Here is a 54,045-nt window from a genome sequence, read left to right on the forward strand (position 1 = left end):
GCAACTCACGCCCAACTGGTTCTCAAGGCGACGCGAGAGCATCGCTTGGACGCGGCAAGCGGCGGCGTATCTACTCCACCGTGACCGACTTCGCCAAGTTGCGCGGCTGGTCGACGTCGGTGCCCATCACCACGGCGGTGTGATAGGCCAGCAGCTGCACCGGGATGGCGTAGACGATCGGCGTGAAGGTCGCGGCCATGTCCGGCATGGTGATCGTGACCAGCGAGTCCACCGTCGCCTCCTCGGCGCCCTTGGCATCGGTCATCAGGATGATGTTGCCACCGCGCGCGGCGACCTCCTGCATGTTCGACACGGTCTTTTCGAACACGCGGTCATACGGCGCGATGACAACGACCGGCATGGTCTCGTCGATCAGCGCGATCGGCCCATGCTTGAGCTCGCCGGCGGCGTAGCCCTCGGCATGGATGTAGGAGATCTCCTTCAGCTTCAGCGCGCCTTCCAGCGCCAGCGGATAGGAGGTGCCGCGGCCGAGATAGAGCACGTCCTTTGACTTGGCGATCTCGCGGGCGAGCTTCTCGATCTGCGGCTCGGTGGTCAGCGCCGCCGCGATCAGACGCGGCACCTCGACCAAGCCGTGGACCAGCTTGGTCTCGTCGGCCTCGGACAGCTCGCCGCGGCCGCGGCCGGCGGCGATGGCGAGCGCCGCCAGCACCATCAACTGGCAGGTGAAGGCCTTGGTCGAGGCGACGCCGATCTCGGGACCGGCCAGCGTCGGCATCACGATCTCGCTCTCGCGCGCGATCGTCGAGGTCGGCACGTTGACGACGGAGAGCGTATGCACGCCCTGCGATTTGGCGTAGCGCAGCGCGGCCAGGGTGTCGGCGGTCTCGCCGGACTGCGAGATGAAGATGGCGAGATCGCCCTTGCGAAGCGGCGCCTCGCGGTAGCGGAACTCGGAGGCGACGTCGAGCTCGACCGGCACCCGCGCGAAGCGCTCGAACCAGTATTTGGCGACGAATCCGGCGTAGCTCGCGGTGCCGCAGGCGGTGATCGAGATGCGCTGGATGTCCTTGAAGTCGAACGGCAGCCGCGCCGGCAGCATCACGCGCTCGGTGCCCATGTCGACGTAGCGCGCCAGGGTGTGGCCGACGACCTCCGGCTGCTCGTGGATCTCCTTGGCCATGAAGTGGCGATAATTGGCCTTATCGACCAGGAACGACGACGCGCCGGATTTCAGCACCTCGCGCTTCACCACCGCGCCCGAGGCGTCGTGAATGATGCCGGAATCGCGGGTGATCTCGACCCAGTCGCCGTCGTCGAGATAGCTGATCGTGTCGGTGAACGGCGCCAGCGCGATCGCGTCCGAGCCCAGGAACATCTCGCCGTCGCCATAGCCGAGCGCCAGCGGCGAGCCCTTGCGGGCGCCGATCAGGAGATTGCCGTGGCCCTTGAACAGGAAGGCCAGCGCGAAGGCGCCCTTCAACTGCGGCAGCGACGCAGCGACCGCCTGCTGCGGCGTGTGGCCCTTCAGCAGATAGGAATTGACCAGATGGACGACGGTCTCGGTGTCGGTCTCGGATGCGAACCTGGCGCCCTGCCTTTCGAGCTCGGCGCGTAGTTCGCGAAAATTCTCGATGATGCCGTTATGCACCACGGCAACATTGTCAGTTGCGTGCGGATGCGCGTTGCTCTCGGTCGGCTTGCCGTGGGTGGCCCAGCGGGTATGACCGATGCCGGCGTGCCCCTTCAGCGGCTGCTGCTCGAGCCGCTTCTCGAGGTTCTTCAGCTTGCCCTCGGCGCGTCGCCGGTCCAGATGATCGCCCTCGAGCGTGGCGACACCCGCGGAATCGTAGCCGCGATATTCGAGACGTTTCAGGGAATCGACGAGATGCTCGGCAACCGGCCCGCGTCCCAGGATCCCGATGATTCCGCACATCAGCGCTAGTCCCCAAATCGTCGAGAGAGATTCAAAAGCGTGGCATTGTCTTAACGAAAACCGCGCGCTTTCAGGATTCAATAATTATTGCGGATTGCGACAGGGTTAAGTGCAAGACTTCACGCGAGGCTTAACCACGCGGCAGGCCGGCAGCTCCGGTTCGACACGGAGGTCGGTTCGGAGCGGGCTTAACGTGCGGTCAACGCTTTCGCACAAGACTATCGCGTCGGAGATGACCCATGGCCTTTTACCGCCGCCCAACTGATCCAAAGGGAACCAGCTCGCTCAGCCTGTCACATCCGGCGTCCGGGAGCCATCTGGCGCACTGGCCGCCGCCGACGCTGAGTCACGAGCTGAAGCCGATGCCGATCAAGCATCAGAGCAAGAACGAGCCGGTCAAGCACGCCACCCGCCGCGGCTGGCGCCTGACGCGCGCGATGTTCGCCGAGTTCCAGGACGACGAAGAGTGAACAAGCGCGTGGCGCCTATAGAAAGACCCAAGCGGCGATCGCACCGATCAGGGCCCAAATGCCGAGCCCGGTCAGCAACATGATCTCCAAAGGGGGAGTTGTACCAAGCGTGCCGTAAACGACGCGGCCAGAAAACATGGCTAGCCGTACGATCGCAGTCAGAATCGCACCGACGAGATCGAACAGCAGTTGACCGAAATCCAAGCTGCCCTGCCCCGGCTCGCGCCTATTTTTTGTGGCGTTGCTTGGCATTCCGGAATCGCGCCGCGGCGCCTTCGCGCGTCGTCTGCGGACTGCGCTCCAGCGCCAGCGCATCGTCGGGCACATCGCGCGTGATCACCGAGCCCGAGCCGATATAGGCGCGCGCGCCGATGTTGATCGGCGCCACCAGCGAGGTGTTGGTGCCGATGAAGGCGCCCTCGCCGATGTTCGTCTTGTGCTTGTTGAAGCCGTCATAATTGCAGGTGATGGTGCCGGCGCCGATGTTGGTATTGGCGCCGACATGGGCGTCGCCAATATAGGACAGGTGATTGACCTTCACGCCCGGCTCCAGCACCGCAGCCTTGGCCTCGACGAAATTGCCGATCTTGGCGCCGTCGCCGAGCGACGTTCCGGGCCGCAGCCGCGCGAACGGCCCGAGCAGGCTGTTGCGGCCGAGCTTGGACTGCACGATGTGCGAAAATGAATGCACCACCGCGCCGTCGCCGATCGACACGCCGGGGCCGATCACGACGAACGGCTCGATGGTCACGTCCTTGCCGAACGTCGTATCCGCGGCGAGATAGACGGTCTCCGGCGCGATCAGCGTCACGCCCGCATCCATCGCCGCGCGGCGCAGCCGGGTCTGCATCACCGCCTCGGCCTCGGCGAGTTGCGCCTTGGTGTTGATGCCGCGCACCTCGTCCTCGGAGGTTTCGATCACGACCGCATCGAGCCCCTGCTCGCGCGCGATCGCCACCGCATCGACCAGATAGTACTCGCCCTTGCTGTTGGCATTGCCGATCCTGTCGAGGATCCCCAGCGCGCGACGGCCGTCCATCGCCATCACCCCGGCATTGCACAGCGTGATCGCCCGCTCCGCTTCGCTCGCATCGGCCTGCTCGCGGATCGCGACCAGCTTCGATCCGTCGAGCAGCAGGCGTCCATAGCCGGTCGGATCGGCGGCGCGGAAGCCGAGCACGGCGAGTGCCGCGCCTTCGGCGAGCGCCGCCCGCAGCCGCGCGAACGTCTCGGCCGTGATCAGCGGCGTGTCGCCGAACGCGACCAGCAGATCGTCGGCGCCGCGCGCGATCGCCTGCCGCGCCGCCAGCACCGCATGCGCCGTCCCCAGCCGGTCGCGCTGGACGAAGATATCCGCATCCGGGCGCAGGCGCCGGGCTTCCTTCTCGACCGCCTCGTGCCCCGGCCCCACCACCACCGCGACGCGGGCGCCATCCCCATGCGGCGCCGCCGCCAGGACGTGCGCCAGCAGTGATTCGCCGGCGACGGGATGCAACACCTTGGGCACGCTCGTGCGCATCCGGGTGCCCTCGCCTGCCGCAAGCACGATGGTCAGACTGGATCGAGCGGTCATGAAACACCTGGGATGAAGGGAGCGCATAGGTCGCGCTGTCATAATGCGTTTTCTGCGCGGGGCAAACCGCACCGGCTGAAGCCCCTGGTGGTTTTCCTGTTAATGTTCGCTTCGTGATTCGATTAAGGCAGGTTCATGGCTAAGGACTCCCGCAAATCCGCCGGCGCAAATGCAGCTGAGAAGACGGGCACGACTCTGTCTGGACTGTTTGCCGACGAGAACGAGTTCGATCGCCGCGCGCTGTGGCGGCTCTGCTGGTGGGGGGCTGGCGCCGTCGGCGCCGTCGGCCTGGCCGTTTTCACCAATCAGGCCGCACAGGGATGGCGGCAGGACCGTGTTTCTGCGGCCGACCTGTCGCGCCAGGCGCAACTGCTGCAGTCGCTGGCCCGTGAGACCCAGGGCGAGGCGCGCCAGCTCGGCGCGGCCATCGAGACGCTCAACACCGACCGGGACCGGCTGTACGCGCGCGTGACCGTGCTCGAGCAGGGATTGGACTCGGTGACCGGCGCGCTGGCCAAGCAGAGCGCCCAGGCGTCCCCGAATCCCGCCAGCAGGGCCGGGCCCGCGCCGCAGATCGCAGCCGTGGAATCCCTCGCCCCGGCTGCGGTTCCGTCGAGTTCCGTGGCGCCCAGCCCCCTGCCGGCATTCGCGAACGCGTCCCCGTTCATGCCGATTCCCAGCGGAGCGGCCGGACCCAATCCGGCTCAGCCGGTGGCTCCGTCGGCTGCCGCGAGCGCCGACAAGACGAAGCAGGAGCCGGCCTCGGGAGCTTCGTCGTCGCCTGTGTCTGCGGCCCCGTCCCCGACACCATCTGCCTCGCCCGCCCCTGCGGTCGCAGCAGCTGGTTCCAAGCCGCTGCCCGCTGGCGCACCGGACCCGGCCGGCAAGCCGGCCGAGACCGACAAGCTCGCAAGAGCTGAACCCGCCGAGGCCGCCGGCGCCAAGGGCAGTGACAGCAACGACGCCGCGGTCACGGCGGTCCAGAAGACCGAATTTGCCGTCGATCTCGGCGCGGCCAACTCGCTCGGCGGCTTGCGGGCGCTGTGGCGGGACCTCGTAAGAACCCATGCCGACCTCGCCTCGCTCAGGCCGATCGTCATTCTCAAGGAAGGCCGAGGCGGTCCGGGCATGCAGCTGCGGCTCGGCGCCGGTCCGTTGAGTGACGCGGCGACGGCGGCGAAGATCTGCGCGGTGCTCGCCGAGAGCCAGCGCGCCTGCGAGACCACCGTCTATGACGGCCAGCGCCTCGCGGTCCGCGAGGAGCCGGAGGCGGCCAAGCCGGGCGCTCCCGCTGCCGCCGCCCCGAAGCCGGTGCAGCGCCGGCGCACCTATCAGCCGCAGGCCCAGCAGCAGCGCCACGGCAAGCGCGAGGAGCCGCCGCCCACGGCAGCCGCGCCGTCGCCGCCGCCGGCCGAGGCGCCCAAGCCCGAGCAGCCGTCGGCGCTGTCGTCGTTCTTCCGCCGCTCCTGAGTCTCAAATCAGCGAGCGGTCAAAGCCGGTTGGGACGGATTGTGAAAGCAGTCCGCGAACCGGCTTTGCGGCTTGTCCGCACGTCCTTTCCGCAGCATAGTCCGGCGCATGAAAAAGACCCCGTTCCGCCTCTCGCCCTATCAGGTGCAATGGCTCCTGATCGTCGGCTTCGTCACCGTCGGCTATGCCCTCTATCTGCGCTATCTGGCGATCGAGCTGTCGAGCGTCGCGCTCGCCTGCGACGCCGGCCTGCAGACGCTGGCCTGCAAGAGCCGGGCGGTGGCGACCCCGCTGTTCAAGAATTCTGTGTTCGGCGCCACCGCGCTGGTGATCGCGGTGCTGCACGTGATGCGGCCGTCGATCGTGCTCTTGACCGGCGGGCTGATCGCCGCCGGCCTCGGCATCGTGCTCTACAACATCGTGCTGTCGGGGCTGGCGATCGGCCTGCTCATCCTCGGCTTTGCGCGGCCCGCGCCCGCCACAGCGTGAACGCCAGCAGCAGATACATCGCGCAGGTCCACATCGCCTGCCAGTTGTCGCGGCCCTCGTTGTAGATCACGTAGACCGAGGAGATCGCCAGCAGTCCGGCGAAGCATGCCTCGGCGATCGGCCGCGGGCCCTGCGTCGGACGGTTGCCGAGCAGCATCGCGAATGGCACCACCGCCATGGTCAGGCTGGCGAACGGGAAATCGCGGTAGCGCGGGTCGAACACGAAGCCGAGCGCCGTCTCGGCCGCGATCAGCACGGTCACGACCAGGACCAGGGCCAGCAGGTAGGTGATCTTCAGCTGCTTGCGGCCGTCATTCGGTCCGAGCAGGTCGAGGAAGGTCGGCAGCGGCCGCCCGGCCATAGCTGCATTGGCGGCCAGGATCGGCGCCAGCACCCCGGCGGCGAGCAGCGCGCCCCATTGCAGCCAGCCGCCGACACCGAGGCTCTCGTAGAACATCTTGTCGGCGGCCATGCCGAACAGCACGCCGGCCGTGGTCGCGGAAATGCCGACGCCGATCCAGGCCGAGATATGCGGCGGCCAGGGCCGGCGCCGCACCGTCAGCCAGCCGGCGAGGAACACCGCGAAGGACAGGATCATGCCGCCGCCCATCTGCAGCTTCCACAGCGGATAGTTGCTGACGGGCTGGCCCGGCGGATATTTCAGCGCGCGCGTGTCGTCGCTGATCAGGCCCCAATAGCCGCCGACGGTGCCTTCGAGCTTGCGCTTCCAAGGCTGGTCATAGGCCTCGATCAGGTTGACGCGGAAATTCTCGCGCTTGGCGAGCGAGAGGATCTCCGACACCACGCGGGCCTGGTTGGCGCGCGACGGCAGCGCGCCCTCGCGCATGCGCCCCTCGCTCGGCCAGCCGGTCTCGCCGATCAGGATCTCCTTGCCCGGAAAGGCGACGCCGACCTGCTGGCGGATGGAGTCGACATGGGAGGCGGCGAATTTCGCGCGCACCGGGATGTCCTCCCAATACGGGAGGATATGAACCGTGACGAAGTCGACGATGTCGTAGAGCTCGCGGTTGCGCAGCCAGAACTCCCAGACGTCGGCATAGGTCACAGGAACCGTGACCTGCGCCTTGACGCTGCGGATGGTGGCGGCGAGGTCGGCGGTCGTCATCTCGCCGCGCAGCAGCACCTCGTTGCCGACCACGACCGCCGTGATGACGCCGGGATAGCGCTTGATCAGGTCGACCGCGATGCCGATCTGCTGCTGGTTCTTCAGCTTGTTTGAGCCGAGCCAGATGCCCTGGATCACCTTGATGCCGACCCGGGCGGCGATTCCCGGCACCTGGTCGAGGCCGTTCTCGATCGAATAGGTGCGCACGCATTCGGAGATCTTGGCGAGCTGCACCAGGTCCTGCTCGATCTGCTCGGCGTCGATATGCGTGGTCGGATCGAGCGGGCTCTGCTGGCCGCGGAACGGCGCATAGGATACGCACTGCAGCTTCGAGGCCGGCTCGATCGGCGCGCGCGCGAGCGTGATCGGCTTGGCCAGCCACCACCACGCGGCGGCGATGACACCCAAGGATATGAGCAGAAGCGCCAGCGGCGTAGGGAGGGATTTCAGTTCCGTTCTCCAGGCAGGGTGGTGTCGATTACCCGGTCGGCGGCGATCTGCCAAGTAGGCGATCGGGCCCGACGGCGCACCGGGCGTACCCGCTCCAAATCACCCTTTTACGATGACGCGAGAAAGTTGGTACGTTGCTGGACAAAATCCGAGATTCCGGTCATTGGGAATCCCGGTTGACCCCGGCCGTCGCAACCCAGGTTCTGGACCCCTGCGCAAGCGCCCGTTAGGAACGCTCTGCGACAGTCGGAATCAATCTCCCGCCGCAATCGGGGCTGATTTGATCGGCATCAACACTGCGTCCGTCAGGGGACGGCACGAAGGCAACATTTCGGGGAATTTATGGGTCGACGCGTGCTCCACTCCAAGTTTTCGGTTTCGCGCCTGTCGGCGGCTCTGGGCCTCGTGCTCCTCATCGGCGCCCCCGGCGCGCTCGCCCAGAGCGGCAGCGACCATCCCCAGGACCAAAAGCCGCAGGCGGCCAATCCGGCCGACGTGTCGAAGGAGAACCAGCGCAAGGCCGACGAATTCACCGAGGCGTCCCAGGCGCTCTCTGGCGGCCCGGCCGGCAATCCCGAATGCGTCTGGCTCGGCCGCCGCGTCGTCCAGCTGATGTACAATGACGACCTCGATACCGCCTTCCGCCACCTCGATCTCTATGACCGCTTCGGCTGCCCCGGCGGCCACGTCCAGGCGGCCTTCCGCTGCCTGACGCGTTTCATCCCGCAGATCGATCCGAAGGTACCGAACTCGCTGAACAACCACGTCCATGGCTGCTGGATCAATCCGGACGCCAAGCCGCAGGTGGCTGCGGCGCCTGCGCCGGGCCCGGCAGCGACACCGGCCGCGCCGGCTTCGCCGGCGCCGGCGCAGCAGCCCGCCCCCCCGGCCTCGCCGGCGCCCGCGCAGCCTCCGGCAAAGTGACCGGCGCCTGAAGGCGGCAGGACGCACGATTCCGTCGACCGGGCGCCATGCGCGGCGTGCGGCATGACAGCGCTCCGATCGCGTGGCAGGATACGGCCGAGATATGATCGAGGTCGTCGACGCGCGCCTGAGCCTCGCCCCGGTTCAGGCAGCGTTCAGCAGGATTGGGCTCTGTTGGAATGACATATTGGGATGACGTATGACGTCGCGGCCTTCGGCTGTGACGGCGTGAGACTGATCGCCTTCGCCGTTCGCCGTCGAACGCACGCGTGAACACGATCCCGGTAGCATCGCATACCCGAGATGGAACGGCGATCGACCGCTCCGCTTCACCGCTGACTTGATCCTAGGAATGGTTGCCCCTCCCATGCGTGCCGTCGTCGCCGTCCTGCTCCTCGTCACCGCCGTGCACGCCGCCCTCTGGGGACTGCTGCAGGACAAGCAGGAGGCCCCCAACTTCACCGGCCTGCTGCAGAGCGTCTCCTACGATCCCCATGAAGGAACCGGAGCCCCCGGCGCCAACACCGTGGCCTCGCCGGAGCGCATCCGCGCCGACATGAAGAAGCTCGCCACGATCACGCGCGCGATCCGGCTCTACTCCTCGACCGGCGGCCTCGAGATCGTGCCGCCGCTGGCCGCGGAGGCGGGGTTGAAGGTGATGCTCGGCGCCTGGATCGACAAGGATCCGGACCGCAACGAGCGCGAGATCCAGTCGGCCATCACCCTCGCCCGCCGCAACAGCAACGTCATCGGCATCGTGGTCGGCAACGAGACCATCCTCACGGCGACGCAGAAGGTCGACGAGCTGATCGAGAAGATCAAGCGCGTGAAGAAGTCGGTCAACGTCCCCGTCACCACCGGCGACGTCTGGAACACCTGGCGCGACAACCCCGAGCTCGCCGCCAATGTCGACTTCATCGCCGCGCACGTCCTGCCCTATTGGGAGTTCTTCACCGACGACCAGGCCGTCGACCAGGCGGTGGATCGCTATCAGCTCCTGAAGAAGCAGTTCACCGGCAAGCGCATCATGATCGCCGAGTTCGGCTGGCCGAGCCAGGGCTACAGCCGCAGCGGCGACGGCCGCGGCCCCGCCGTGCCGGGCCCGCTCCGGCAGGCCAAGGTGTTGCGCAATTTCCTCGCCCAGGCCGCCTCGATCGGCATGGAGTACAACATCGTCGAGGCGATCGATCAGCCCTGGAAATATTTCGAGGGCGGCGTCGGCCCGTATTGGGGCGTGCTGAACGCCTCGCGCGAGGCGAAATTCGCCTGGACCGGCCCGATCGTGAATCCCGACTATTGGAAGCTCGCGACCATCGCGCTGCTGGTCGGCGTGCTCCTGTCCTTGCCGATCGTGCGGCTGCGCCAGCCGACCGTGCTGCAGGCGATGATGCTCGCCATCACGGCGCACGGCGTCGGCGCCTGGGTCTCCACCGTCTTCGCCTATTGGAACGTGCACTATTTCGTCTGGGGCTCGACCTTCGCGCTGACCTTGGGCCTGATCCTGCTGGTTCCCCTGATCCTGATCGCGATGGCCCGCATCGAGGAGATCGCCGCGATCGCCTTCGGCCGCGAGCCGCGCCGTCTCCTGACCCGCGACAAGGTCGCGCGCGACCGCGCCGCCATGCCCCAAGGCTATTGCCCGAAGGTCTCGATCCACGTGCCGGCCTATTTCGAGCCGGTCGAGATGATGAAGCAGACCTTGGATGCGCTGGCGCGGCTCGACTACCCGAACTACGAGGTCGTCTGCATCATCAACAACACGCCCGATCCGGCGTTCTGGCAGCCGATCCAGGATCACTGCCGCATGCTCGGCGAGCGTTTCAAGTTCATCAATGCCGAGAAGGTCAAGGGCTTCAAGGCCGGCGCCTTGCGCATCGCGATGGAGCGCACCGCCGTCGATGCCGAGATCATCGGCATCATCGACGCCGACTACGTCGTGACGCCGGACTGGCTCTCCGACCTCGTGCCGGCCTTCGCCGACCCCACCGTCGGCCTGGTGCAGGCGCCGCAGGAGCATCGCGACGAAGACCTGTCGCTGATGCACTACATCATGAACGGCGAATATGCCGGCTTCTTCGACATCGGCATGGTCCAGCGCAACGAGGAGAACGCGATCATCGTGCACGGCACGATGTGCCTGATCCGGCGCGCGGCGATGGACATGGCCGGGGGGTGGTCGAGCGACACGATCTGCGAGGACACCGATCTCGGCCTCGCCATCCAGGAGCTCGGCTGGCAGACCCACTACACCGCCACCCGCTACGGCTCGGGCCTGCTGCCCGACACCTACGAGGCGTTCAAGAAGCAGCGCCATCGCTGGGCCTATGGCGGCTTCCAGATCGTCAAGAAGCACTGGCAGCGCTTCCTGCCCGGCAGGAGCCGGCTGACGGCGGACCAGAAGCGCGAGTTCTCGCTCGGCTGGCTCAACTGGCTGGGCGCCGAGAGCCTCGGCGTCGTCGTCGCGATCCTCAACCTGATCTGGACGCCGATCGTGGCCTTCGCCGGCATCGCCATCCCCGACAAGATCCTGACCATCCCGATCCTCGCCGCCTTCGTGGTCTCGCTCGCCCACTTCCTGATCCTCTACCGGCTGCGGGTGGCGGTGAAGCCGTGGCAGATGCTGGGCGCGATGATCGCCGCGATGAGCGTGCAATGGACGGTCAGCCGCGCCGTGGCGCAGGGCCTGATCACCGAGCACCTGGCGTTCGCCCGCACGTCCAAGGGCGGTCTCTCCAGGATGTCGATCGAGTTCCAGGCATTCTGGGAGGCCGTGATCGGCGCTCTGCTCCTGATCGGCGCCACCATCCTGATCGTGACCAACACGTTGCAGATCACCGAGCTCTACATCTTCGCCGCCGTCCTGATCCTGGAGAGCCTGCCGTTCCTGTCCGCGGTCGCGATCGCGCTGCTGGAGATGTCCCGCATCAACTCCTTCGAGTTCTGGCGCCACGCCACCGTCCGCACCGCCGAGCTGATCGGCCTGCGCCCGGTCTGGGTGCCGGAGCTGGCGGGTCCGGGCATGCAGCCGGCGCCGCTGAGCGCGGCGGCGACGAAGGTGGCGGAGAAGGTGTAGGTCCGAGACCGGCGGGCGCGCGGACGTCGCTTTTTACCCGGCTGCTCCCCCCACACACCGTCATGGCCGGGCATGTCCCGGCCATCCACGTCGGAATGGCAGCGCAAGACGCCAAACGTGGATGCCCGGGACAAGCCCGGGCATGACGTGCCTCAAATTGCGTTCGGTCGGGCCGCTGACGCGTCCGCCATGATCCCACCCCGCTGTGGTTTGCCCCTTCCGCCCTATTGACCCGACCGCACCCACCCCCTACACAGCGCCCGACGACAGGATGCGGCTCAAGGCCGGGGTTTCACCGCCCCGTTCCCGTGGCTCGCAGTGAACCACAGCCACGCCGCAAGCGTTCTGATGGTCACCTGCCGACGATCCGGACAGTGACGGTCCAGCCGTCACACCGCTTCCTTGGGAGCGAGCGCGTAGCTCAGCCGGTAGAGCACGTGACTTTTAATCATGGGGTCCCGGGTTCGAGTCCCGGCGCGCTCACCAAATCCCCAAAAATTTCAATGACTCATCGTTCCGGGCCGAATTGCCGTTTGGCCTCGGTGTGGATTTGTCCTCAATTTGTCCTCAACGCTATCATGGCGCTTTAGGACGCTTGGCGATGGTCCCCATGCTGGGCGCTGTTATCGAACCCAAGCTTCTCTAGCTGGCTGCTCATCTGTGCCAAGTCTCACAAGCTAGCTTTGAGTCTGTCGCTCCTGCGCCTCTCAGCCGGAGCCGTTCTTGCAGCTCTGCTGTGATTTGACGTTCGCCAATGATCTCATTGGCCGCGCCACGGTAGTCGACGGCGATACGATCGAAATCCACGGCAAGCGCATCAGGCTATGGGGCGTCGACGCGCCAGAGAGCGATCAGCTCCGCCGCAACAGCGACAGCGATCTATATCCCTGCGGCCGACAGGCTGCCGCCTCATTGGCCGCGCGGTTCTACGCCATACCCCGCCCCGTCACCTGCTCGCCTCGCGGCCAAGACCAGTACGGCTGCACGGTTGCGGTCTGCCTGCTCGGCGTCGCCGGTCCGGACCTTGGCCAATGGCTCGTCGCCAACGGCCATGCGCTGGACTGGCCCAAGTACTCGCAGGGCCGATACGAGGAGGCACAACGCGGCGCGGAGAAGGCTGGCCGGGGCTTGGTCGGGCAGCTTCGTTGAGCCATGGCGATACCGGGACTGCATCCATGCCCGAAGGCCGCCCCACCGCTTGCTCCGACGATCCCAAGGAATAATGAAACAAGGGGATTAGGCTGATACTGCAGTTGCACTGCCTTGTCGCGTTCGGTTCCCCATGAGGGCACGGGCTGTCGGCGGCTAACGGCCCTAGTGTCATACTCGCTGGGCAGCAGGACGTGCCAACCGGCAAAAGCGCGGCTTCGGCAGCCCCTCCGGCGCAATGCTACATCCCGATGCGCGCCATGAACGCATCTGGCTCAATTCATATCGAAGATGGTCCCTTCCTTGGCCCAAATAGCCCTCCGCTTCTCGGGAGAAAAACTTACGTTCGGCAGCTCTTGTTCGCTCTGGGCGGCGGCTGGCCATTCGAAATCGGCTATTTCTATTGAGGTGCGCAAATATGGTTCGGAAGGACTGGCGCCGTAAATGTTGACGCACACGCCAACAGAGCGGGAAGGTTCGCCATGGGAGTTTTTGGGCGCGGCAGTCACGATCTGGCCGCTTTCATTTACATGCTTACTCCCCCATAGCCCCTGGGGATCCACTTTCAGGTCAACTAATTTGGCAACCGAATCCTTTTCCTTCAGCACAAACGAGTCCACAGAGTACGCCAGCGAACCAAATGGGCGGCTACAAGGTTTGTGATGCGCACCTGGTCCTTCAGGAATATCGTCGATTTCCAAGTACATTGAGGAGATAAGTATCGGCCGTGTACCAGTATTCATGAATGCAACATCCAGGCGACCGTCGACCAACAGGCTTCCGTTGCTGGCCCTGGTTATTAGCGGTATTCTACCGCCTAGATAGATGCGCAATTCCTCTTTCTGACGGACAACATTGTAGTAGGCCGTCAACGCAGACAGCGCTAACGCGCTTGCGGAAATCAGAAACAACAACCATTCCCTAACCTTTATTCGTTCTCGCGGCGGTTTCGAGACCTCTACTCCACGCATTCGTCTCCTAAATATCTCTAGTTTATCGTTCACCGTCCGTCTCACCCCGTTTGTATAGTGCACGCCAACGGCGCGGCGCGGCGCTCGCAATGCAACTTTGGATGGATTGAAGATACACCGATCGGTCGCGAGTGAAAGGCTGCGCTCCCAACCGAATCGGCTAAGCTTGTGGCTCGTGCGGGTTCCGACCGCTAGTCTTAGTGGCTTCCGTTCCTACGGTTCGACAGAATCATCCGCCATGGGCACGAAATCACGCGAGCGCATTTATGGGTCGGCAATCCGATTCGCTGCTGAGCAGGCCAAGCTGGCGCGGAAGGAAGCCGATCGGCTCGCGTGCGATGCCTCGGCTGCGACACCAATCAGACGGTGGCGCTCGAGATTGTCCGCCGACCGAAGACCACGCCAATACACGAGCTCGAGCGATACATGCACTACAAGAACTGCTCGCAACTGACGGGCTACCCTACAAGCGGAGCGCGCTTATCGCGGTGCGAGAAGCCAAGATATCGACGGCAAATTCAACGTCAATCCGCTGGCCAAGCAAATGACGATTGGACGCTCATACAGCAGCGAGGATTAGATGCAAGACAGCATCATCAACGTCCTGCACCCGTGTCTCTTTAGCATCGACGATGCTGAACGGCGTTCTGCGTGGAAGCAGATATTCCAACTCGCCTGTAATACCGACAGCGTTCATGTCGAGGGCTATTTGACCCTTTAGCAGCTTAAACTCCAGAAACGTCGGTCGAGTTCCGGCACTTGCTCCTACTCGGAGGAACTTGTCTTCAGCAATGCGCTGGTTTGTGCTCGTGGAAATGAAGCCAGGATATTGGTAGACAAGCCCCACGAACTTCACGGCGTCGCCGGTCAAGGAGCCAAGGATTGAATAGCCCCGTCCGTAGCCGGAATAAACCGTCAAATCCTCCTGTAAAATGCTCTTAGCCACAGCGCTATCTAGCGCTCCGGAAACCTGCGCGTAGGTTCTCGCAAATGCTGCGTAGTCGGGATGATATACTAGGTCGTCTTGACGATCCTGCCAACAACCGTGAAAAAACTTGGAGTCTGCTCCGTAAGCTTTGCCAGCATCCATCTCTTGCTGGGTCAATTGGTCGATTAGTCTCGCGCTCGTCATGGTCTCCTCTGCTTTCCAATAACTTGTAACGTGCCCATTTAAAGGTGCAATATATATTCAATCACACCCAACCAATCGGCGAGCGCGGAGCTATTCCGAACGTCGGGCTCTATGAAGGCAAGCTGTTTTCCGTGCCCGGCAGGTTTCGGGACGACAACATTCGCTCATGTTTTGGGGGCTCCACCGTGCCAATATCGGCTCATCCACGAAAGCGCGACTTCTTCGTCTATGAGTTTAAGGTCGACGGGAATTACGGTGACAGTGCACTAAACTTTCATCGACGTCAGGTAACGCGGCCACACTGCCTTAGCCCCTCGCCCGCTCACCGCAAACCCAAGCACCAGCTGCTTCGGGCTCTGCTTGAATTCCTTGATCACCGCGGCCCGGACCTTCTCCGACAGCTCCGGCAGCGGCTTGGCGGTGTAGAGCTTGGGGAAGGTCACCATGACCGACGTCAGCGTGCCGTTGTTCCAGTTGAAGCCGACTGCGGGACGCACGCCGGTTTCGGCGAGTAGGTCGGCTTCGACAGCCCGGCTGTAGGCAAGTCCGCTTTGAACGGCACCGACCATTCCGCAGCCGGCGAGGCATGCGATCAGGGGGATCAGCGCGAGGGCTTTCATGGTCGTCCACTCCAGGGTTCAGCGTCCGGCGACGCGCCGTCGCCACGCATGGCGCCTGCCGAGGTTGCAGCGGCCGGCCAGCATGAAATGCGGCCACGGCCGGATCATGGCGCGACGGCGCAACGTTTTCCAGCGTGACGCGCCGGGACAGGTTAGACTGGCGTGAGCCATCCATGAAGGAGGACAATCATCAGGTATTGGCGTGCATGGTGCTGATCGCTGTCCTGATGGTTGCGCTCCTCTCGGCCAAAGTATCAAGTATGACGACTGCCGGTGGCGCGGACAGTCCGAGACCGAGTGCTTGCGGCAGGCCCGGGGACTGCCTCCGGTCGGGCGGCCTTGAGCGAGAATTCCGGTGCGCTAAATTGACCTCGCTACTTGGCGCGGCAGTTTCATTCACTGTCACCGCAATCGTAACCGCCAGCGACGAAGGCTCCGCCCCTCACCTCCCGGCGGCATCGGCCTCCAGCACGACCTTCGCGACGGGATAGCGCCAGTCGTTCTTCGTGTTGTCGGCGGCGGCATCGATACCTGCCACGATGACCGCACCGAGGATGCCGCCATTGATGCCGCTGGCGAGACGAGCTTGGCGCGTCGCATCGATCGGCGCGACCGTGATCATCCGCTTCTGATAGCCGGGCTTCTGGCAGGTCACGGCAAGCGTGCTCGACTGTCCGCGATAGAGCGGCACGCGCACCTTCGCGGGGCTCGTCATGGTTGCCGTGAAGCCGGACGCTTCCAGTGAGCAGGACGCCCCGGCCATCTCAACCTCGCCTCCCCCGCCGGGATTGTGAAACGTTCGCACTTCCACCAGCTGGTCGCCCGCGAACTCGGGCACGCTGGCGTCGGTGCGGCGCTTCGGCTCGTAGACGTCGATCCCTCGGCTGCCCGTCGTCGACCTGACGTCGGTCACACTGTTGACCGCAAGCGGCGCAGCACACCCGCCAAGACACGCCCCTCCGACGATGGCCAGCCAGCCGGCCATACGACGCAAACCGTTCATTTGAGCCCCCACAGCACCCCTACTGTCGTTGATCCCAGGGGTAGCAGGGGCCGACCTGGGGAACAATAGCCGCAATCTCAGGGGGAATAGTGGAACTATCAAAAACCGACCACGTTGCGGGCAGGACACAGCCGTTGCCGTCCCCGGCATCAAGCAGGTCGTTGGCAGGGCGATGCGTTCAGTACCCGCACAGGTTGCAGTGTCCGGGAGGTCCTCACGGCGCAGAAACCGGATCATGGCGCGACGGCGCTGCGCTTGCCGGCAGCATGAGCCGTGAGGATGCGCGGCGAAACTTATTTCAGCAGGCCGCTCAAGACGATCACCCCTGTCCAGTCATCGGCGCAAAAATATTCCTCTTCCCTTTTTCCGAAACTCATGATTGACTGTCCCCATCCCGTGCTCCTCGAGAGGGGCGGATCGCGATCGTCACGGACGTTGGGCGCGGGATGCGGTGGCCGCAGGCGGGTCGCAGCGTGCTTGGATAGTGCGCGGACGAACGACTCCTTGCGGACGTGAAATCGCGTGGTCCTGGCGCCCCGACGCTGGCGCCAAGTCCTGGGGGATGATGACCCCCATGGGCGACGGTGGCTATCAAGCCGGACACCGGGGAGATCGCGTATAAGCGTGAAGACCATCGCGCGGGGAATGCCGGGTTGATCCGGCTGAACCTGTGGTGACTGCCGCCTGCTTTTTCTTCTGCAGGCGGGCCATGGGTGAGGCCCTCACCCGGCATTCCCCGCGCCCTCTGTTTGATGAGGGCGAACGATCTCGCAAAGCTCGGACGCGGACCGCGTCGCGACGATGGATGTGCACGCCCCCTGCCCGCCGATCGTTTCGTCACCGAGCCGTGTCCCGCGCTTGGCTATCGTCCGCCGCTATGCCGTGGAATGATGGAGCCGACGTGAAGCGCGCCGATCGCCTTTTGCCTGGAAGGCCGCGAACCTGGGAGACCGCCAATGTCCACCGCCTTCCTGCTGACCTCGCTGATCGTGGTCGTCTCGCCCGGCACCGGCGTGCTGTATACGCTGGCGGTGGCGCTGACCAAGGGATCGCGGATGAGCATCGCGGCGGCGTTCGGCTGTACGCTCGGCATCCTGCCGGCGATGCTGGCCGCGATCGTCGGGCTCGCGGCTGTCCTGCACACCAGCGCGCTGGCATTTGCGGCGCTGAAATATTGCGGCGTCGCCTATCTGCTTTACATGGCGTGGCAGACGCTTCGCGAGCGCGGCGCGCTGTCGGTCGAGGGCAAGGACGATGCGGATGCCCGCTCGGCCGGGCGCGTGGTGCTGACCGGCTTCCTGATCAACATCCTCAATCCAAAGCTGTCGATCTTCTTCCTGGCCTTCCTGCCGCAGTTCATCGCGGCCGATGCGAGCCATCCACTTGCGCTGATGCTGGAGCTTTCGGCCACATTCATGGCGATGACGTTCGCCGTGTTCGTGGTCTACGGACTGTTCGCGGCTGCCGTGCGCGATCGCGTCGTCAGCCGGCCCCGCGTGATGGCCTGGCTGCGCCGCGCCTTTGCCGGCGGCTTTGCGTTGCTTGGTGCGCGGCTGGCGCTGGCGGAGCGCTGAGGGCACCGCGCGACGGGGCGAGAGGGTCGCGTAGGAGAAGGACGTCCTCAGCCACACGGTCCGGCACCAATTTGTTGCTCGTCATGCCCGGGCTTGTCCCGCCTGCGCGGCCGAAGCCGCTTCGGCGCGGCGAAGGCCCGGGCATCCACGTCGATCCACGTCCGCCGAACGACGTGGATGGCCGGGACAAGCCCGGCCATGACGGCATGGAGAGAGGCGACCTCAAGCTTCCAGGCTCACGATCGGCGACAGCTACAAGGCGCGTCCCCAAAAAGCGAGACCCGCCTGAAGCTGTCAGCTCCAGACGGGTCCTGTCAGTTCAGCGATTCACCCGGCGGAAATCAGCCGAACTGGTTCATCGTGTTGTGCGCGCCGCCGGCCTTCAGCGCCTTCTCGCCGGCGAAGTATTCCTTGTGGTCGTCGCCGATGTCGGAGCCGGCCATGTTCTGGTGCTTGACGCAGGCGATGCCCTGGCGGATCTCGGCGCGCTGAACGTTCTTGACGTAGCCCAGCATGCCCTGCTCGCCAAAGTACTCGCGGGCCAGATTGTCGGTCGACAGCGCGGCCGTGTGGTAGGTCGGCAGCGTGATCAGGTGGTGGAAGATGCCGGCGCGCTTGGCCGAGTCCGCCTGGAAGGTGCGGATGCGCTCGTCGGCTTCCTTCGCCAGCGGGGTGTCGTCGTACTCCGCCTTCATCAGCTCGGCGCGGTTGTACTTGCTGACGTCCTGGCCCGCCTCCTTCATCGCGTCATAGACCTGCCAACGGAAGTTGAGGGTCCAGTTGAACGACGGCGAGTTGTTGTAGGCGAGCTTGGCGTTCGGGATCACCTTGCGAATGCGGTCGACCATCTTGGCGATCTGCTCGATGTGCGGCTTCTCGGTCTCGATCCACAGCAGGTCCGCGCCGTTCTGCAGCGAGGTGATGCAGTCGAGCACGCAGCGGTCCTCGCCGGTGCCGGGACGGAACTGGTAGAGGTTGGAGGGCAGCCGCTTCGGGCGCATCATCTTGCCGTCGCGGTTGATGATGACGTCGCCGCTGCGCGCGGTCGCGGGCGTCACCTCCTCGCAGTCGAGGAAGCTGTTGTACTGGTCGCCGAGATCGCCCGGCTGGCTCGAGAAGGCGATCTGCTGCGTCAGGCCGGCGCCGAGCGAGTCGGTGCGGGTGACGATGATGCCGTCCTCGACGCCGAGCTCCAGGAAAGCGTGGCGGCAGGCGCGGATCTTGGCCAGGAAGACGTCATGCGGCACGGTGACCTTGCCGTCCTGATGGCCGCACTGCTTCTCGTCCGAGACTTGGTTTTCGATCTGCAGCGCGCAGGCGCCCGCCTCGATCATCTTCTTGGCGAGCAGATAGGTCGCCTCGGCATTGCCGAAGCCGGCGTCGATGTCGGCGATCACAGGGACGACGTGGGTCTGGAAGCCGTCGATCTTGCCGATGATCTCCTGCTCCTTCGCCTTGTCGCCGGCCTTGCGCGCGGCGTCGAGCGTGCGGAAGAGATCGTTGAGCTCGCGCGAGTCGGCCTGGCGCAGGAAGGTGTAGAGCTCCTCGATCAGCGCGGGCACCGAGGTCTTCTCGTGCATCGACTGGTCCGGCAGCGGGCCGAATTCCGAGCGCAGCGCCGCGATCATCCAGCCGGAGAGATAGAGATAGCGGCGGTCGGTGCGGCCGAAGTGCTTCTTGATCGAGATCAGCTTCTGCTGCGCGATGAAGCCGTGCCAGCAGCCGAGCGACTGGGTGTACTTGGTGCTGTCCTCGTCATAGGCGGCCATGTCGGCGCGCATCACGGCCGCGGTGTAGCGGGCAACGTCGAGACCGGTCTTGAAGCGGTTCTGCAGGCGCATGCGCGCCACGGCCTCGGCGGTGACGCCGTTCCAGGTCGGCTGGGTCTCGAGCAGCGCGCGCGCCGCCTCGACCTCGGCCTGGTAGGACGCGGGGCCCTGGAGGGCTTGGTCGTTCAGTCCACGCGGTTGGAAGTTCATGTCCGTGATCCCTTGGTTAAGGACAACCTGGGACCTGTTGTAAGCAGCTTGAGACGGCGGACCAGACATTGCGCGGAAAACTTGTCACACTTTACAAACTTCTCGTGTATAGCTGTAAGGAGATTACAAGACCGGGATATGGCCATGACCACCGCCACGGCACGATCGATCTTCATGGGCCCGCGCTTGCGCCGCCTGCGGCGCGAGCTCGGCCTGACCCAGGCCGACATGGCCGCGGACCTCGAAATCTCAGCGCCTTACGTCGCGCTCCTGGAGCGCAACCAGAGGCCGGTCACCGCCGACATGCTGCTGCGGCTGGCGCGGACCTACAAGATCGACCTGGCCGATCTCGCCGGCGACGGCGGCGCCGACCATACGGCGCGGATGCAGTCGGTGCTCAAGGACCCGATGTTCTCAGACATCGACATTCCCGCGCTGGAGATCTCCGACCTCGCCGTCAGCTATCCCGGCATGGCCGAGGCGTTCCTGCGCCTCTACACGGCGTATCGCGAGGAGCAGCTCGCGCTGGCCGAGCAGCGCGCCCCGGCGCCGGCAGGCAGCGCGCCGCGCGTCGGCAATGACGGCTTCGACGCCAACGATCCCGTCGCCGACGTCCGCCGCTTCCTCGCCGCCCGCCGCAACAACTTTGCCCAGCTCGACGATGCCGCCGAGCGGCTGGCGCAGGCGATCTTCCAGGGGGCGCCGACGGGGGCTCCGCAGGTCTCCGCCGGACCGGCCGGCTTCATCGAGCGGTTTCGCGCCCGGCATAATCTACAGGTCCGCTACATGCCGCCGAACGTGATGCTCGGCTCGCTCAGGCGGCTCGACCTGCACCGCCGGCAGCTACTGATCGAGGATTCACTGGACAGCGCGAGCCTGAAATTCGAGCTCGCCCGGCAGCTCGCCTATCTCGAGCTCGACACCGAGATCGGCGCGGCCTTGGAGGACGGCAAGTTCGCCAGCAAGACCGCCGAGCTGCTGGCGCGCCGCGCGCTCGCGGCCTACGCGGCGGCGGCGATCATCATGCCCTATTCGATCTTTGCGAAAGCGGTCGATGCGCGGGCGTATGATCTGGAGGCACTGGCGCGCCAGTTCGGCACCAGCTTCGAGCAGACCGCGCATCGCGTCACCACCCTGCAGAAGCCGGGCGCGGAGCGGATCCCGTTCTTCCTGATCCGGGTCGATCCCGCCGGCAACGTCTCGAAGCTGCTCGACGGCGCCGGCTTCCCGTTCGCGCGCCATGGCGGCGCCTGCCCGCTGTGGTCGGTGCACGGCATCTTCAAGACGCCACGCCAGATCGTGACGCAATGGCTGGAGCTGCCCGACGGCCGCCGGTTCTTCTCGATCGCCCGCACGGTGACCGCCGGTGGCGGCTCCTATGGCGCGGTGCGCGTCGAGCGGGCGATCGCGGTCGGCTGCGCTGCCGAGCATGCGGGGCAGTTGATCTACACCCGCGACGGCCACGGGCCTGATGCCGACGATCCGACCCCGATCGGGGTCGCCTGCCGGGTCTGCCACCGGCCGAAATGCGCCGCACGCTCGGCGCCGCCGATCGGGCGCGAGATCCTGCCGGACGATTTCAGGACGTCGTCGGTTCCGTTCGGGTTTTCGGCGGATTGAACAGGGGATGGCCGTGGAACCAGGAACTCGCCGGGATCCGGGCCACAGGCGAAAATCCGCCGGATCGGGCTGCAAATCGGCCCTGGACACCATGGCCCTTGACGGAACAGCCATAAACCGGACAAAGATTGCGCCAAAATGTCGCGGCGGAGGTTGGCCATGAGATACGTCGACGGCGTGGTGATGTTCCTCAGCCTGTGGCTGCTGGCATCGATGGTCCTCGACGCCGTGACGCCGCCGGAGCTGAACTTCTACATGATCGGCCCGATCATTGCGCCGGCCGCGATCATCGCCGGCTTCCTGTACTGGCTCCGCATCCCCTCCCGCGACTTCGTGCTGGCGTCCGCAGCCATCTGGATGGTCTGCGAGATGACGATGGAGATGATCACGCCCAAGCCGCTGTCGCCGCTGCTGGCGGTGGCCGCCGTCGCGCCGCTGCTGGTGGCCGGCATCCTTCTGCACGTCGAGCACTGGCGCCGGCCGGGCGGTCGCCGGCCCCCGGCCGATTCGGGAGAGATGACCAATCTGCCGGGCTCCTCCAACGCCCTGCCGAGCCGCCGGCCGTTCTGAGCCGCGCCGCGCGATGGCACCGCAATGGCGGATAGCGTGCAGATTTTCCGTTGTTCTACGGGACCCGATGTTTACGAGGCAATCAGAAACCCCCTCTTAAGTTCCGCAGGTCCATCTGGAGCCGACACACAAGCCGCGCGGGGACCATGCTGAACGAACTTCTCGTGATCGAAGATGCCGACGTTCATCTGTCGATCCTGCGCAAGATCGCCGTGCAGGCGGGCTTTGCGACGACCGGCGTGAACTCGGTCGACGGCGCGATGAACGTGCTGCGCCGGCGCAACTTCGAATGCATCACGCTCGACCTCAATCTCGGTGAGCGCTCCGGCACCGAGGTGTTGCAGCTGTTGGCGGACATCAAGTCCCGCACGCCGGTGCTGATCATCAGCGGCTCCGACGATCAGACCCGCGACGTCACGGTCCGCGCCGGCAAGATCCTCGGCCTGAACGTCTATCCGCCGTTCTCCAAGCCGGTCGATCTCGCTCTGCTCCGACAGACGCTGCGCCAGATCGCCGCCGACACCGACCGGCAGCGCCTCGTCAAAGCCAGCATCCGCTAGCCCGAACGCACGCGCGTTTTCCCGCTTGATCCAGATCAAGGCGCCATACCTCTGCCGCTTGTTGGCTGCAGAGGGGCGAGCGGAAACGAGATGCGATGACGGCAGCGAATTCGGCTAACGAAGCAGAAGCAGTTGTGAACGAGGCGACGCCCTATGAGCTCGTAGGCGGCGAGGCCGGCGTGCGCCGTCTGGCGGAGCGCTTTTACACCATCATGGACCAGGAGCCCGGCGCCAGCCGCATCCGCGCGATGCACGACGCCGATCTTGGTCCGATCAAGCAGTTGCTGTTCGAATTTCTCAGTGGATGGCTCGGCGGGCCGGCGCTTTATTTCGAGCGGGCCGAACATCGCTGCATCATGTCCGCGCACCGTCCGTATCCGATCGGCGACGCCGAGCGCGACGAATGGATGACGTGCATGCGCCGCGCGATGTTCGATTGCGACATCACGGGCGACATGTATGCGTTGCTGGATCAAGCGTTTCTGCGGATGGCGAACGCATTCCGGAGCCGCAAGGCGAGCTGACAGAAACTCCCGTCAGCCCGACTTGGCGGCAGCCTCCCGGGCCAGACGCTCGGCCCGGAGCCGCTCGCGGTTGGCGTAAAAGGCGCGCTGGGCCGCCTCATGCTCGCGCATGGCTTGTTCGGCATCAGCCCTGCGGCTGGCGTCGCGCGCTCGACGCTCTTCCGGCGTGAGGACGCGAGGCTGTCTGTCTGTGTTATCATAAGGCATGGGCACATAACGCCCAGGCGGCCGGGATGTTCCCAGCATGCGACGGTTCAGTCCGGCTTTCGTGGAAACAGCTGGTCGCGGATGTAGCGCGACGTCGGCGTCAGGCTGAGTCCGTAGGGCTTTTGCCACACCGCGCGGTCGATCTCCTTCTTGTCTCCGATCTCCAGGCGCCCTTTGGCATGCTTGGCGATGAAGATGGCATCGCTCATCTTGCGACCCGAGCGCTTGTTCTTGGCGGTGACTTCCTTCCATAGCCGCAGCCGGCCGAGCTTGAGCTTGGGAAGCTCCTCCTTGATCTCGCGCTTCAGGCAGTCCTTCGCCGTCTCCTGCGCGCGTTTGCGGCCACCCGGAAACATCCAGCGCCCGTCGGCCCGGCGCCGGACCAGGAGAACCCTTCCGCCCTTGGCGGCAACCAGCTTGGACGCCTTGGTCATGGCCCAGGAGCTCTCACCTCTCGAACGATGAAGCGGAGTCTATCAAGATTCGCTCCCACTCCTGCTCCGGAGCTTTGCGGAGATTCGGCCACAACTCCGCAGCGGCCAACCAAGCTCAGCGCAGCGCTCCGACCGCCGGCGGCGGCTCAGTAGCAGGAGCGCGGATCGACCGCGACATACTCTCCCGACGGATATCGATAGTAGCAATTGCCCTGCGACAGATAATAGCCCGGTCGCGCCGCAGCCGTAGCGCCGGCGATCGCCCCGGTGGCACCACCAAGCACGGCGCCCGCCGCGGCACCGCCCGCCTTGCCGGTGAGGATACCGCCGAGCACCCCGCCGATGATCGCGCCCCCGAGCGCGCTGGCGCCCGGATCGACTTCGGCCGGAGGCGGCGCCGGCTCGTAGGCGACCGGCGGGGGCGCCTCGTAGGCCGCCGACGGCGCATAGACCACATCGTCAGCATAGTCCTCCGACACGTAGGTCGGCGGTCCTTCCATGGGCTCGGGATAATAGTACCAGACGCCACCGACGTCCCACCACCAGCCCGGACGGCCATTGTGAACCTCGTGCCGCCATCGGCCACCCTCCCAGCCGACCCGGCCGCGATAAGACTGCCCACCATAGTCGCGCACCGCGACCCGGCCGTGCGCATAACGCGCATCCGGTCCCCGCCCGGCCATCGCCGGACCAGGGCCCGGCCCGTGGCCCGCTGCGTAGCCCTGACCGGCTCCCGGCGGACGTCCCTGCTGCGCCACCGGCGCAGGCTGACGTCCCTGAGGGGCAACGGCAGCCCGCGGCGGTGCGCCCGGCTGTGCTCCCTGCGGCTGGCCGGCCATGGGACCGGCTTGCCGCGGAATCTGGACATGGGGTTGGCCGCCCGGCTGCCCACCCTGGGCCGGCGCTTGGCGAATGACACCCGGCGGGCGGGCCTGGGGCGAATGCCCGGCACCAGGACCAGCCTGGTCCTGGGTTTGCGCCCAGGCTTGGGCGGGGATCCCGACCGCGGTCAGGATTGCGATCGCAGGCAGCCACCGTGTGCTCTGGTTGGACAACATCATTCTCCCCTACCCTTGATCACCCGCCGTCCGCGCTGATTGCCACGGACGCCAAGTGTAATGCGGATTGATCATCCCGGATCGCCGGCTTGGGCGCGCATGATCCGGACACATCATAGTTTCCGCGACAAACGGGTAAAATCCGGACTATTTTGCGGCTAGGTCAACCTGCTGCCGTCAGGTTAACCGAGATGCCGGCTGATTCGCCGCTTCGATCATGCAACCTTGCTGGCGCGGCCCTGCCGATCCGGTACGAGCTGATCGGCGGTCACCGGTCGGGCACGATCACATTGCAGTTGGTTCGTCCCGACATCAGGCAATCCTGCATCTGGCTTGCCGAGGTCAGGCTGCGGGCCAGCCACACGCCGAAGGCCACGACGAGCGCCGCGAACACCAGTGCCGCCATGGCACCGCGTCTATCCGGCCCCTGCGTACTCATCGCCGGTGCGCCTAGGCGGCACGCAGGCCAGCGGCCTCACCGTGCGGTTGCTGCTGCTGGCGCGATGCCGGCGAGATCGATTCGATACGGGTGCAGCTCGTCACCCAGAACAGCTGCCCGCATTCCCATTCGGAACCCAGCACACCGGCCGAAACGGGCCGCGGGCGGGCGAGGACCGCGGTCATCACGCATGCGCTGACCACGAGAGCGACGAGCGCGAGGCCGAGCGCCATGCGCCCGCGGCGAACAGAGATCATGCCGGTCAACTCCGTTGGACGTCGCACCCGGGCGGTGCGCTGGTGCCCGCGAGGCGTGAAGCGACTCACAGCCGGCCGACCTGCGTCAGCGACGGGGGTGCTTACATAGCCTCCGGCGAGCGCCATGCAAGCGCTAGGCAGGTCGGATGTGGAGGAGCGGCGATAAAGCATTTGTCATCGACGCATGCGATCCTATACACACGGGCTCGCGTCGGCCTCCGCTCGTGTTCACGATCTCGTGGAAGAATTGCCTGGCGGCGCGTGCAGCCCCTGACCGACCACACCCTGATCGAACACCCAAATAGCGAAGTGACGACGTCTCCATGAGAGGATTCAAGGAACCTGGATTTGCCGATCGGCAGAAGGCCGCGCAGCAGGCCCGCCAGAGCATCGTGCAGAAGTTCAAATCGCAGCCGGGACCGGACGATCCCGAAGTCGTGAAGCGACGGCAGGAGCGCGAAGCTGCCGCCGCCCGCCGCGAGCAGCAGCGATTGGAGCGCGAGGCCGCCAAGGCGGAGCAGAAGCGCCTCGAGGAAGAGGCCAAAGCTGCCGAGATTGCCCGGCTCGCGCGCGAGGCGGAAGACGAAGCCGCTCGCCTCGCCGAGATGGAGGCCGAGCAGAAGGCGAAGCGCGATGCGCGCTACGCCGCGCGCAAGGCCCGCGGAAAGAAGAAGTAAGCAGCAACGCCGCCGCCACGAGACCTGCGTGCCGTCGCGTCCGGCATCGCGCGGCTCCTCACTTCATCGGCGATGGGACTGATACGGTCGTCCCATCGCACGATGCCGGGCGAGACGACTTAGTTCTTCTTCATCATGCCGTCGTCCTTCTTCATCCCGTCCTTGGACATGGCATCGTCCTTCTTCATGCCGTCCTTGGCCATCGAATCCTTCTTCATGCCGTCGTGGGACATCGCGCCCTTTTTCATCCCATCGTCCTTGCTCATCTTGTCCTCCGCGAAGGCCACCGGCGCGACGGCCACGTTGAACGCGAGGGCGGCGGCGGAGATTCCGAGGATGAGGCGGCTACGATTGGTCATGATGATCGCTCCTTCGTATGACGGGGTTCGACGGCGACGGACGCGCCGTTCCTGGATATCGACGTTCCGATGAAGGCGATTGTTACGAGCGCGGGCGAGAATTTTTGTTCGATCAAATTTGACTCGAATGCGTCCCGTTCCGGAATCGAGGACACAATTTTGCCCGGCAAGATCATGTTAGTACAACCCGGGCAAGGGATTCACAGGCCGGTACGTGCGCCGCAGCAATATGTCGCTTCCCATGCATTTGGCCTCGAACGAACTGCCTAGTTCGGCTAGAGGTAAGTCCGGTAGATTGGTTGGTATAACTCACGCCAACGAACCCGGGTCGGGAACCCAACCAGAAGTTGTCCAGGGGAAATCTCATGCTCACACGCCGTCATGTCATCGCATCCGCGCTCGCTGCGCCGGCCATTCTGCGTTTTGGAACCGGCACGGCCCATGCAGCAACGACGCTGAAGATCTCTCACCAGTTTCCCGGCGGCACCATCGACAAGGGCGATTTCCGCGACCGGCTCTGCCGGGTGTTCTCCGAGGAGGTCGCGAAGCGCTCCGGCGGCGAGATCGCGACCGAGATCTATCCGAACTCCTCGCTCATCAAGACCGTCGCGCAATTCTCGGCCATGCGGAAGGGCGCGCTCGACATCAGCCTTTATCCGATGCCTTACGCCGGCGGCGAGGTGCCCGAGACCAACATCGGGCTGATGCCGGGTCTGGTCACGACCTACGACCAGGGGATGCGCTGGAAGAACGAGCCGGTCGGCAAGACGCTGAGCGATTTTCTGGCCGACAAGGGCATCATCCTGCTCACCTGGGTCTGGCAGGCGGGCGGGGTCGCCAGCCGATCACGGCCGCTGGTGGCGCCCGAGGATGCCAAGGGCATGAAGGTACGCGGCGGCTCGCGCGAGATGGACATGGTGCTGCAGACCGCCGGCGCCTCGGTGCTGTCGGTTCCGTCGAATGAAATCTACACCGCGATGCAGACCGGTGCCTGCGATGCCGGCATTACCTCGTCGACCAGCCTGATCTCGTTCCGGCTGGAAGAGGTGTCGAAGGCCCTCACCTCCGGAGCCAAGGCGTCGTACTGGTTCATGCTCGAGCCACTGATGATGTCCAAGGCCTCGTTCGACAAGCTGCCGAAGAACCAACAGGACATCATCCTCGCGGTCGGCGCGGAGATGGAGGCGTTCGGGCGCAAGGGCGCGCAGGACGACGACATCGAAGTTGCCAAGGTCTACGAAAAGGCCGGCGCCAAGGTTACGGAGCTCGATGTCGAGACCGTCAACAAATGGCGCGACATTGCCCGTGACACGGCCTGGAAGGACTATGGCGGCAGGTCCGCGAACTGCGCCAAGCTCCTCAAGCTCGCCTCCGACGTCGCGGCCTGATTGATGCACGCGCCCGTTCTCGATACCGAGGCCACGACAGCCATCGGCGCCAGCGGTCCGCTGGCGCCGCTCCAGCGTGTTGTCTCGCTGCTCAATCGTATCATCGTCGTTCTGGCCGCGTTCGCACTGGTCGCGGCCTGCCTCATCCTGAGCTACAGCGTGGCGGGCCGTGCACTGTTCAAGGCCGCCAACTACTGGCAGGACGAAGCCGCCGTGTTCCTGCTCGTCGGCGCAACCTTCATGACTGCAGCCTATGTGCAGGAGCATCGCGGCCACGTCAGCATCGAAGCCTTCGTTGGGCTGATGTCGCCGCTCGCCAACAAGATCAGGCTCTGGCTGGTCGACGTCGCGAGCTTTTTGTTTTGTGCCTTCTTCACCTGGAAATCCTGGACCCTGACACATGAGGCCTGGGTCGATGGTCAGGTCTCGAATTCGATGTGGTCGCCGCCGCTGGCGATTCCCTACGGCCTGATGGCCGCGGGAATGACCCTGCTGTGCCTGCAGATGCTGCTGCAGATCGTGGCTCCGCTGACCGGAGCGCGTCGATGAGCGTGTTCGGAATTGGGGTTGCCTACGGACTCTCGACCCTGTTTGCGATGTTCGCGGGCATGCCGATCGCGTTCGCGCTCGGCGCCGTCGCCGTCGTGTTCATGGCCATCTACATGCCGACCGCGTCGCTCGATACGGTGACGCAGAACGTCTACGAGGAAATGGCGTCGATCACGCTGCTGTCGATCCCGCTGTTCATCCTCAAGGGCGCGGCGATCGGCCGCTCCCGCGCAGGCCAGGACCTCTACTCGGCGCTGCATGCGTGGCTGCATCGCGTGCCCGGCGGATTGGGCGTCGCCAATGTGTTCGCCTGCGCGCTGTTCGCGGCGATGGCGGGATCGTCCCCCGCGACCTGCTCGGCGATCGGCTCGGCCGGAATTCCCGAGATGCGCAAGCGCGGCTATTCCGGCGGCTTCGCCGCAGGCATCATCGCCGCCGGCGGCACGCTCGGCATTCTGCTTCCGCCCTCGATTACGATGATCCTATTCGCGATCGCGGCGGAGAAATCGCTGGGACGGCTGTTCCTGGCCGGTATCGGCCCCGGGCTGCTGCTGGTGACCCTGTTCGGCGTCTATTCGGTGGTGCGCTTCCGGCAGGAATATGCGCGCGCGAAAGCCGTCTATGAGAAGTCGGGCGCGTGGTCGGACATCCTGACCAAGGACGATTTTACGATGGCGCAGCGCTTCTCCGTGCTGCCACGCGTGATTCCGTTCGTGCTGCTCCTGACCGGCGTCATGGTCGCGCTCTATGGCGGCCTCGCCACGCCATCGGAAACAGCCGGTCTCGGCGGCATCCTCGCGCTCGTGCTGATCGCGATCATCTACCGCGTCTGGAGCCCGGCCGATCTCGCGCCCATCATGAAGGCGACGCTGCGCGAATCGACCATGCTGATGCTGATCATCGGCATGTCGCTGCTGTACTCCTACGTGATGAGCTACCTGCACATCTCGCAGTCGGTGGCGGAGTCCATCGTGGCGATGCACCTGCCGCGCTGGGAACTGTTGTTCGCGATCCTGCTGATGGTGGTCGTGCTCGGCTTCTTCCTGCCGCCGGTATCGATCATCCTGATGACGGCGCCGATCATCCTGCCGCCGTTGCGGGCAGCAAACTTCGACATCATCTGGTTCGGCGTGGTGATGACGATCGTGATGGAGATGGGCCTGATTCACCCGCCGGTGGGTCTCAACATCTTCGTCATCAGGAACGTCGCGCCGGACATCCCGCTGCGCGAGGTGATCTGGGGCACGCTGCCGTTCGTCCTGCTGATGATGGCCGCCGTGCTGCTGCTCTGCTTCGTGCCGCAGATCTCGACGGCGCTGCCGGATCTCGTGATGGGGCCGGATCTCAGCCGCTGACGCAGCGGCGAATGGCGACTAGGACGTAGCGAATAGGGATTGGCGATAGGTTCAGCCCCCGTTCGCTATTCGCCATTCGCTGCTCGCCTGTTCTTCGCATTCAGCGCGCCGGCAACGCGGCTGACCGGGGGCCGGCCGAGCAGCCGGCTGATCTCGTTGGTGGCGGCCAGCAGTTTCGTCATGTCGACGCCGGTGCGGATGCCCATGCCTTCGAGCATGTAGACGACGTCCTCGGTCGCGACATTTCCCGTCGCGCCCGGAGCGAACGGGCAGCCGCCGAGGCCGCCGGCGGCGGCATCGATGACGCGGACACCCTCCTCCATGCCCGCATAGAGATTGGCCAGCGCCTGGCCGTAGGTGTCGTGGAAATGCATCGCAAGATGCATCACCGGCACATCGTCGCAGACGGCGCGCAGCATCTGCTTGGCCTTGAGCGGCGTGCCGACGCCGATCGTGTCGCCCAGCGAGACCTCGTAGCAGCCCAGGTCCCACAGCGCCTTCGCCACGCCGGCTACCGCCTGCGGCTTGATCTCGCCTTCATAGGGACAGCCGAGCGCGCAGGAGACGTAGCCGCGCACCTTGACGCCGTCGGTCCTGGCGTGGGCGATCACCGGCTTGAAGCGCTCCAGCGACTCCGCGATTGAACAGTTGATGTTGGCGCGGGAGAAGCTCTCAGAGGCCGCCGTGAACACGGAAATCACCCTGGCGCCCGCAGCGCGCGCGGCCTCATAGCCCTTCACATTGGGCACCAGCACATGGAATTCGCCGGGCAGCGCAGACACGCTGCGCATCACCTCATCCGATCCCACCATCTGCGGGATCGCCTTGGGCGAGACGAAGGCGCCGACCTCGACGGTCGCCAGGCCGGCGTTCACCAGCGCGCGGACAAAGGCGATGCGATCGGCCACGCCGACCAACGTCTTCTCGTTCTGCAGGCCGTCGCGCGGGCCCATTTCGATGATGCGCACGCTCTCGCTCATGCCGACCTCTCCGGTTCGAGGATCAGGCGGACGGTTCGAGGTCCGCCAGTTCGACGCCTTCCTGCACGATGTCGCCGACCTTGCACTTGATCGCCGTGAGCCGGCCTGCGAACGGCGCCCGCAGGGTCTGCTCCATCTTCATGACTTCGAGCGTCAGGATCGCCGCACCCTTCTCCAGGACGGCGCCTTCCTGCGCAAGCAGCGCCACGACGGTCCCCGGCAACGGCGCCACGATCTTGTCCTCGCCGGCCTGCTCCTCGTCGTCTCCGCCGAACGGATCGATCCAATGCAGGTCGAAACGACCGTTGCGGGTCCGCAGGTACAGCTCATGGCCCTCGATGACGGCCACCACATGGGATTTGACGCCGTCGCACACAAGGTCGAAGCCGCCGTCATCAGTCGGGATAGCCGAGAACGAGGTCTCACGGCCCGCGATCGACAGGCGCTGCACGCCGGGACCATAGGCCAGCGTGGCGGTCCGCGGTTCATTACCCGCGCTTTGGCGGAACGAGAACATGCGCTGTCGCAGTCCCACCGGCATCCAGCCGGATGCGCGCCACGGCGAGCCTTGCTCCTTCGCAGCCGCGATCTGCTCGCCGATGAGAATGGCCCCAACCGCGGCACAGAGCTCGAGGTCGCCGGCCACCGCTCCTGACTGGGTCAGATGCGTCAGATGGCGCTCGATGAAACCGGTGTCGATCGCGTTCGCCACGACGTCGGGATGCGTCAGCAGCGACGACAGGAACGGGATGTTGCTGACGATGCCTCGGACGTCGGTGTCGTCAAGGCCGCGGTTGAGCCGCTCGATCGCGACCTCGCGGGTCGGCGCCCAGGCGATCATCTTGGCGAGCATCGCGTCGTAATAGGGCGAGACCGCATCGCCCTCGCGATAGCCGGCATCGATGCGCAGGCCGCCGGTTTCAGCGGGAAGCCGCCAGGTGTTGATCGTGCCGACTGAGGGCATGAAGTTCTTGGCGGGATTCTCCGCGTAGACGCGCGCCTCGATGGCATGGCCATGCAACCGGATCTGGTCCTGCGTCAGCGGCAGCTCTTCGCCGAAGGCGACGCGCAACTGCCATTCGACGAGATCGACCCCGGTGATCAACTCGGTGACGGGATGCTCGACCTGCAGACGCGTGTTCATCTCGATGAAGAACACGTCGCGGCCGTCGGAGACGAACTCGATGGTGCCGGCGCCGACATAGTTCACCGCGCCCGCCGCGCGACGCGCCGCAGCGCACACCGTGTCCCGTTGCGCCGGCGTCAACGTCGGCGACGGCGCCTCCTCGACCACCTTCTGGTGCCGGCGCTGCAGGGTGCATTCGCGCTCGAACAGCGAGACCAGATTGCCGTGGCTGTCGCCGACGATCTGCACCTCGATGTGACGCGGGCTCTCGACGAACTTCTCGATCAGCACGCGGTCGTCTCCGAACGCCGCCTTGGCCTCGCGCTTGGCGCTGGTGACGGCATCAGTGAGGTCGCCGGCCGCGTGAACCACGCGCATGCCGCGGCCGCCGCCGCCGGCGGACGCCTTGATCAGCACGGGAAAGCCGATCCGCGCGGCTTCATTGGCGAGCGTGGCGTCATCCTGCGCCTCGCCGTGATAGCCGGGCACCAGCGGCACGCCCGCCTGCTCCATCAGAAACTTCGAGCCGGACTTCGACCCCATCGCCGTGATCATCGCCGCGGTCGGCCCGACGAACACCAGCCCCGCATCGAGACAGGCCTGTGCGAACTCGGCACTCTCGGACAGGAAGCCATAGCCGGGATGAACGGCCTCGGCACCGGTCTGCCTGGCGGCCTCGATCAGCCGCTCGATGTTGAGATAGGAGTCGCGGGCGCGCGCAGGGCCGAGCAGCACCGCTTCGTCGGCCAGCGCGACGTGCAGCGCGTTGCGGTCGGCCTCCGAATAGACCGCGACGGTCTTCAATCCCATCGCGCGCGCCGTGCGGATGACGCGCACGGCGATCTCGCCGCGGTTGGCGATCAGGAGCTTGCGAAAACGACGATACAATCCGGGACGAGCCATGATCACATCCTGAACAGGCCGAACTTGGTCGGCTCGACCGGGGCATTGGCGGCGGCAGACAATCCAAGGCCGAGCACGAGGCGGGTATCGGCGGGATCGATCACGCCGTCGTCCCACAGCCGCGCGGTCGCGTAGTACGGATTGCCCTGCGCCTCGTATTGCGCGCGGATAGGGCTGCGGAATTTCTCTTCCTCTTCCGCCGGCCAGCTCTCGCCCTTGGCCTCGATGCCGTCGCGCCGGACCTGGCTCAGCACCATCGCGGCCTGCTCGCCGCCCATCACCGAGATGCGCGCGTTCGGCCACATCCACAGGAAACGCGGCGCATAGGCGCGGCCGCACATGCCGTAATTGCCGGCGCCGTAGGAGCCGCCGATCACGACGGTGAACTTCGGCACCGACGCGGTCGCGACCGCCGTCACCAGCTTGGCGCCGTCGCGGGCGATGCCGCCGGCCTCGTATTTCTTGCCGACCATGAAGCCGGTGATGTTCTGCAGGAACACCAGCGGAATGTTGCGCTGGCAGCACAGCTCGATGAAGTGCGCGCCCTTCAGCGAGCTCTCGCTGAACAGGATGCCGTTGTTGGCGATGATGCCGACCGGATGGCCCCAGATGTGGGCGAAGCCGCACACCAGCGTCTGACCGTAGAGCTTCTTGAACTCGTCGAACTCCGAGCCGTCGACCACCCGCGCGATGATGTCGCGCACGTCGAACGGCTTGCGGCCGTCGACCGGCACGACGCCATAGATCTCTTCCGCGGCATAGCGCGGCTCGCGCACCTCGCGCATGTTGAGCACGGTGCGCGCGCCCGGCGGCTTAAGGGTGCCGACGATGCGGCGGGCGATGCCGATCGCATGGGCATCGTTCTGCGCGTAGTGATCGGTCACGCCCGACTGTCGCGAATGCACGTCGGCACCGCCGAGCTCCTCGGCGCTGACGACCTCGCCGGTCGCGGCCTTCACCAGCGGCGGACCGCCGAGGAAGATCGTGCCCTGGTTGCGCACGATGATGCTCTCGTCCGACATCGCCGGCACATAGGCGCCGCCGGCGGTGCACGAGCCCATCACGATCGCGATCTGCGGAATGCCCTGCGCCGACATCTGCGCCTGGTTGTAGAAGATCCGGCCGAAATGCCGCTCGTCCGGGAAGATCTCGTCCTGCAGCGGCAGGAACGCGCCGCCGGAATCGACCATGTAGACGCAGGGCAGATTGTTCTGCCGCGCGATGTCCTGGGCGCGCAGATGCTTCTTCACCGTCATCGGGTAGTAGGTGCCGCCCTTGATGGTGGCGTCGTTGGCGACGACGACGCATTCGCGCCCCGCGATGCGGCCGATGCCGGTCACGATGCTCGCCGAATGGACGTCGCCGCCATAGAGCCCGTGCGCGGCCAATGGCGACAGCTCCAGGAACGCCGTTCCGGGGTCGAGCAGCAGGTCGACGCGCTGGCGCGCCAGCATCTTGCCGCGCGACAAATGCCGCTTGCGCGAGGCCTCGCCGCCGCCCTCGGCGACCTGCCCCAGCTTCGTTCTGAGGTCGGCGACCAGCGCGCGCATGGCGTCGGCATTGCGGGCGAAATCGGAGGACGATGGATCGATCGTGGAGTGAAGCGTCATGACCGGCGTCTTCGTTGCGGGGCTGGAGGGGGAAGCCGTGGGAGCACGCATCAGAGCGGTCGCGGCCGTTCAGGCCGCTGCGAGTCCGGGTGTACCATCTTTGCCCGCATGCTGTCCTCCCTGCCCGCCGGCGGCCGGTTTGCGGCCGTCCGTCCTTCTCGAATTAAACGATCATACGTTTTTAAATTCTATTCTCAAGCGGATTGTTGTAGGGTCCGGGGCGAGCAGCATTTGCTTGAGACCACGGAATTTTCAGACTTCACTACGGGACCCCCCGCCGTGGCGGATCCGCCGCGATCGGCATCGGGACGGTCCAGCGAGGACGAGATGGCGCGCACGATCGGGTCACATGGTCCGACGACGATGGAGGCGATCCGCAGGGCCGGCCTGCGGCTGATCTTCCAGCACGGCTATGAGGCCATGAGCCTGCGCCAGCTCGCCGCCGAGGTCGGCATCCAGCCGGGCTCGCTCTACAATCACATCAGCACCAAGCAGGAGCTGCTGGCAGAGCTGATCCAGGACCACATCAACGACCTGCTGCACGAGCTCGAACAGGCGCTCCGCGACACCCAGGGTCCGGTCGAACGCCTCCGGGCATTCGTCGCCTTCCACGTCAGCTATCACATGACCCGGAAGCGCGAGGTCTTCATCGCCAATTCGGAGCTGCGCAGCCTCGATCCCCGCAACTACGAGGCGGTGGTGGCGCTGCGCGGCGCCTATGAGCGCCGGCTGGCCGACATCCTCAGCGACGGCGTGGCGCAAGGCGTGTTCGACGTCGACGACATCCAGGTCGCGACCTTTGCCATCATCGCGCTCCTGACCGGGCTGTGCAGCTGGTACCGTCCCGGCGGCCGGCTCACCAGGGAGGCGATCATCGCGGCCCACGAGAAGCTCGTGCTCTCGGGCGTCATGCCGCGCACCGCCGAGCCTGATCCGGCCGGCGGTGGCCGGCCTGATCGCCCGACCGGCTGAACGGGCCGCGCCGATGGCTGGCAGCCCGGAGCTCGACGCGATCGATCGCAGGATCCTGGCGGAGCTCCAGGCCGATGGCCGGATCCGCATCAACGAGCTCGCCGACCGGGTCGGGATCTCGCATCCGAACTGCCTGCGCCGGGTGCGGACGCTGCGCAGCAGCGGCGTGATCAAATCCATCCGCGCCAGCATCGATGAACGGTCGCTGGGCTATGAGGTGGTCGCGTTCGTGTCGATTCAGCTCGACAGCCAGCACCAGACGGCACTGGAGTCGTTCGAGGCCGCGATCGTGACGTTGCCCTGGGTCCAGCAATGCTGGCGGCTGTCGGGAGATGCGGATTTCCTGCTGAAATGCGTGTCGACCGGCGTCGAAGGCATGAGCCGCCAGCTCCGCCAGTTCGCCGCCCTGCCCGGCGTCCGGGCCATCAGGAGCTTCCCGGTGCTCGGCCTGTCCAAGGACGCCCCGCTGCCCATCTCCGGCGGGCCGCCTCAAACAGGTTGAACGGATGACGGCCGAGCCGGCCCCTCAATGCGTCCAAATCAGTGCGTCCAGGGCTCACCGCGGCGGAACGAGAAATTGTCGGCATAGGCGATCTGCCGCTTCACCGGCTCCTTCGGCTCGATCACCTGGTAGGGAATGCCCTTGCGCTCGCAATAGGCGATCGCCTCGTCCCTGGTATCGAAGCGCAAGGTGACCTGCTGCTTCATGTCCGAGGAGGACGTCCAGCCCATCAGCGGCTCGACCGAACGCGGCTGCTCCGGCTCATAATCCAACTGCCAGTCCCTGGTCTTGGCCTTGCCCGATTGCATCGCGTTCTTGGCGGGCTTGAAAATGCGTGCGGTCATGGCTGGAAGAGCCCCTGGAAGCTGAGGTCGTCATGCGTTTGGCGGAAACGGCAGGGATGGGGTACAGGCAAGATCCAGCACGGAACGGTGATTCCCATCCAGGACGTGACCGTCTATCGTGCTCCGTATAGTCATTCTGCCGTCCCGTGACAATCTCGGTCGACTGCCACGGCGCCTCTGCTCCCCGAACGTTTTCCATTCAAAACAGTGCGTTGAAGCGGCCATGAAAATCAATGCCACGCTGCCCGAGCGCGGGCGCGACCTGCGGCTCGACCTGTTTCGCGGAATCGCCAACTGGGCGATCTTTCTCGATCACATCCCGGACAATGTGGTGAACTGGATCACCACGCGGAATTACGGCTTCAGCGACGCCGCCGACCTGTTCGTCTTCATCTCCGGCTATACTGCCTCGTTCGTCTATGCGCGCATGATGATCGACCGCGGCTTCATCGTCGGCGCCACCCGGCTGTTCAAGCGGGTGTGGCAGCTCTACGTCGCCCACATCGTGCTGTTCGTGATCTATATCGTGGCCATCAGCTATCTGGCGACGCGGTTCGGCGTCTCCGAGATCATCGACGAGTTCAACGTCGCAGGCCTCGTCGACCACGCCAGCGATACGCTGGCCCAGGGACTGATCCTGAAGTTCAAGCCGGTCAATCTCGACGTGCTGCCGCTCTACATCGTGCTGATGGGCTTCTTCCCGCCGGTGCTGTGGATGATGCTGCGCCAGCCCGACCTGACCATGATCGCCTCGATCGTGCTGTGGCTCGTGGCGCGACAGATGGGCTGGAATTTCGCGGCCTATCCGGCTGGCACCTGGTACTTCAATCCGTATTGCTGGCAGGTGCTGTTCGTGTTCGGCTCCTGGTGCGCGCTCGGCGGCGCCCGCCGCTCGATGGGCATCATCATGGCGCCGGCCACGCTCTATTTCTGCATCGCCTACATGGTGCTCGCACTGGTCATGACGATGGCCGGCCGCTTCCCTGAGCTCGGATCGATGTTTCCGAACTGGCTCTATGCGGCCTTCAACCCGAACGACAAGACCAATCTCGCGCCGTACCGCTTCCTGCATTTCGTGGTGATCGTCATTTTGGTCATCCGGTTCGTGCCGAAGGAATGGCCGGGCCTGGAGTGGAAGGCGTTCGATCCCCTCATCGTCTGCGGCCAACAGTCGCTGGCGGTGTTCTGCGTCGGCGTGTTCCTATCCTTCATCGGCCACTTCACCCTGATGCTGAGCTCGGGCTCGCTGCTGGCGCAGATCCTGGTCAGCGCGGCGGGCATCGCGATCATGACAACCGTCGCCTACTACATCTCCTGGTCGAAGCGGCAGGACAAGCCGCAGCCGAAGCCGCCCGCGCCGAAGTAGACTTCGCGCCATTGGGGGCGCGTGGTCGCGCCCCGCCTCCGTTGACCTGCATCAAGCCGGGCCCGATCGGGCTCGCTAAGGTTTGCGTCACCAACGGAGCCGCTTCCCGCGGCGCGCGTTCGCTTGCGAACGCGCGAGGCTGCGCAAGCGGTGATTTGCTGACAAGGACCAGATCATGCCGACCCATTTCCATGCCGTCGTGTGGCTCGATCACAGCGAGGCCAAGGTGTTCCACATCGGACTGACCGGTGCCGACGAGCTGACGCTGCATCCGCACCTGCAGACCAAGCATCTGCATCACAAGGCCAACGAGATCGGCAGCGGCCATGCGGCGCCCGACAAGAATTTCCTCGAAGAGGTCGCGCACGCACTCGATGACGCTGGCGAGATCCTGATCATCGGCCCGGCCGGCGCCAAGACCGAGCTTGCCAAGTACCTGCACGAGAAGCATCCTGCGGTCGGAAAGCGCATCGTCGGCGTCGAAGCCGCCGATCACCCGACCGATCGCCAGATCGTCGCCTATGCCAAGCAGCACTTCAAGATGGCTCCGCCCCGCGTGGCGACGGGCACTGCGGGCTAAGTATAGCCTTTCTCCCGTCGCAGGGTCCGTTCGATCATGGACATGCTGACGCCGGACCAATCCAACGCCATTGCTGCCACGCCGGCCGTCGATCGCGGCCGGCGTCGTTTTCCGTGGCGCGGCCTGCTCTCGATCATCCTGCTGTCCGGCGCACTGGCTGGGCTTGCCGCATGGTGGGTGCGTGGACCGCTGATTGCGACCGCCCGCATCACCCGCGGCACGGCGGCCGAGATCGTGTATGCGACCGGCGCCGTGGAGCCGGAGACGTGGTCGCGGAGCACGCCGCTGGTCCGCGGCCGCATCATCGAGCGCTGCCGCTGCGAGGGCAAGTCGGTCAAGGCCGGCGACGTGCTGGCGCGGCTCGACGACAAGGAGGCGCTGGCCACCTTGAACGATCTGCGTGCACAGGAGGAATTCCAGCGCCACGAGTTCGAGCGACAGTCGCAGTTGCTGGCCCGCGGGGCGGCCACCTCGCAAGCCTACCAGCGCTCCGAAAGCGATCTCGCCCGCATCCGTGCCCAGATCGCGGCCCAGACCCAGCGCCTCGACTACTTCAAGCTGGTAGCGCCGATGGACGGCGTCGTCCTCAAGGAGGACGGCGAGGTCGGCGACATGGTCGATCCCGGCACCATCCTCTACCGCGTCGGCCTGGAGAAGCCGCTCTGGGTCGTCGCCGACGTCAACGAGGAGGACATCCCCCGTGTCCAGGTCGGGCAGAAGGCGCTGCTGCGCGCCGATGCGTTCGGCAACCAGGCCCTGCCCGGGACGGTGAAGCAGATCACGCCGGCGGGCGATCCCGTGGCCAAGACGTTCCGCGTGCGGATCGGCTTGCCGGACGACACGCCGCTGCGCGTCGGCATGAGCGTCGAGGCCAACATCGTCAGCCGGGAGACGGCCGACACCCTGCTCGCGCCGGCCAATGCCATCGTCAACGGCAGCCTCATGGTGATCGAAGGCGGCCGTGTGCGGCGGCGCGCGGTGCGGATCGGCATCCGCGGCTCCGCGGCGGTCGAGATCCTCGACGGCGCCCGCGAGGGCGAGCTGGTCGCAGCGCCCGCGACCGCCGACATCAAGGACGGCGAGCGGATCCGCGTGATCGGGCCCGAGACGTCGGCGCCATGAGCCTCGTCCTGACCATCGCCTGGACCCATGTGCGCCATCGCGCCCGCCAGACGCTGGTCGCGATCGCGGGCGTGATGACCGGCGTGGCGTTTTCGGTGATGATGGCGGCGATGATGGAGGGCTCCCAGGACGACTTCATCCGCACGCTGGTCGATGCGCTGCCGCACATTTCGATCACCGACGAGCTGCGCCAGCCGACCCGTCAGCCGGCCGATCAGATCTATGCGGCAGCCGAATTCCACCGATTGACCCCGAACGTCCGCCGCCCCGGCATCAAGAACCCGATGGCCACCATCGCCTCGCTGCAGGGCTGGGTGCCGGGCGCGCTGACGGCGTCGGTGCAGTCCAAGGCCGTGCTGCGCTTCGCCGGCCGCAACCTCACGGTCGCGATCATCGGCATCGATCCGCGCACGGAGGGCCAAGTTTCGACGCTGGCGAGCCACATGCGACAGGGCAACCTCAATTCGCTGTACCGGTCCTCGCACGCGATCCTGCTCGGCGACCGGCTCGCGACCAAGATCGGCGCGCGGGTCAACTCCAACATCACGCTCGCCTCGGCCCAGGGCGTCAGCATGAACGCGACCGTCGTCGGCATCTTCCATTCCGGCTTCCGCGGCACCGACGAGACCACCGGCTACGTGCTGCTGCGCACCGCGCAGATCCTGGAGCGCCAGACCGGGATCATCAACGAGATCCGCGTCCGCACCAACGATCCGATGCAGGCGCGCCTGATCAGCGAGCGCATCGGCGAGCAGACCGGCTACAAGGCGGTCTCCTGGCAGGAGGCGCAGGAGGACCTGCTGGCGGCGATCACGCTGCGCAACGTGCTGATGTACACCATCGTCGGGGCCATCCTGCTGGTCGCGAGCTTCGGCACCTACAACATCATCTCGACCATCACCCACGAGAAGACCCGCGACATCGCCATCCTCAAGTCGCTCGGCTTCCGCGACCGCACGGTCCGCACCATCTTCATCGTCGAGGCGCTGTTCATCGGCCTGACCGGTGCCGCTCTCGGCTGGGCGCTCGGCTACCTGCTCACCCGCGGGCTCGCCTCGCTCGAGTTCAAGACGCCGTTCTCCGACTACAATCATCTGCCCGTGCTGTATTCGCTGAAGCACTATCTGCTGGCGGGCGCGGTCGCGCTGATCTCCAGCGCCGTCGCCGGCTACTTTCCGGCCCGCGCCGCGGCGCGGTTGCATCCGGTCGACATCATCCGGGGCGCGACGTGAGCCCGCCCCTGATCGAGGCGCGGCAAGTGACGAAGGTGCTGCCCGGCGAGGTGCCGGTGACGCTGGTCGCCGACATCGATCTCGTGATCCATCCGCGCGAGCTCATCGCCATCACCGGACCGTCGGGCTCGGGAAAATCCTCGCTGCTCTATCTGCTCGGCCTGCTCGACCTGCCGAGCCAGGGCGACGTGCTGATCGACGGCCGCTCGACGACGGGCATGAACGAGGACGAGCGCGCCGAGGTGCGGCTGTCACGGCTCGGCTTCGTCTTCCAGTTTCATTTCCTGCTGCCGGAATTCTCGATCACCGAGAACGTCGCGCTGCCGATGCGCGCGCTGGCACGGCTGTCGCCGCGCGCCATCACCACGCGCGCCGAGGAGCTGCTGAGCTCGCTCGGCCTCGCCGAGCATCTGCGCAAGACGCCGGACAAGCTGTCGGGCGGCCAGCGCCAGCGCGTGGCGGTGGCGCGCGCGCTCGCCAACGATCCTCCCGTCATCCTCGCCGACGAGCCGACCGGCAGCCTCGACACCGCCGCGACCGCGCAGGTGTTCGGCATCCTGCGCGATCTCGTCACCCTGCGCGGCAAGACGGTGGTCGCGGTCACGCACGACCTCAACCTCGCCGCTCAGATGCAACGGCGCGTGCACATCATCGACGGCCGGCTGGCGCAGGACGAACTGGCGCGCTGATCCCCCCGCCGCGACCTCGGCACGGCCGACGCGCGAACCGCCGCCCACGCCCGATTTGATCTAGCGCAAAGACGCGAGATTCCGATTCAGAGGATGCTGGCGGCCAGCGGATGTTCCTTCCCCGGATTCACCCGCACACTTCGGATGCTCCCGGGTTTTGCCGCTGCGGGAGCATCCGAATTTTTTATCGGCCTCGTCGCGCAGTTCGCGCCAGCTATCAGGTCTCACCTGCGAGGCCACGTTGCTGCGGAGATGGTCGGGGCAGCTGGATTCGAACCAACGACCTGCAGTACCCAAAACTGCCGCGCTACCAGGCTGCGCTATACCCCGATGTTCTCAAGGGACGATTGTCCTCGACGAACCCGTCACTACACGGTCGCGGCCTCGGCAGCAAGACCGCGGCTTGGCCGTGAAGATGGAGCCGACATGAAAACGGCCCCGGAAAGCACCTTTCCAGGGCCGTCAAGTGCAGTGATCGCAAGCAACTCAGTGCGAGGACAATGCCGGCGAGCCCGTCTCGGGGTGGATCTCGGCCGCCATCATGCCCTTGGAGCCGGGCCCGTAGCGGACCAGCACCCATTGGCCGGGGCGCAGCTCGGTCATGCCGTAGCGGCGCAGGGTCTCCATGTGGACGAAGATGTCCGGGCTCCCTTCCCCGCAGGTCACGAAGCCGAAGCCGCGCAGGCGGTTGAACCACTTGACCTGGGCTCGCTCCAGCCCGCTGGTCGGCGTCACCGTGACATGGGTGCGCGGCGGCAGCATCTGCGCCGGATGGATCGCCGTCGACTCGTCCATCGAGACGATGCGGAAGGCCTGGTAGCCCTTGGAGCGCTGCACGCACTCCACCACCAGGCGAGCCCCTTCATAGGCGGTCTGGTAGCCGTCGCGCCTGAGCACCGTGACGTGCAGCAGCACGTCCGGCCAGCCATTGTCGGGAACGATGAAACCGTATCCCTTCGAGGCGTCGAACCATTTGATGACGCCGCTGATTTCGACGAGGTTCTCGCCAAGACCGGTCATCGCATCGATTGCCGAGTCGCGCGCGACGCCGGTTTGATATTCCGCCCCGAGCCGGGTTGGTGTCGAACCACCAACGACCGGCACCCCAAGCTTCTTGGACTCAAATCCGTCCGACCCCATAACCCCGGACCTCACATATGAATTGTGAGCCGCCACCCCTGCAACGGCGCCCTCATACACGTGCTCACCACCTATACCCACGATGAGTCACGCGAATCTCTCGAATCAAAGATAACATTCCCTCGTGCCGCGCATAGATAAAAATCGGTTTCACTGAGGCATATGAACAGAGATGCCGACAAAAATGCATCAATTTCCGTTCAATTACGGACGAACGATCCGAGTACTTCGCCGATCTCGTGGTGGACAACGAGGTCGGCAACGTCGTCCTGATCGGTCGGTTCCCGGTTGATGATCACGAGTCGCGCGCCAGCCCGCTTTGCCATCAATGGAAAGCCAGCGGCCGGCCACACAACCAGCGACGAGCCGATCGCGACGAACAGATCACAGTGCTGCGCGAGCTCGGTGGCGCGCTGCATTTCATGCTCCGGCATCGACTGACCAAAGGATACCGTCGCGGTCTTCACCGGCTCCGCGCAATCGGGGCAATCCGGCGCGGCCCCGTCGGCCTCGAAGCGCTCGCGCACCCAGGTGAGCTCATAGCGCTGCCCGCATCCGATGCATCGCGCGTAGGTGGTGTTGCCGTGCAGCTCGATGACGTGATCCGGCGCGAAACCGGAGTCCTGGTGCAGGTTGTCGATGTTCTGAGTGATCACGGCCGGAATTTTCCCGGCACGGTAGAGCGACGAAAGCGCCAGATGTCCGCGGCCGGGCCGCGCCGCGGCAAACGTCTCCTGCATCGCGAAGCGCCGCCGCCAGGCCTCGTCCCGCGCCTCCTGGCTGGCGACGAATTCGTCGAAATGGATCGGCCGGTTGCGCGTCCATAGACCGCCGGGAGACCGGAAATCCGGAATGCCCGTCTCGGTCGATATTCCAGCGCCGGTGAAGGGCACGATCACACGCGCCGCAGCGATCATGTCTCCCAGGCGGTTCACCCCGTCGTGCAGATCGGATGCAATCATCAGCGGCGGCCCCGAACCATGAAACCTCGCACCATCATTCTCCTCCCTTCATAGCACGGCAAGCTGGCTCCCGCCTCCGAGCATGTCCGGCCCGGCTGCATCGTTGCGCTACTCCGCATCCTCCGGAACCAGCCGTGAACGACGCAACTGCAAGCAAGACGAGTCGGATCGTTCCGTGTCTACCGGAAGACGTTGGCGGTGCTCGCCTTCTCTCCCCAGCAAAACGCGCGACCCGCCTGCAGCGGGGCCGGGCGTCCGCAATCACGCCTCAATCGGACACCCACATCGCGCCAGCGATTCGCCAGGAAGTTTGTCACGCGTCTCAGGGCGAGGCTCGCCGGATAGCGACCGGAGCAGAGAGGATCCGTGAGGCAGAACGAGACGCAGGACGACCGCCGCGCGAAGGAGCGCGCCGACATCACCGCAAGGATTGCACGGTTCAACTCGACCCAGGAGAAGTTCGCGCGCGAACGCGAGGAATATGCCCGCTTGGCGTGGAAGAAGGCACAGCGCGGCGAGGCCGCGGAATAGCAGGGATGAGAGAAGAGCCCGGAGGCTTTCGCCATCCGGGCCCTCCTCCTTACGACCGGCGCTTACCAGTGATGACGCCAGTGGTGGTAGCGATGATAGTACGGTCCGCCGTAATAGGCATACGGCCCGGGCGCGTAGACGTAACGCGGGCCGTAGTCGTAGTAGCCGTAGCCCGGACCATAGTAATACGGGTGCGACGCCGCGATCGCGCCGGCGGTCAGCGCTCCCGCCGCGAGGCCGAATGCGAGACCCGGGCCGATGCCGCGCGCCTGTGCCGGAGCGGGTGCCGCCAGTGCGGTGATGGCGACGGCGCCCGCGGTCGCCAGAACAGCCAATGTCTTTCTCATGATCGAATGTCCTCCAATTCCCGTGCGTCCAAACAACGCAGATGCTGGGGAGTTGGTTGCAGGCCGGCTCCCCGCCGCGCGCGTCTGGAACCGTCACCGTCGCCACACGTTCACTGCCATGGGGGGAATCCGCGATGGCATCCTGGCTGGAACTTCTGTTCAACATCATCGGCTATGGCGGATTCGTCGTGCTTGCGTCCTGTCATCCCAGGACCGAGGCGGCCGGTGTAGCGCCTGAAACAGGAGCGGACGACGGCGCGGATCTGAACGGCGAGCGCCGCTAGAGCCGAGCTTTGCGGCGATCGCCGGGCCTTCATCCACAGTCGATCCAACGCTTGTCCACAGCTCCTCGCCTGGACTCTCCGGATTGCTGATCAACGGCTTGCTGCGCCATATCCACCGGCTTCTCCCCAGCACGCGCGACGGCGCTCCTGTGCGGGCCGGAGGTCGCACGGGCCGGTCAATTTTCCCGCAAAATCCTTTGAACCTGCCTGCGCCACCCCGAGACAGATCAGTACTGGGGATTTCAGGGCCCAGTGCTCGAGGGTGGCGCCACGCGACGAAGATATTCCGTCGCGCTGGCGCTGCTGTCGTTTTTCGGGCCCCCGCGGTGCCAACCTTCGCGATCCGGGGACGGCGGCGCTTCGGCGACCGCAACGCTCAGCCGCGCTGCAACCACATAGCCGCAACGAAAAAGGCCTCCCTTCCGGGAGGCCTTTGACGTGATCACGACCGTGACTGACGGTCAGATCAGGCAACCGCGTCCTTGGCGGCCTTGACCGGGCGCGCGCGCACGATCTTGCGGGCCGGCTTGGCCTTGAACATCATCTCTTCGCCGGTGAAGGGGTTGGTGCCCTTGCGCGCCTTCACGGCGGGCTTCTTGACGACGACGAACTTGGCGAAGCCGGGCACCAGGAACACGCCGTTCTTCTTCAGCTCCTTGTGGCCGACGTCGGTGAGCGTCTCCATGACGTTCTTGACGTCGCGCTTGGACAGCTCGGTCGAGGTCGCAATCTTCTCGATCAGTTGCGACTTGGAAAGTTGGGTAGCCATCGTATCTCCTTGTGATTGATACTGGTGAATGACGTGACGACTGCGCGGCTATCAGCGCATTGCTGCGCAGACTGGTCGGGGCTTTCTGGCTGCATTGCACAGCCGGGACTTCAGTCGTCTGGTGGCGTATCACCCCGCGATTTTCGGGATTCTCCTGCATTTCAAGGGGCCCCGAAGCACCCACAGCGGCGCCAAAATTCCAACGGAGCGCGCAGAAGTCAAGCTGCGTTGGCGATCGAACGGAGCATGCGATTCATTTTCCCCTATATTTCTAGGCATTTTCGACGGTCCTGCGTGATTTTGGCCGCACATTGCAGGCGAAACACGCTGAAATACCTGCATGCGGTCGCATCGCGCCCGTTCATCCATGCCGCGAATCACTGCCAAAACAGCGATTCGCGGGCATGCGGAGAGGCTTTCGCAACACCGCGCAGCCCATCGAATGCGTCGCCGCGCGCACCGCACATCCGCGCGAGCCGGCATCGCCGCAGCATCGGGCTCGATACACGGGCGAACGAATTGCTGCTATGGATCGGCGTCCGCAGGCGGCCATTGACCATCCGCTTCGAGTTCAGGGAGAGAAGAAACGATGCGTTATCTCCACACCATGCTGCGCGTGCGCAATCTCGACGCCGCGCTCAAATTCTATTCCGATGCGCTCGGCCTCAAGGAGGTGCGCCGGATCGACAACGACAAGGGTCGCTTCACACTGGTGTTTCTCTGCGCACCCGAGGATGAACACCTGCTGAAGAGCCTGCCGCCGACGCGCGGCGCCCCGCTGGTCGAGCTCACCTACAATTGGGACGAGGAGAGCTATGGCGAGGACCGCTTCTTCGGCCATCTCGCCTATGAGGTCGACGACATCTACGCCACCTGCGACCGGCTGATGAAGCTCGGCATCACCATCAACCGGCCGCCGCGCGACGGCAACATGGCGTTCGTCCGCTCGCCCGACCTGCACTCGATCGAGCTGTTGCAGAAGGGCGAGCCGAAGGCGCCCGCCGAGCCCTGGCTGTCGATGCCGAACACCGGACATTGGTGAGTCATCTGCCCGCGTGATTCCGGCCGGAACATCGAGGCCACCCTCGCGTTGTCGCTCCGATTGACGGTGAGGATACGAGGAGGCCGAGATGGGTCGTGGAATTCTATTGTGGTTGTTGGGCGTGCCGATTCCGGTGATCATTCTGCTGTGGCTGTTCTTCGGCCGCTGATCCCGCGAACGACGCGTTCGACCGAAAAGCCCCGCCAACGAGCGGGGCTTTTTGCGTAACATGCGCTAATGATGACGCTCGCCAGAGAGGAGCCGAACGTGTCCGCCGACAACAGACTGACGATCTGGGGCCGCCCCAATTCGGTGAACGTGCAGAAGGTGCTGTGGTGTCTCGCCGAGCTCGATGTCGCCCATGACCGGATCGACGCGGGGATGCAGTACGGCCGCAACAACGAAGCGGACTATCTCGCGATGAATCCGAACGGCCGCATCCCGACCCTGGTCGAGGGTGATTTCGTGCTGTGGGAGAGCAACGCGATCATGCGCTACCTCTGCCTCGCTCACGGCGACGGCACGCCGCTCTACCCGACGACGCCGCGGCACCGCGCCGCGGTGGAGCGCTGGCTGGACTGGACGCTGTCGACGGTGCAGCCGATCGAGCGTCCGCTGTTCTGGGGATTGGTGCGTACGCCGCCGGAGCAGCGCGACATGCCCGCCTTGCAGAAGGCGGCCGACGACGCCGCGGCGATGTGGCGCATCCTCGACGCGCATCTGGCCACACGCAGCCATGTCGAGGCCGAGCGCTTCACGCTCGCCGACATCGCGCTCGGCGCCTATGCGCGGCGCTGGTTCGGAGTCGAAGGTGTTGTCAAGCCGGAGCTGCCGAGTCTCGCGCGCTGGTACGGACAGATCGCGCAACGCCCGGCCTTCATCCGCCACATCGCGCCGCCGCTGTCGTGAGCGCCTCAGCGGCCGGCCGAGGTGCCCATCTCGACGCCCAGGGCGCCGCCGACCTTCACGCAGGTATCGGTTCCCTCGACGCGTACGAAGTTCGCACCGTAGGACGCGCAGGGATTGTTGGTGGCGGCGCCTGAACGGGGTGCGGCCTTATTCGGCCCAGCCTTATTCGGCCCGGGAAGCGATGGCACAAGAAGCGATGACCCCGGCGAGCCGGCGGCCGCAACGGTCACGGCGGCGAACGCCGCGAGGACGCCCAGGATGAGAGATCGACACATGCCGCTTGTTAGCGCGTCTGCGGCAGTGAAGCGATACTGGTCTATTTGCCGATGAACTTGACGCCGACCGAGGCGCCGCGGCGCCACACCACCTGGCACTGCCGGCCGGTTCTTGCGTCGCGCGCGAAGGCGAGCCGGATGGTCGCCGGCAGCGCCGCCGCGTCCTGCAAGGTCAGCTTGGCGCCGGCGCTGGAAATGTCCTGAACCAGGCAATGGCGCACGGCGAACCCGCCATCCAGCGTGATCCACGCCGGCTGCTTCATCGATTTGCGGGCTTCCCGCTTCTTGGGCGCGGCCATCATCCTGCTCCTGCTCGCCCGCTGCAGTACGGCAAGGACCCTAATGGACGGTTGACCGGATCACGTACTGGGCGTGCGATTCATGGATGCAGGGCCCCGCGCCGACACGTCTCGGCGCAAACCGTCCGTTTCAAGATCGGAGATGGAAGGAAAGCCGGCGCGGAATGGCGCTCCCTAGCGGAATCGAACCGCTCTCTCCACCGTGAAAGGGTGGCGTCCTGACCGATAGACGAAGGGAGCAATACGCACGATGCCAGAGGGCACGAGGCCCCGGTGCCATCGCCGCTTGCACGTTTCGGCAAAACCTTCAGCAAATCAGCCGCTTGAGGCGATGATCTGCGAGGTCGGCTGAACCACCGACGGTGATTCCGTGCCACGCGCCGAACGTATAGAGGCGTTTCGCCGGCCGGGCAAGCCACCCCGTGCCGGTCTTTCCAGTCTGGTCCCGCATGCTCAACGGGCCGCAAACAGCGGAAAGATGCCGTCCGTGTCGATGTAGACCACGCCGTCCTCGACCTTCACCGGATACGCGGCCAACGCACTCTCCGGAGGGTGGAGCGGTGCGCCGGTACGGGCATCCCACGTCCAATTGTGCACGGGGCAACTGAGCACGCGGCCGTCGAAGCCGGCCTCCTCCATCGGCGCCGCGGTGTGCGGGCAGACGCCCTGGAACGCCTTGAGCTCGCCATCGTCGGGCCAGGCCAGGATGATGAGCTGGGCATCGGCGATCACGAGGCGCATGCCGCCTTCGTCGATGGTGTCGGCCTTGCAGACACGGGTGAACATTCACTGGCCTCATGCTTTCCGTTGCGAACATCGCACGCGAAGCAGCCCGAGCAAGACTCGTTCCGAGGATCGCGCCGTGCCCGCGAGCCCGACAAGACCGTGGCACCCTTCTTGCTGCCCTTCCCGGCATCTTCGTCGAACGAGCCATCATGTCGCAAAGGCGACAGACCGTTCGGCGGCGAGCTGCTGCGGAGTGCGACATGACCGACATGACCGAGCTGAGAACGCGCAAGGAGCCGCTCAATCTCGCCATCGTGCATGTCGATCCCGACGCCTTCATCGCCAACCTCACGGCTTGGCTCGAGATCACCGCCTTCATCAATGCGCAGCGCGCCGGCGAGGCCACGGTGCCTGCCGACGGCAAGACGCCCGCATTGTCGGCGGCGCAATTGAAGAACGGCGGCGTCCATGAGGTCGGCAACGACGCGCTGTTCGCCTTCGCGATGACTGCGTCGCTCAAGGGCGACAAGGCGGCGGTCGACACGGTCGAGACGGCCCTGCTCGACGGCATGGGCAAGGATTTTCCCGGCTCGTTCGCGCTGTGGCACTTCCGCGCTACGATCGATGCGCCGACCACGCTGGACGATTTCGTCGGCCAGGCCGGCAGGAAGATGCTGACCGGCGATCTGCCGCCACCGCCGCTACGCGCCAAGGAAAATTGGAGCGCCGGACTGCGCTTCTTCGAGAAGGCGCGCAAATCGAACTTCGTCCACGAGATCATGTATCCGCTGGCGAAATGGACGCGGGCGCGCTGGACCGAGACGGCGGAGAAAGGCGTCGCCTTCCTGCACCACATCGAGGACAACGTCCCGGTGCTGCGCGAGGTGCTGGCGGAGCCCCGCAACGATCAGGCGTTCATCGCCAACGTGCTGCTGCGGCTCGCACCCGCCGTCGATATGGAGCTGAACGAGGAATATCAGGGCTTCCTGCGCTCGCTGGCGCGACGCAACTGATCGAGGGGGATTCCAAGACACCCCGCCCACGCAAAAAGGCCGGCGGGCGTTACGCCGCCGGCCTCTTGTCGCGACTGCCGGCTCCGGCCGTCCGGTTCCGTCGCACTCCTGGGGGAGCATGCGAACAGGGTCGCGCGGCCTGGTTAACGATGTCTTAATACAAGCCAGCCAACCGTATGCTTACGGGGCAGCACCGTCAGCTCAGCAGCAACGGGAGCTTCTTCTCGCGACGGAGCGCGCGCTCCTGACAGCCCGACAGCCGGATGAGCTTCTGCGGATACATGTCATAGCCGTGGCTGCCGAAGGCGTTCTGCTGCGCCATCGGGACCTGCGCAGGCCTGCCCGTCGCGTCGACGGCACCTGCATCCTGCGAACCTCGGGCCGGTTCGAGCCCTGTGTTCAAAGCGGTCATAGCCAACTCCGAGACGAGTGCCTGCCCCCGAGCTGAAACTATAGTCCACGGCTCGCGGGGCGCAATTGGGCAAAATGCCATCAGCCGGCCGTGGCGCGCGCCTGCTCCGCCTCCTGTTCCCAGCGCAGGATGGTCCGCTCGAGATTGTGGAATTTCTCGGCGACGTCGCCGTCGAACAGCGGGTCCTTGCGGTCGGACATGCGGGCGTCGATGTCGGCCCAATCCTCCGCCTGGAGGGTACGCAGCGCTGCGGGAAACAGCAGGGTCTCCTCCTTGCGCAGATGCTCGCGCTGGCTGTCGATGAACTCATGCACGGCGGCGTGGAAGCGTTCGCGCAGGATCTCCTGGTCCGACAGCACCGCGTTCACGGCGTCGGCAAAGCCGCGCAGCCGCCGCGCCTCGGTCTCGTGCTCGTCGTCGACGTCGCCATAGGCCGCGGCCGCGGCTGGATCGCGCTCGCGCAGCTTGCCGAAGATCATCTCCTCCTTGGGATGATGACAGCGCTGCGGATAGTCCTCGAAATAGGCGATGATGCTCTGCAGAATGTCGTAGTCCGGCCGCCGATTGTGATCGAACAGCTCCAGTTCGTGCTCGAGCACCGAGAGAAGCTTCTCGAGATTCTCGTGCTCCTGCAGCAGCGCTTCGATGATCCTTGCCATGGCCGCCCTCGCCTGTGCGCCGGCCGGGCCTTGCCGAACCGGCATTTTCCCTGAACGCAAAAGACTACGCCCGCGCGGGCGCGGGCGGCATTGCGGCAGATCAAACTGACAGGCCGATGTGACAGGTCAGCGGAACGGGCTCACTCCGCGGCCAGCGCCTGCGGCGCCCGTGCAAGGCCGAGCCGGTCCCAGACGTCGACCAGCGCCTCGGCCAGGGCGTCGATCAGGCCGTCATCATGGTAGGGCGATGGCGTGATCCGCAGCCGCTCCAGGCCGCGCGGCACGGTCGGATAGTTGATCGGCTGGATGTAGATGCCGTGCTCGGACAGGAGCAGGTCGGACGCCGTCTTGCACTTCTCGGGATCGCCGACATGCACCGGCACGATGTGGGTGTCGGACGGCATGACCGGCAGCCCCGAGGCGTTCAGTACGGCCTTGAGCCGCGCCGCCCGATCCTGGTGCCGGTCACGCTCCCACTGCGAGGTCTTGAGGTGGCGGATCGCGGCGGTCGCCGCGGCGCAAACCGGCGGCGGCAAGGCGGTGGTGAAGATGAAGCCCGGCGCATAGGAGCGGACGGCATCGATCAGATTGGCATTGGCAGCGATGTAGCCGCCGAGGCAGCCAAAGGCCTTGGCGAGCGTGCCCTCGAGGATGTCGATGCGGGCCATCGCGCCGTCGCGCTCGGCGATGCCGCCGCCGCGCGGGCCGTACATGCCGACCGCATGGACCTCGTCGACGTAAGTGAGCGCGCCATAACGCTCGGCGAGATCGCAGATCCGGTGCAACGGCGCGACGTCACCGTCCATCGAATACAGGCTCTCGCAGACGATCAGCTTGGGACGGTCGGGATCGGCCGCCCGCAGCAGCTCTTCGAGATGGGCGAGGTCGTTGTGCCGCCAGACCTGCTTCTCGCTCCCGGCCTTGCGGACGCCCTCGATCATCGAATTGTGGTTGAGCGCGTCCGACAGCAGCAGACAGTTCGGCAGCAGTTTTGCGATGGTCGAGATGCCGGTCTCGTTGGAGACGTAGCCCGAGGTGAACACCAGCGCCGCTTGCTTGCCGTGGAGATCGGCGAGCTCGCGCTCGAGTTCGATCAGCGGATGGTTGGTGCCGGCGATGTTGCGGGTGCCGCCGGCGCCGGTGCCCATGCGCGCGGCGACGTCGACCATGGCGCCGATCACCTTCGGATGCTGGCCCATGCCGAGATAGTCATTGGAGCACCAGATCACGACATCCTTCGGCCCCTCCGGCGAATGCCAGATCGCGCGCGGGAAGCGGCCGGCGAGGCGCTCCAGATCGGCAAAGACGCGATAGCGCCGCTCCTGGTGCAACTGGTCGAGGGCACGGTCGAAATAGCTGTCGTAGTTCATCACCTGATCCGTCCTTCCCCTGCCCACGTCCCGAACCTGCGTTCCGGCGCGCCCTTGGAGCCCTGCTCGGGGTCGGACCAAAGCGCAATCCGGCGCCTTCTTCGTTGATCCAGATCAGGGATCGCGCACATTGCCGGGCATCCGGACACCGCTCGCCGCGGCTCTCACCACGACGCGCGCGGAGGCATTCAGGCGGGCAGCGGATTCCCCGCATCGGCAATTTCGAGCCGTAGCGGCGCCCCGGTATCAAGAAAGGCGGACAGAGCGGCCTCGTACGGCGCGGGGTCGAGACCGCGCGCGGACAGCCATTGCGGCTCGTAATAGGTCTGGCGGTAGCGCTCCCCGGAATCGCAGATCAGCGTGACCAGCGACCCCGTCTGTCCCTGCTGCCGCATCTCCGCCGCCAGCCGGCACAGCGCCAGGAAGTTGGTTCCGGTCGAGCCGCCGACCGGCCGCCGCAGCCGCCGCGTCAGCACGTTCATCGCCGCAACGGAAGCGGCATCCGGCACCTTCATCATCCGGTCCACCACGCCGGGCACGAAGGACGGCTCGCAGCGCGGACGGCCGACCCCTTCGATCAGCGACGGCCGTTCGCAGGTCCGGGCGCTGTCGCCGTTGCAGAAGGCGTCGAAAAAGGCCGAATGCTCGACATCGGCGACGCACAGCCGCGTCGGGTAGCGGCGGTAGCGCAGATAGCGGCCCATCGTCGCCGAGGTGCCGCCGGTGCCTGCGCCCATCACGATCCATTCCGGCAGCGGACAGCGCTCGCCCTGCAATTGGCTGAAGATCGACTCGGCGATGTTGTTGTTGCCGCGCCAATCGGTGGCGCGTTCGGCGAAGGTGAACTGGTCCATGTAATGGCCGCAGAGCCGGCTCGCGAGCGCGGCCGCCTCGGCATAGAGAAACCGGCCGTCATCGATGAGATGGCAGTTGCCGCCGTAATGCGTGATCGCGGCGATCTTCTCTTCCGAGGTGGTGCGCGGCATCACCGCATAGAACGGCACGCCGATCATCTGCGCGAAATAGGCCTCCGAGACCGCTGTCGACCCGGAGGAGGCCTCGACCACCGGCGTGCCTTCCCGGATGTGGCCGTTGCACAGCGCATAGAGAAACAGCGATCGGGCCAGCCGATGCTTGAGGCTCCCGGTCGGGTGGGTCGATTCGTCCTTCAGGTAGATGTCGATGCCGGCGAGCGCGGGCACGATCAGCCGGATCAGATGCGTGTCGGCGGTCCGGCACTGGTCGGCCTCGATCGCCGCCACGGCGTCGTCGACCCAGCCACGGCGATAGTGTGGACCACAGGTTCTGTCGGAAACTGACCAAGACGGCGAATTCATCGCGGCAACCGACCATGATCCATCCGCCACATCAAGCCCGACGGGCCGTGCATGCCGCGCAAGCTGGGGGCAAGCTGTCCAGCGGCAGCGGCCCGGTGCCGGCCACAATTGGCGCCGATCGAGAGCGAACACAACCGCGCATTCATTCCGCTGGCCAGAACTCGCGCATGACTTGCAGTCCGCTGATAATGCAAGCGATTTTCGGAAGTTTTTTTTGAATGACGGCGAGATTGGTCAAACAAATGCACGCTTTTGCGACCAAACTGGAGATTGTCGGCCAATACGACCGAATCGAGCCTGCATCACGGGCGAGCCGAGCCTGCTCCGAGGGCCCACCATGAAAGTTCTTTCGATTGTCCTGGTTGCGTGCGCCATCAGCCAGACCGCTTTTGCTGAGGGGCTGGAGTGCCGGCGCGTGGCCGACCCGACGCCGCGCTTGAGCTGCGTGGAAACGCCGACGACCGCCCAGGCGCCGAGCCCCTCCCGCACCGACGCCTGGACCCCGGGCGAGCCGCGCCAGGAGGCGCCGGCGCGCGACAGCGATACGGCGACGCCAAGAGGACCCCGGCCCCGTTGAGCCCTGCCGTGCGGCCGCGGACTGCGGCCGCACAGCGGTCCCTCCCCAATCGAGCATCCGGACGGGGTTC

56 protein-coding genes, 3 tRNA genes and 1 pseudogene are annotated in these 54,045 nt (G+C 65.5%); 29 read left to right on the forward strand and 31 right to left on the reverse strand.

The genetic code is table 11. The features are described from left to right. Window positions 1-70: 70 nt before the first annotated feature. Window positions 71-1,897, reverse strand: coding sequence for a glutamine--fructose-6-phosphate transaminase (isomerizing) (gene glmS / locus ACQR1F_RS04845; protein ID WP_315800033.1), 1,827 nt, complete (start codon window positions 1,895-1,897; stop codon window positions 71-73). 239 nt (window positions 1,898-2,136) lie between these two features. Between glmS and ACQR1F_RS04850 the strand changes: the two genes are divergently transcribed. Continuing rightward, window positions 2,137-2,367, forward strand: coding sequence for a hypothetical protein (locus ACQR1F_RS04850; RefSeq protein ID WP_315800034.1), 231 nt, complete (start codon window positions 2,137-2,139; stop codon window positions 2,365-2,367). A gap of 15 nt (window positions 2,368-2,382) precedes the next feature. Here the strand turns inward: ACQR1F_RS04850 and ACQR1F_RS04855 are convergent, their stop codons facing one another. Beyond that, complete coding sequence (locus ACQR1F_RS04855; RefSeq protein ID WP_315800035.1) at window positions 2,383-2,619, reverse strand: hypothetical protein; 237 nt, start codon at window positions 2,617-2,619, stop codon at window positions 2,383-2,385. Beyond that, window positions 2,594-3,940, reverse strand: a complete 1,347-nt coding sequence (gene glmU / locus ACQR1F_RS04860; RefSeq protein WP_315800036.1) for a bifunctional UDP-N-acetylglucosamine diphosphorylase/glucosamine-1-phosphate N-acetyltransferase GlmU — start codon at window positions 3,938-3,940, stop codon at window positions 2,594-2,596. Before glmU ends, ACQR1F_RS04855 begins: the two co-directional genes overlap by 26 nt. Window positions 3,941-4,075: 135 nt before the next feature. Here glmU and ACQR1F_RS04865 point away from each other — a divergent pair, with 135 nt between their 5' ends. Further along, on the forward strand, window positions 4,076-5,410 hold the full coding sequence (locus tag ACQR1F_RS04865; protein WP_434912612.1) for a hypothetical protein: 1,335 nt from the start codon (window positions 4,076-4,078) through the stop codon (window positions 5,408-5,410). A gap of 108 nt (window positions 5,411-5,518) precedes the next feature. Continuing rightward, complete coding sequence (locus tag ACQR1F_RS04870; protein WP_315800038.1) at window positions 5,519-5,899, forward strand: hypothetical protein; 381 nt, start codon at window positions 5,519-5,521, stop codon at window positions 5,897-5,899. On the opposite strand, the gene ACQR1F_RS04875 is transcribed toward ACQR1F_RS04870, so the two are convergent. After that, complete coding sequence (locus ACQR1F_RS04875) at window positions 5,859-7,439, reverse strand: beta-(1-6) glucans synthase (protein WP_434912717.1); 1,581 nt, start codon at window positions 7,437-7,439, stop codon at window positions 5,859-5,861. The two genes, ACQR1F_RS04870 and ACQR1F_RS04875, sit on opposite strands and share 41 nt — an antisense overlap. A 378-nt stretch (window positions 7,440-7,817) precedes the next feature. Here ACQR1F_RS04875 and ACQR1F_RS04880 point away from each other — a divergent pair, with 378 nt between their 5' ends. The 4 genes from ACQR1F_RS04880 to ACQR1F_RS04895 all read left to right on the forward strand — a co-directional run bounded on the left by ACQR1F_RS04880 (window position 7,818) and on the right by ACQR1F_RS04895 (window position 12,621). After that, on the forward strand, window positions 7,818-8,399 hold the full coding sequence (locus tag ACQR1F_RS04880) for a beta-1-3, beta-1-6-glucan biosynthesis protein (protein ID WP_434912613.1): 582 nt from the start codon (window positions 7,818-7,820) through the stop codon (window positions 8,397-8,399). Window positions 8,400-8,766: 367 nt separating this feature from the next. Continuing rightward, the gene (locus ACQR1F_RS04885; RefSeq protein ID WP_434912614.1) at window positions 8,767-11,472 is read left to right on the forward strand and encodes a glycosyltransferase; all 2,706 of its coding nucleotides are present in this window, start codon (window positions 8,767-8,769) and stop codon (window positions 11,470-11,472) included. A 410-nt stretch (window positions 11,473-11,882) separates the two neighbouring features. After that, a tRNA-Lys gene (locus ACQR1F_RS04890) sits at window positions 11,883-11,958 on the forward strand. A gap of 255 nt (window positions 11,959-12,213) precedes the next feature. Then, a complete protein-coding gene (locus ACQR1F_RS04895) occupies window positions 12,214-12,621 on the forward strand; it encodes a thermonuclease family protein (RefSeq protein ID WP_434912615.1) in 408 nt (135 codons plus the stop codon). A 275-nt stretch (window positions 12,622-12,896) separates the two neighbouring features. On the opposite strand, the gene ACQR1F_RS04900 is transcribed toward ACQR1F_RS04895, so the two are convergent. Next, window positions 12,897-13,532, reverse strand: a complete 636-nt coding sequence (locus tag ACQR1F_RS04900; RefSeq protein WP_434912616.1) for a hypothetical protein — start codon at window positions 13,530-13,532, stop codon at window positions 12,897-12,899. A gap of 298 nt (window positions 13,533-13,830) precedes the next feature. Here ACQR1F_RS04900 and ACQR1F_RS04905 point away from each other — a divergent pair. Beyond that, window positions 13,831-14,140 (forward strand): annotated as a pseudogene (locus ACQR1F_RS04905) (hypothetical protein). A gap of 11 nt (window positions 14,141-14,151) precedes the next feature. On the opposite strand, the gene ACQR1F_RS04910 reads toward ACQR1F_RS04905, so the two are convergent. The 3 genes from ACQR1F_RS04910 to ACQR1F_RS04920 all read right to left on the reverse strand — a co-directional run bounded on the left by ACQR1F_RS04910 (window position 14,152) and on the right by ACQR1F_RS04920 (window position 16,347). Next, window positions 14,152-14,724, reverse strand: coding sequence for an ADP-ribosyltransferase (locus tag ACQR1F_RS04910; protein ID WP_434912617.1), 573 nt, complete (start codon window positions 14,722-14,724; stop codon window positions 14,152-14,154). Window positions 14,725-14,990: 266 nt separating this feature from the next. Next, complete coding sequence (locus ACQR1F_RS04915; RefSeq protein ID WP_434912618.1) at window positions 14,991-15,344, reverse strand: hypothetical protein; 354 nt, start codon at window positions 15,342-15,344, stop codon at window positions 14,991-14,993. A gap of 442 nt (window positions 15,345-15,786) precedes the next feature. Further along, entirely contained in the window at window positions 15,787-16,347 is a 561-nt protein-coding gene (locus ACQR1F_RS04920) for a hypothetical protein (RefSeq protein WP_434912619.1), read from the reverse strand. 956 nt (window positions 16,348-17,303) lie between these two features. Here ACQR1F_RS04920 and ACQR1F_RS04925 point away from each other — a divergent pair. Beyond that, a complete protein-coding gene (locus ACQR1F_RS04925; protein ID WP_434912620.1) occupies window positions 17,304-17,921 on the forward strand; it encodes a LysE family translocator in 618 nt (205 codons plus the stop codon). A 341-nt stretch (window positions 17,922-18,262) separates the two neighbouring features. On the opposite strand, the gene ACQR1F_RS04930 is transcribed toward ACQR1F_RS04925, so the two are convergent. Beyond that, window positions 18,263-19,900 (reverse strand): isocitrate lyase, encoded by a 1,638-nt coding sequence (locus tag ACQR1F_RS04930; RefSeq protein WP_434912621.1) that lies wholly within the window; start codon window positions 19,898-19,900, stop codon window positions 18,263-18,265. Between the two features lie 144 nt (window positions 19,901-20,044). Between ACQR1F_RS04930 and ACQR1F_RS04935 the strand changes: the two genes are divergently transcribed. From ACQR1F_RS04935 to ACQR1F_RS04950, 4 genes are all read left to right on the forward strand, one after another. Then, window positions 20,045-21,520, forward strand: a complete 1,476-nt coding sequence (locus ACQR1F_RS04935) for a helix-turn-helix domain-containing protein (protein ID WP_315800048.1) — start codon at window positions 20,045-20,047, stop codon at window positions 21,518-21,520. 159 nt (window positions 21,521-21,679) lie between these two features. Then, window positions 21,680-22,090, forward strand: a complete 411-nt coding sequence (locus ACQR1F_RS04940; RefSeq protein ID WP_434912622.1) for a hypothetical protein — start codon at window positions 21,680-21,682, stop codon at window positions 22,088-22,090. Between the two features lie 146 nt (window positions 22,091-22,236). Next, window positions 22,237-22,650 (forward strand): response regulator, encoded by a 414-nt coding sequence (locus tag ACQR1F_RS04945; RefSeq protein ID WP_315800050.1) that lies wholly within the window; start codon window positions 22,237-22,239, stop codon window positions 22,648-22,650. Window positions 22,651-22,745: 95 nt separating this feature from the next. Next, entirely contained in the window at window positions 22,746-23,174 is a 429-nt protein-coding gene (locus tag ACQR1F_RS04950) for a group II truncated hemoglobin (RefSeq protein WP_316164804.1), read from the forward strand. Window positions 23,175-23,186: 12 nt separating this feature from the next. Here the strand turns inward: ACQR1F_RS04950 and ACQR1F_RS04955 are convergent, their stop codons facing one another. The 5 genes from ACQR1F_RS04955 to ACQR1F_RS04975 all read right to left on the reverse strand — a co-directional run bounded on the left by ACQR1F_RS04955 (window position 23,187) and on the right by ACQR1F_RS04975 (window position 25,569). Continuing rightward, window positions 23,187-23,381, reverse strand: a complete 195-nt coding sequence (locus ACQR1F_RS04955) for a hypothetical protein (RefSeq protein ID WP_315800052.1) — start codon at window positions 23,379-23,381, stop codon at window positions 23,187-23,189. A gap of 47 nt (window positions 23,382-23,428) precedes the next feature. After that, entirely contained in the window at window positions 23,429-23,815 is a 387-nt protein-coding gene (locus tag ACQR1F_RS04960; RefSeq protein WP_315800053.1) for an NUDIX hydrolase, read from the reverse strand. A 146-nt stretch (window positions 23,816-23,961) separates the two neighbouring features. After that, window positions 23,962-24,876, reverse strand: a complete 915-nt coding sequence (locus tag ACQR1F_RS04965) for a hypothetical protein (RefSeq protein WP_410051931.1) — start codon at window positions 24,874-24,876, stop codon at window positions 23,962-23,964. A gap of 265 nt (window positions 24,877-25,141) precedes the next feature. Next, window positions 25,142-25,279 carry a hypothetical protein gene (locus ACQR1F_RS04970; RefSeq protein ID WP_315800055.1) on the reverse strand — a complete coding sequence of 46 codons (138 nt, stop codon included), beginning with the start codon at window positions 25,277-25,279 and terminating at the stop codon, window positions 25,142-25,144. A gap of 44 nt (window positions 25,280-25,323) precedes the next feature. Continuing rightward, the gene (locus ACQR1F_RS04975) at window positions 25,324-25,569 is read right to left on the reverse strand and encodes a hypothetical protein (RefSeq protein WP_315800056.1); all 246 of its coding nucleotides are present in this window, start codon (window positions 25,567-25,569) and stop codon (window positions 25,324-25,326) included. A 323-nt stretch (window positions 25,570-25,892) separates the two neighbouring features. Here ACQR1F_RS04975 and ACQR1F_RS04980 point away from each other — a divergent pair, with 323 nt between their 5' ends. Beyond that, window positions 25,893-26,246: a DUF6481 family protein gene (locus ACQR1F_RS04980; RefSeq protein ID WP_315800057.1), complete on the forward strand. Its 354-nt coding sequence runs from the start codon at window positions 25,893-25,895 to the stop codon at window positions 26,244-26,246. A gap of 119 nt (window positions 26,247-26,365) precedes the next feature. Here ACQR1F_RS04980 and ACQR1F_RS04985 read toward each other — a convergent pair whose 3' ends face one another. Further along, window positions 26,366-26,605 (reverse strand): pentapeptide MXKDX repeat protein, encoded by a 240-nt coding sequence (locus tag ACQR1F_RS04985; protein ID WP_316178846.1) that lies wholly within the window; start codon window positions 26,603-26,605, stop codon window positions 26,366-26,368. 365 nt (window positions 26,606-26,970) lie between these two features. On the opposite strand from ACQR1F_RS04985, the gene ACQR1F_RS04990 reads away from it, so the two are divergent. The 3 genes from ACQR1F_RS04990 to ACQR1F_RS05000 are packed head-to-tail and all read left to right on the forward strand — an operon-like array spanning window position 26,971 to window position 29,897. Then, window positions 26,971-27,993 carry a TRAP transporter substrate-binding protein gene (locus ACQR1F_RS04990; RefSeq protein ID WP_316178848.1) on the forward strand — a complete coding sequence of 341 codons (1,023 nt, stop codon included), beginning with the start codon at window positions 26,971-26,973 and terminating at the stop codon, window positions 27,991-27,993. Between the two features lie 3 nt (window positions 27,994-27,996). Further along, the gene (locus tag ACQR1F_RS04995) at window positions 27,997-28,542 is read left to right on the forward strand and encodes a TRAP transporter small permease (protein WP_315800060.1); all 546 of its coding nucleotides are present in this window, start codon (window positions 27,997-27,999) and stop codon (window positions 28,540-28,542) included. After that, on the forward strand, window positions 28,539-29,897 hold the full coding sequence (locus tag ACQR1F_RS05000) for a TRAP transporter large permease (protein ID WP_315800061.1): 1,359 nt from the start codon (window positions 28,539-28,541) through the stop codon (window positions 29,895-29,897). The genes ACQR1F_RS04995 and ACQR1F_RS05000 overlap by 4 nt, the downstream gene beginning before the upstream one ends. 65 nt (window positions 29,898-29,962) lie before the next feature. Here ACQR1F_RS05000 and ACQR1F_RS05005 read toward each other — a convergent pair whose 3' ends face one another. Genes ACQR1F_RS05005 through ACQR1F_RS05015 form a run of 3 tightly spaced genes read right to left on the reverse strand, consistent with a single transcriptional unit; the run spans window position 29,963 to window position 34,516 of the window. Further along, window positions 29,963-30,877, reverse strand: coding sequence for a hydroxymethylglutaryl-CoA lyase (locus tag ACQR1F_RS05005; RefSeq protein WP_315800062.1), 915 nt, complete (start codon window positions 30,875-30,877; stop codon window positions 29,963-29,965). Between the two features lie 22 nt (window positions 30,878-30,899). After that, on the reverse strand, window positions 30,900-32,906 hold the full coding sequence (locus ACQR1F_RS05010) for an acetyl/propionyl/methylcrotonyl-CoA carboxylase subunit alpha (RefSeq protein WP_434912623.1): 2,007 nt from the start codon (window positions 32,904-32,906) through the stop codon (window positions 30,900-30,902). A 2-nt stretch (window positions 32,907-32,908) separates the two neighbouring features. After that, on the reverse strand, window positions 32,909-34,516 hold the full coding sequence (locus tag ACQR1F_RS05015; RefSeq protein ID WP_316236538.1) for a carboxyl transferase domain-containing protein: 1,608 nt from the start codon (window positions 34,514-34,516) through the stop codon (window positions 32,909-32,911). Between the two features lie 327 nt (window positions 34,517-34,843). Between ACQR1F_RS05015 and ACQR1F_RS05020 the strand changes: the two genes are divergently transcribed. After that, window positions 34,844-35,488, forward strand: coding sequence for a TetR/AcrR family transcriptional regulator (locus ACQR1F_RS05020; RefSeq protein WP_315800065.1), 645 nt, complete (start codon window positions 34,844-34,846; stop codon window positions 35,486-35,488). Between the two features lie 13 nt (window positions 35,489-35,501). After that, window positions 35,502-35,990, forward strand: coding sequence for an Lrp/AsnC family transcriptional regulator (locus tag ACQR1F_RS05025; protein ID WP_315800430.1), 489 nt, complete (start codon window positions 35,502-35,504; stop codon window positions 35,988-35,990). A 38-nt stretch (window positions 35,991-36,028) separates the two neighbouring features. On the opposite strand, the gene ACQR1F_RS05030 is transcribed toward ACQR1F_RS05025, so the two are convergent. Next, window positions 36,029-36,334: an ETC complex I subunit gene (locus ACQR1F_RS05030; protein WP_315800066.1), complete on the reverse strand. Its 306-nt coding sequence runs from the start codon at window positions 36,332-36,334 to the stop codon at window positions 36,029-36,031. A gap of 223 nt (window positions 36,335-36,557) precedes the next feature. Here ACQR1F_RS05030 and ACQR1F_RS05035 point away from each other — a divergent pair, with 223 nt between their 5' ends. The 5 genes from ACQR1F_RS05035 (at window position 36,558) to ACQR1F_RS05055 (ending at window position 41,323) form a co-directional block, all read left to right on the forward strand. Further along, a complete protein-coding gene (locus ACQR1F_RS05035) occupies window positions 36,558-37,700 on the forward strand; it encodes an OpgC domain-containing protein (RefSeq protein WP_434892140.1) in 1,143 nt (380 codons plus the stop codon). 175 nt (window positions 37,701-37,875) lie between these two features. Then, window positions 37,876-38,280, forward strand: coding sequence for a translational machinery protein (locus ACQR1F_RS05040; protein WP_315712066.1), 405 nt, complete (start codon window positions 37,876-37,878; stop codon window positions 38,278-38,280). A 42-nt stretch (window positions 38,281-38,322) separates the two neighbouring features. Then, window positions 38,323-39,402 carry an efflux RND transporter periplasmic adaptor subunit gene (locus ACQR1F_RS05045; protein WP_316236540.1) on the forward strand — a complete coding sequence of 360 codons (1,080 nt, stop codon included), beginning with the start codon at window positions 38,323-38,325 and terminating at the stop codon, window positions 39,400-39,402. Further along, on the forward strand, window positions 39,399-40,634 hold the full coding sequence (locus tag ACQR1F_RS05050) for an ABC transporter permease (protein ID WP_316178861.1): 1,236 nt from the start codon (window positions 39,399-39,401) through the stop codon (window positions 40,632-40,634). Before ACQR1F_RS05045 ends, ACQR1F_RS05050 begins: the two co-directional genes overlap by 4 nt. Continuing rightward, window positions 40,631-41,323, forward strand: a complete 693-nt coding sequence (locus tag ACQR1F_RS05055; protein ID WP_315800071.1) for an ABC transporter ATP-binding protein — start codon at window positions 40,631-40,633, stop codon at window positions 41,321-41,323. The genes ACQR1F_RS05050 and ACQR1F_RS05055 overlap by 4 nt, the downstream gene beginning before the upstream one ends. Window positions 41,324-41,576: 253 nt before the next feature. Here ACQR1F_RS05055 and ACQR1F_RS05060 read toward each other — a convergent pair. The 3 genes from ACQR1F_RS05060 to ACQR1F_RS05070 all read right to left on the reverse strand — a co-directional run bounded on the left by ACQR1F_RS05060 (window position 41,577) and on the right by ACQR1F_RS05070 (window position 43,425). Then, window positions 41,577-41,653 (reverse strand) — tRNA-Pro (locus ACQR1F_RS05060). 156 nt (window positions 41,654-41,809) lie between these two features. Next, window positions 41,810-42,463: a cold-shock protein gene (locus ACQR1F_RS05065; protein WP_315800077.1), complete on the reverse strand. Its 654-nt coding sequence runs from the start codon at window positions 42,461-42,463 to the stop codon at window positions 41,810-41,812. Between the two features lie 200 nt (window positions 42,464-42,663). Beyond that, the gene (locus ACQR1F_RS05070) at window positions 42,664-43,425 is read right to left on the reverse strand and encodes an SIR2 family NAD-dependent protein deacylase (RefSeq protein WP_315800078.1); all 762 of its coding nucleotides are present in this window, start codon (window positions 43,423-43,425) and stop codon (window positions 42,664-42,666) included. Window positions 43,426-43,791: 366 nt separating this feature from the next. On the opposite strand from ACQR1F_RS05070, the gene ACQR1F_RS05075 reads away from it, so the two are divergent. Continuing rightward, entirely contained in the window at window positions 43,792-43,956 is a 165-nt protein-coding gene (locus ACQR1F_RS05075; protein WP_434912624.1) for a hypothetical protein, read from the forward strand. A gap of 62 nt (window positions 43,957-44,018) precedes the next feature. Here the strand turns inward: ACQR1F_RS05075 and ACQR1F_RS05080 are convergent, their stop codons facing one another. Next, window positions 44,019-44,303: a hypothetical protein gene (locus ACQR1F_RS05080; RefSeq protein ID WP_315800079.1), complete on the reverse strand. Its 285-nt coding sequence runs from the start codon at window positions 44,301-44,303 to the stop codon at window positions 44,019-44,021. A 134-nt stretch (window positions 44,304-44,437) separates the two neighbouring features. Here ACQR1F_RS05080 and ACQR1F_RS05085 point away from each other — a divergent pair, with 134 nt between their 5' ends. After that, window positions 44,438-44,587 carry a hypothetical protein gene (locus ACQR1F_RS05085; protein ID WP_315800080.1) on the forward strand — a complete coding sequence of 50 codons (150 nt, stop codon included), beginning with the start codon at window positions 44,438-44,440 and terminating at the stop codon, window positions 44,585-44,587. 466 nt (window positions 44,588-45,053) lie between these two features. Here ACQR1F_RS05085 and ACQR1F_RS05090 read toward each other — a convergent pair whose 3' ends face one another. Next, the gene (locus tag ACQR1F_RS05090) at window positions 45,054-45,356 is read right to left on the reverse strand and encodes an HU family DNA-binding protein (RefSeq protein ID WP_172109121.1); all 303 of its coding nucleotides are present in this window, start codon (window positions 45,354-45,356) and stop codon (window positions 45,054-45,056) included. Window positions 45,357-45,945: 589 nt separating this feature from the next. On the opposite strand from ACQR1F_RS05090, the gene ACQR1F_RS05095 reads away from it, so the two are divergent. Continuing rightward, on the forward strand, window positions 45,946-46,398 hold the full coding sequence (locus ACQR1F_RS05095) for a VOC family protein (RefSeq protein ID WP_012044102.1): 453 nt from the start codon (window positions 45,946-45,948) through the stop codon (window positions 46,396-46,398). 240 nt (window positions 46,399-46,638) lie between these two features. Then, window positions 46,639-47,307 carry a glutathione S-transferase family protein gene (locus ACQR1F_RS05100; RefSeq protein WP_410051932.1) on the forward strand — a complete coding sequence of 223 codons (669 nt, stop codon included), beginning with the start codon at window positions 46,639-46,641 and terminating at the stop codon, window positions 47,305-47,307. Window positions 47,308-47,623: 316 nt separating this feature from the next. On the opposite strand, the gene ACQR1F_RS05105 is transcribed toward ACQR1F_RS05100, so the two are convergent. The 3 genes from ACQR1F_RS05105 to ACQR1F_RS05115 all read right to left on the reverse strand — a co-directional run bounded on the left by ACQR1F_RS05105 (window position 47,624) and on the right by ACQR1F_RS05115 (window position 48,667). Beyond that, the gene (locus tag ACQR1F_RS05105; protein WP_315712079.1) at window positions 47,624-47,881 is read right to left on the reverse strand and encodes a PilZ domain-containing protein; all 258 of its coding nucleotides are present in this window, start codon (window positions 47,879-47,881) and stop codon (window positions 47,624-47,626) included. Between the two features lie 165 nt (window positions 47,882-48,046). After that, window positions 48,047-48,121: transfer RNA gene (locus ACQR1F_RS05110), tRNA-Glu, on the reverse strand. Window positions 48,122-48,334: 213 nt separating this feature from the next. After that, window positions 48,335-48,667, reverse strand: coding sequence for a Rieske 2Fe-2S domain-containing protein (locus ACQR1F_RS05115; protein WP_434912625.1), 333 nt, complete (start codon window positions 48,665-48,667; stop codon window positions 48,335-48,337). Window positions 48,668-48,867: 200 nt separating this feature from the next. Here ACQR1F_RS05115 and ACQR1F_RS05120 point away from each other — a divergent pair, with 200 nt between their 5' ends. After that, window positions 48,868-49,620: a hypothetical protein gene (locus ACQR1F_RS05120; protein WP_434912626.1), complete on the forward strand. Its 753-nt coding sequence runs from the start codon at window positions 48,868-48,870 to the stop codon at window positions 49,618-49,620. Window positions 49,621-49,816: 196 nt separating this feature from the next. Here the strand turns inward: ACQR1F_RS05120 and ACQR1F_RS05125 are convergent, their stop codons facing one another. From ACQR1F_RS05125 to ACQR1F_RS05140, 4 genes are all read right to left on the reverse strand, one after another. After that, complete coding sequence (locus ACQR1F_RS05125) at window positions 49,817-50,032, reverse strand: hypothetical protein (RefSeq protein ID WP_315800084.1); 216 nt, start codon at window positions 50,030-50,032, stop codon at window positions 49,817-49,819. 80 nt (window positions 50,033-50,112) lie between these two features. Beyond that, window positions 50,113-50,691 carry a hemerythrin domain-containing protein gene (locus ACQR1F_RS05130; RefSeq protein WP_315800085.1) on the reverse strand — a complete coding sequence of 193 codons (579 nt, stop codon included), beginning with the start codon at window positions 50,689-50,691 and terminating at the stop codon, window positions 50,113-50,115. Window positions 50,692-50,831: 140 nt separating this feature from the next. Next, the gene (gene hemA, locus ACQR1F_RS05135; protein WP_315800086.1) at window positions 50,832-52,061 is read right to left on the reverse strand and encodes a 5-aminolevulinate synthase; all 1,230 of its coding nucleotides are present in this window, start codon (window positions 52,059-52,061) and stop codon (window positions 50,832-50,834) included. A gap of 188 nt (window positions 52,062-52,249) precedes the next feature. After that, complete coding sequence (locus ACQR1F_RS05140; protein WP_434912627.1) at window positions 52,250-53,398, reverse strand: PLP-dependent cysteine synthase family protein; 1,149 nt, start codon at window positions 53,396-53,398, stop codon at window positions 52,250-52,252. Window positions 53,399-54,045 lie beyond the last annotated feature (647 nt).

Source organism: Bradyrhizobium sp. HKCCYLS3013, assembly GCF_051167615.1.
In the GTDB taxonomy this organism is placed as follows: domain Bacteria; phylum Pseudomonadota; class Alphaproteobacteria; order Rhizobiales; family Xanthobacteraceae; genus Bradyrhizobium.

Bases quoted from the DNA above. Each gene is read 5' to 3' on its own strand.
- glmS (WP_315800033.1), bottom strand. From the start codon at position 1,897: ATGTGCGGAATCATCGGGATCCTGGGACGCGGGCCGGTTGCCGAGCAT.
- ACQR1F_RS04850 (WP_315800034.1), top strand. From the start codon at position 2,137: ATGGCCTTTTACCGCCGCCCAACTGATCCAAAGGGAACCAGCTCGCTC.
- ACQR1F_RS04855 (WP_315800035.1), bottom strand. From the start codon at position 2,619: ATGCCAAGCAACGCCACAAAAAATAGGCGCGAGCCGGGGCAGGGCAGC.
- glmU (WP_315800036.1), bottom strand. From the start codon at position 3,940: ATGACCGCTCGATCCAGTCTGACCATCGTGCTTGCGGCAGGCGAGGGC.
- ACQR1F_RS04865 (WP_434912612.1), top strand. From the start codon at position 4,076: ATGGCTAAGGACTCCCGCAAATCCGCCGGCGCAAATGCAGCTGAGAAG.
- ACQR1F_RS04870 (WP_315800038.1), top strand. From the start codon at position 5,519: ATGAAAAAGACCCCGTTCCGCCTCTCGCCCTATCAGGTGCAATGGCTC.
- ACQR1F_RS04880 (WP_434912613.1), top strand. From the start codon at position 7,818: ATGGGTCGACGCGTGCTCCACTCCAAGTTTTCGGTTTCGCGCCTGTCG.
- ACQR1F_RS04885 (WP_434912614.1), top strand. From the start codon at position 8,767: ATGCGTGCCGTCGTCGCCGTCCTGCTCCTCGTCACCGCCGTGCACGCC.
- ACQR1F_RS04910 (WP_434912617.1), bottom strand. From the start codon at position 14,724: ATGACGAGCGCGAGACTAATCGACCAATTGACCCAGCAAGAGATGGAT.
- ACQR1F_RS04915 (WP_434912618.1), bottom strand. From the start codon at position 15,344: ATGAAAGCCCTCGCGCTGATCCCCCTGATCGCATGCCTCGCCGGCTGC.
- ACQR1F_RS04920 (WP_434912619.1), bottom strand. From the start codon at position 16,347: ATGAACGGTTTGCGTCGTATGGCCGGCTGGCTGGCCATCGTCGGAGGG.
- ACQR1F_RS04925 (WP_434912620.1), top strand. From the start codon at position 17,304: ATGTCCACCGCCTTCCTGCTGACCTCGCTGATCGTGGTCGTCTCGCCC.
- ACQR1F_RS04930 (WP_434912621.1), bottom strand. From the start codon at position 19,900: ATGAACTTCCAACCGCGTGGACTGAACGACCAAGCCCTCCAGGGCCCC.
- ACQR1F_RS04935 (WP_315800048.1), top strand. From the start codon at position 20,045: ATGACCACCGCCACGGCACGATCGATCTTCATGGGCCCGCGCTTGCGC.
- ACQR1F_RS04940 (WP_434912622.1), top strand. From the start codon at position 21,680: ATGAGATACGTCGACGGCGTGGTGATGTTCCTCAGCCTGTGGCTGCTG.
- ACQR1F_RS04945 (WP_315800050.1), top strand. From the start codon at position 22,237: ATGCTGAACGAACTTCTCGTGATCGAAGATGCCGACGTTCATCTGTCG.
- ACQR1F_RS04950 (WP_316164804.1), top strand. From the start codon at position 22,746: ATGACGGCAGCGAATTCGGCTAACGAAGCAGAAGCAGTTGTGAACGAG.
- ACQR1F_RS04955 (WP_315800052.1), bottom strand. From the start codon at position 23,381: ATGCCTTATGATAACACAGACAGACAGCCTCGCGTCCTCACGCCGGAA.
- ACQR1F_RS04960 (WP_315800053.1), bottom strand. From the start codon at position 23,815: ATGACCAAGGCGTCCAAGCTGGTTGCCGCCAAGGGCGGAAGGGTTCTC.
- ACQR1F_RS04965 (WP_410051931.1), bottom strand. From the start codon at position 24,876: ATGATGTTGTCCAACCAGAGCACACGGTGGCTGCCTGCGATCGCAATC.
- ACQR1F_RS04970 (WP_315800055.1), bottom strand. From the start codon at position 25,279: ATGGCGGCACTGGTGTTCGCGGCGCTCGTCGTGGCCTTCGGCGTGTGG.
- ACQR1F_RS04975 (WP_315800056.1), bottom strand. From the start codon at position 25,569: ATGATCTCTGTTCGCCGCGGGCGCATGGCGCTCGGCCTCGCGCTCGTC.
- ACQR1F_RS04980 (WP_315800057.1), top strand. From the start codon at position 25,893: ATGAGAGGATTCAAGGAACCTGGATTTGCCGATCGGCAGAAGGCCGCG.
- ACQR1F_RS04985 (WP_316178846.1), bottom strand. From the start codon at position 26,605: ATGACCAATCGTAGCCGCCTCATCCTCGGAATCTCCGCCGCCGCCCTC.
- ACQR1F_RS04990 (WP_316178848.1), top strand. From the start codon at position 26,971: ATGCTCACACGCCGTCATGTCATCGCATCCGCGCTCGCTGCGCCGGCC.
- ACQR1F_RS04995 (WP_315800060.1), top strand. From the start codon at position 27,997: ATGCACGCGCCCGTTCTCGATACCGAGGCCACGACAGCCATCGGCGCC.
- ACQR1F_RS05000 (WP_315800061.1), top strand. From the start codon at position 28,539: ATGAGCGTGTTCGGAATTGGGGTTGCCTACGGACTCTCGACCCTGTTT.
- ACQR1F_RS05005 (WP_315800062.1), bottom strand. From the start codon at position 30,877: ATGAGCGAGAGCGTGCGCATCATCGAAATGGGCCCGCGCGACGGCCTG.
- ACQR1F_RS05010 (WP_434912623.1), bottom strand. From the start codon at position 32,906: ATGGCTCGTCCCGGATTGTATCGTCGTTTTCGCAAGCTCCTGATCGCC.
- ACQR1F_RS05015 (WP_316236538.1), bottom strand. From the start codon at position 34,516: ATGACGCTTCACTCCACGATCGATCCATCGTCCTCCGATTTCGCCCGC.
- ACQR1F_RS05020 (WP_315800065.1), top strand. From the start codon at position 34,844: ATGGCGCGCACGATCGGGTCACATGGTCCGACGACGATGGAGGCGATC.
- ACQR1F_RS05025 (WP_315800430.1), top strand. From the start codon at position 35,502: ATGGCTGGCAGCCCGGAGCTCGACGCGATCGATCGCAGGATCCTGGCG.
- ACQR1F_RS05030 (WP_315800066.1), bottom strand. From the start codon at position 36,334: ATGACCGCACGCATTTTCAAGCCCGCCAAGAACGCGATGCAATCGGGC.
- ACQR1F_RS05035 (WP_434892140.1), top strand. From the start codon at position 36,558: ATGAAAATCAATGCCACGCTGCCCGAGCGCGGGCGCGACCTGCGGCTC.
- ACQR1F_RS05040 (WP_315712066.1), top strand. From the start codon at position 37,876: ATGCCGACCCATTTCCATGCCGTCGTGTGGCTCGATCACAGCGAGGCC.
- ACQR1F_RS05045 (WP_316236540.1), top strand. From the start codon at position 38,323: ATGCTGACGCCGGACCAATCCAACGCCATTGCTGCCACGCCGGCCGTC.
- ACQR1F_RS05050 (WP_316178861.1), top strand. From the start codon at position 39,399: ATGAGCCTCGTCCTGACCATCGCCTGGACCCATGTGCGCCATCGCGCC.
- ACQR1F_RS05065 (WP_315800077.1), bottom strand. From the start codon at position 42,463: ATGGGGTCGGACGGATTTGAGTCCAAGAAGCTTGGGGTGCCGGTCGTT.
- ACQR1F_RS05070 (WP_315800078.1), bottom strand. From the start codon at position 43,425: ATGATTGCATCCGATCTGCACGACGGGGTGAACCGCCTGGGAGACATG.
- ACQR1F_RS05080 (WP_315800079.1), bottom strand. From the start codon at position 44,303: ATGAGAAAGACATTGGCTGTTCTGGCGACCGCGGGCGCCGTCGCCATC.
- ACQR1F_RS05085 (WP_315800080.1), top strand. From the start codon at position 44,438: ATGGCATCCTGGCTGGAACTTCTGTTCAACATCATCGGCTATGGCGGA.
- ACQR1F_RS05090 (WP_172109121.1), bottom strand. From the start codon at position 45,356: ATGGCTACCCAACTTTCCAAGTCGCAACTGATCGAGAAGATTGCGACC.
- ACQR1F_RS05095 (WP_012044102.1), top strand. From the start codon at position 45,946: ATGCGTTATCTCCACACCATGCTGCGCGTGCGCAATCTCGACGCCGCG.
- ACQR1F_RS05100 (WP_410051932.1), top strand. From the start codon at position 46,639: ATGACGCTCGCCAGAGAGGAGCCGAACGTGTCCGCCGACAACAGACTG.
- ACQR1F_RS05105 (WP_315712079.1), bottom strand. From the start codon at position 47,881: ATGGCCGCGCCCAAGAAGCGGGAAGCCCGCAAATCGATGAAGCAGCCG.
- ACQR1F_RS05115 (WP_434912625.1), bottom strand. From the start codon at position 48,667: ATGTTCACCCGTGTCTGCAAGGCCGACACCATCGACGAAGGCGGCATG.
- ACQR1F_RS05120 (WP_434912626.1), top strand. From the start codon at position 48,868: ATGACCGACATGACCGAGCTGAGAACGCGCAAGGAGCCGCTCAATCTC.
- ACQR1F_RS05125 (WP_315800084.1), bottom strand. From the start codon at position 50,032: ATGACCGCTTTGAACACAGGGCTCGAACCGGCCCGAGGTTCGCAGGAT.
- ACQR1F_RS05130 (WP_315800085.1), bottom strand. From the start codon at position 50,691: ATGGCAAGGATCATCGAAGCGCTGCTGCAGGAGCACGAGAATCTCGAG.
- hemA (WP_315800086.1), bottom strand. From the start codon at position 52,061: ATGAACTACGACAGCTATTTCGACCGTGCCCTCGACCAGTTGCACCAG.
- ACQR1F_RS05140 (WP_434912627.1), bottom strand. From the start codon at position 53,398: ATGAATTCGCCGTCTTGGTCAGTTTCCGACAGAACCTGTGGTCCACAC.